The organism is Variovorax sp. GW821-FHT06D12 (assembly GCF_059419205.1).
This window is the reverse complement of the sequence record NZ_JBWKRI010000007.1, coordinates 331,019-385,256: the sequence shown is the minus strand read 5'-3', so window position 1 is coordinate 385,256 and position 54,238 is coordinate 331,019. Positions and strand designations below refer to the sequence as shown.

Annotated in this window: 61 protein-coding genes and 1 tRNA gene (2 of these 62 cut by a window edge); 41 read left to right on the top strand and 21 right to left on the bottom strand. The window is 66.2% G+C overall.

Going from position 1 to position 54,238, the window contains the following annotated elements; genetic code table 11:
• From tssF to ubiA, 16 genes are all read left to right on the top strand, one after another.
• Window positions 1-460: the 3' portion of a type VI secretion system baseplate subunit TssF gene (gene tssF, locus AC07SQ_RS23065; protein WP_095950380.1), read on the top strand. Its footprint begins 1,391 nt before the window's first position; the window shows 460 of its 1,851 coding nt (coding positions 1,392-1,851); the start codon falls outside the window, past its left edge; its stop codon occupies window positions 458-460.
• Window positions 424-1,545, top strand: coding sequence for a type VI secretion system baseplate subunit TssG (tssG, locus tag AC07SQ_RS23060; RefSeq protein WP_159279609.1), 1,122 nt, complete (start codon window positions 424-426; stop codon window positions 1,543-1,545). The genes tssF and tssG overlap by 37 nt, the downstream gene beginning before the upstream one ends.
• Before the next feature lie 40 nt (window positions 1,546-1,585).
• Window positions 1,586-4,312 (top strand): type VI secretion system ATPase TssH, encoded by a 2,727-nt coding sequence (tssH, locus tag AC07SQ_RS23055; protein ID WP_495272913.1) that lies wholly within the window; start codon window positions 1,586-1,588, stop codon window positions 4,310-4,312.
• 38 nt (window positions 4,313-4,350) lie between these two features.
• A complete protein-coding gene (locus AC07SQ_RS23050) occupies window positions 4,351-7,182 on the top strand; it encodes a type VI secretion system Vgr family protein (protein ID WP_495272912.1) in 2,832 nt (943 codons plus the stop codon).
• An 11-nt stretch (window positions 7,183-7,193) separates the two neighbouring features.
• A complete protein-coding gene (locus AC07SQ_RS23045; RefSeq protein WP_495272911.1) occupies window positions 7,194-8,138 on the top strand; it encodes a DUF4123 domain-containing protein in 945 nt (314 codons plus the stop codon).
• A gap of 4 nt (window positions 8,139-8,142) precedes the next feature.
• Window positions 8,143-11,451 carry a T6SS effector BTH_I2691 family protein gene (locus AC07SQ_RS23040; RefSeq protein WP_492686891.1) on the top strand — a complete coding sequence of 1,103 codons (3,309 nt, stop codon included), beginning with the start codon at window positions 8,143-8,145 and terminating at the stop codon, window positions 11,449-11,451.
• Window positions 11,452-11,457: 6 nt separating this feature from the next.
• Window positions 11,458-12,375: a DUF6708 domain-containing protein gene (locus AC07SQ_RS23035; RefSeq protein WP_492741854.1), complete on the top strand. Its 918-nt coding sequence runs from the start codon at window positions 11,458-11,460 to the stop codon at window positions 12,373-12,375.
• Window positions 12,376-12,405: 30 nt separating this feature from the next.
• Window positions 12,406-13,002, top strand: coding sequence for a hypothetical protein (locus tag AC07SQ_RS23030; RefSeq protein WP_495272910.1), 597 nt, complete (start codon window positions 12,406-12,408; stop codon window positions 13,000-13,002).
• A gap of 153 nt (window positions 13,003-13,155) precedes the next feature.
• Window positions 13,156-16,029, top strand: coding sequence for a type VI secretion system Vgr family protein (locus tag AC07SQ_RS23025; RefSeq protein WP_495272909.1), 2,874 nt, complete (start codon window positions 13,156-13,158; stop codon window positions 16,027-16,029).
• A complete protein-coding gene (locus tag AC07SQ_RS23020; RefSeq protein ID WP_369645549.1) occupies window positions 16,026-17,603 on the top strand; it encodes a hypothetical protein in 1,578 nt (525 codons plus the stop codon). The genes AC07SQ_RS23025 and AC07SQ_RS23020 overlap by 4 nt, the downstream gene beginning before the upstream one ends.
• A gap of 3 nt (window positions 17,604-17,606) precedes the next feature.
• Complete coding sequence (locus tag AC07SQ_RS23015) at window positions 17,607-18,611, top strand: PoNe immunity protein domain-containing protein (protein WP_495272908.1); 1,005 nt, start codon at window positions 17,607-17,609, stop codon at window positions 18,609-18,611.
• Between the two features lie 36 nt (window positions 18,612-18,647).
• Window positions 18,648-19,520: a PoNe immunity protein domain-containing protein gene (locus tag AC07SQ_RS23010; RefSeq protein WP_495272907.1), complete on the top strand. Its 873-nt coding sequence runs from the start codon at window positions 18,648-18,650 to the stop codon at window positions 19,518-19,520.
• A 22-nt stretch (window positions 19,521-19,542) separates the two neighbouring features.
• A complete protein-coding gene (locus tag AC07SQ_RS23005) occupies window positions 19,543-20,286 on the top strand; it encodes a hypothetical protein (RefSeq protein ID WP_495272906.1) in 744 nt (247 codons plus the stop codon).
• Window positions 20,287-20,354: 68 nt separating this feature from the next.
• Window positions 20,355-21,320: a LysR substrate-binding domain-containing protein gene (locus AC07SQ_RS23000; RefSeq protein WP_062474802.1), complete on the top strand. Its 966-nt coding sequence runs from the start codon at window positions 20,355-20,357 to the stop codon at window positions 21,318-21,320.
• 136 nt (window positions 21,321-21,456) lie between these two features.
• A complete protein-coding gene (locus AC07SQ_RS22995; RefSeq protein ID WP_062474805.1) occupies window positions 21,457-22,041 on the top strand; it encodes a Dps family protein in 585 nt (194 codons plus the stop codon).
• Between the two features lie 95 nt (window positions 22,042-22,136).
• Window positions 22,137-22,997: a 4-hydroxybenzoate octaprenyltransferase gene (ubiA, locus tag AC07SQ_RS22990; RefSeq protein ID WP_495272905.1), complete on the top strand. Its 861-nt coding sequence runs from the start codon at window positions 22,137-22,139 to the stop codon at window positions 22,995-22,997.
• Between the two features lie 13 nt (window positions 22,998-23,010).
• On the opposite strand, the gene proC is transcribed toward ubiA, so the two are convergent.
• Both proC and AC07SQ_RS22980 read right to left on the bottom strand, forming a co-directional pair.
• Window positions 23,011-23,868 (bottom strand): pyrroline-5-carboxylate reductase, encoded by an 858-nt coding sequence (proC, locus tag AC07SQ_RS22985; RefSeq protein WP_495272904.1) that lies wholly within the window; start codon window positions 23,866-23,868, stop codon window positions 23,011-23,013.
• The gene (locus AC07SQ_RS22980; RefSeq protein ID WP_495272925.1) at window positions 23,865-25,001 is read right to left on the bottom strand and encodes an esterase-like activity of phytase family protein; all 1,137 of its coding nucleotides are present in this window, start codon (window positions 24,999-25,001) and stop codon (window positions 23,865-23,867) included. Before AC07SQ_RS22980 ends, proC begins: the two co-directional genes overlap by 4 nt.
• A 257-nt stretch (window positions 25,002-25,258) precedes the next feature.
• Between AC07SQ_RS22980 and rplN the strand changes: the two genes are divergently transcribed.
• The 18 genes from rplN to AC07SQ_RS22890 all read left to right on the top strand — a co-directional run bounded on the left by rplN (window position 25,259) and on the right by AC07SQ_RS22890 (window position 34,191).
• Complete coding sequence (rplN, locus tag AC07SQ_RS22975; RefSeq protein ID WP_009124801.1) at window positions 25,259-25,627, top strand: 50S ribosomal protein L14; 369 nt, start codon at window positions 25,259-25,261, stop codon at window positions 25,625-25,627.
• A gap of 12 nt (window positions 25,628-25,639) precedes the next feature.
• Window positions 25,640-25,972 carry a 50S ribosomal protein L24 gene (gene rplX, locus AC07SQ_RS22970; protein ID WP_062474813.1) on the top strand — a complete coding sequence of 111 codons (333 nt, stop codon included), beginning with the start codon at window positions 25,640-25,642 and terminating at the stop codon, window positions 25,970-25,972.
• Window positions 25,973-25,983: 11 nt separating this feature from the next.
• Window positions 25,984-26,523: a 50S ribosomal protein L5 gene (gene rplE / locus AC07SQ_RS22965; RefSeq protein WP_056576993.1), complete on the top strand. Its 540-nt coding sequence runs from the start codon at window positions 25,984-25,986 to the stop codon at window positions 26,521-26,523.
• An 8-nt stretch (window positions 26,524-26,531) separates the two neighbouring features.
• Window positions 26,532-26,837 (top strand): 30S ribosomal protein S14, encoded by a 306-nt coding sequence (gene rpsN / locus AC07SQ_RS22960; protein WP_056576989.1) that lies wholly within the window; start codon window positions 26,532-26,534, stop codon window positions 26,835-26,837.
• A gap of 20 nt (window positions 26,838-26,857) precedes the next feature.
• On the top strand, window positions 26,858-27,253 hold the full coding sequence (gene rpsH / locus AC07SQ_RS22955) for a 30S ribosomal protein S8 (RefSeq protein ID WP_062474816.1): 396 nt from the start codon (window positions 26,858-26,860) through the stop codon (window positions 27,251-27,253).
• Window positions 27,254-27,277: 24 nt separating this feature from the next.
• Window positions 27,278-27,811, top strand: a complete 534-nt coding sequence (gene rplF, locus AC07SQ_RS22950; RefSeq protein WP_062474819.1) for a 50S ribosomal protein L6 — start codon at window positions 27,278-27,280, stop codon at window positions 27,809-27,811.
• Window positions 27,812-27,825: 14 nt separating this feature from the next.
• Window positions 27,826-28,191 (top strand): 50S ribosomal protein L18, encoded by a 366-nt coding sequence (rplR, locus tag AC07SQ_RS22945; protein ID WP_056577252.1) that lies wholly within the window; start codon window positions 27,826-27,828, stop codon window positions 28,189-28,191.
• Between the two features lie 18 nt (window positions 28,192-28,209).
• Window positions 28,210-28,728, top strand: coding sequence for a 30S ribosomal protein S5 (gene rpsE / locus AC07SQ_RS22940; RefSeq protein ID WP_056576983.1), 519 nt, complete (start codon window positions 28,210-28,212; stop codon window positions 28,726-28,728).
• A 35-nt stretch (window positions 28,729-28,763) separates the two neighbouring features.
• Window positions 28,764-28,946, top strand: coding sequence for a 50S ribosomal protein L30 (rpmD, locus tag AC07SQ_RS22935; RefSeq protein ID WP_019653974.1), 183 nt, complete (start codon window positions 28,764-28,766; stop codon window positions 28,944-28,946).
• 11 nt (window positions 28,947-28,957) lie between these two features.
• A complete protein-coding gene (gene rplO / locus AC07SQ_RS22930) occupies window positions 28,958-29,389 on the top strand; it encodes a 50S ribosomal protein L15 (RefSeq protein WP_056576982.1) in 432 nt (143 codons plus the stop codon).
• Window positions 29,390-29,416: 27 nt separating this feature from the next.
• Window positions 29,417-30,730 (top strand): preprotein translocase subunit SecY, encoded by a 1,314-nt coding sequence (secY, locus tag AC07SQ_RS22925; RefSeq protein ID WP_056576979.1) that lies wholly within the window; start codon window positions 29,417-29,419, stop codon window positions 30,728-30,730.
• A gap of 66 nt (window positions 30,731-30,796) precedes the next feature.
• Window positions 30,797-30,910 carry a 50S ribosomal protein L36 gene (rpmJ, locus tag AC07SQ_RS22920; protein WP_013544106.1) on the top strand — a complete coding sequence of 38 codons (114 nt, stop codon included), beginning with the start codon at window positions 30,797-30,799 and terminating at the stop codon, window positions 30,908-30,910.
• Between the two features lie 23 nt (window positions 30,911-30,933).
• The gene (rpsM, locus tag AC07SQ_RS22915) at window positions 30,934-31,299 is read left to right on the top strand and encodes a 30S ribosomal protein S13 (protein ID WP_013544105.1); all 366 of its coding nucleotides are present in this window, start codon (window positions 30,934-30,936) and stop codon (window positions 31,297-31,299) included.
• Window positions 31,300-31,311: 12 nt separating this feature from the next.
• Window positions 31,312-31,716 (top strand): 30S ribosomal protein S11, encoded by a 405-nt coding sequence (gene rpsK, locus AC07SQ_RS22910; RefSeq protein WP_009124825.1) that lies wholly within the window; start codon window positions 31,312-31,314, stop codon window positions 31,714-31,716.
• A 130-nt stretch (window positions 31,717-31,846) separates the two neighbouring features.
• Window positions 31,847-32,470, top strand: a complete 624-nt coding sequence (rpsD, locus tag AC07SQ_RS22905) for a 30S ribosomal protein S4 (RefSeq protein WP_056576976.1) — start codon at window positions 31,847-31,849, stop codon at window positions 32,468-32,470.
• A 142-nt stretch (window positions 32,471-32,612) separates the two neighbouring features.
• Entirely contained in the window at window positions 32,613-33,602 is a 990-nt protein-coding gene (locus AC07SQ_RS22900) for a DNA-directed RNA polymerase subunit alpha (protein WP_056576973.1), read from the top strand.
• Window positions 33,603-33,697: 95 nt separating this feature from the next.
• A complete protein-coding gene (rplQ, locus tag AC07SQ_RS22895) occupies window positions 33,698-34,096 on the top strand; it encodes a 50S ribosomal protein L17 (protein WP_056576970.1) in 399 nt (132 codons plus the stop codon).
• An 18-nt stretch (window positions 34,097-34,114) separates the two neighbouring features.
• Window positions 34,115-34,191: transfer RNA gene (locus AC07SQ_RS22890), tRNA-Met, on the top strand.
• A gap of 203 nt (window positions 34,192-34,394) precedes the next feature.
• On the opposite strand, the gene AC07SQ_RS22885 is transcribed toward AC07SQ_RS22890, so the two are convergent.
• From AC07SQ_RS22885 to AC07SQ_RS22860, 6 genes are read right to left on the bottom strand one after another with little or no spacing between them, the layout of a single operon-like run.
• Entirely contained in the window at window positions 34,395-34,793 is a 399-nt protein-coding gene (locus tag AC07SQ_RS22885; protein ID WP_056576966.1) for a RidA family protein, read from the bottom strand.
• Window positions 34,790-36,418, bottom strand: a complete 1,629-nt coding sequence (locus AC07SQ_RS22880) for an AMP-binding protein (RefSeq protein ID WP_495272903.1) — start codon at window positions 36,416-36,418, stop codon at window positions 34,790-34,792. Before AC07SQ_RS22880 ends, AC07SQ_RS22885 begins: the two co-directional genes overlap by 4 nt.
• 4 nt (window positions 36,419-36,422) lie before the next feature.
• Window positions 36,423-37,616: an acyl-CoA dehydrogenase family protein gene (locus tag AC07SQ_RS22875; protein WP_495267937.1), complete on the bottom strand. Its 1,194-nt coding sequence runs from the start codon at window positions 37,614-37,616 to the stop codon at window positions 36,423-36,425.
• 5 nt (window positions 37,617-37,621) lie between these two features.
• On the bottom strand, window positions 37,622-38,476 hold the full coding sequence (locus AC07SQ_RS22870; protein ID WP_095747155.1) for an enoyl-CoA hydratase family protein: 855 nt from the start codon (window positions 38,474-38,476) through the stop codon (window positions 37,622-37,624).
• On the bottom strand, window positions 38,473-38,952 hold the full coding sequence (locus AC07SQ_RS22865) for a MarR family winged helix-turn-helix transcriptional regulator (RefSeq protein WP_101491458.1): 480 nt from the start codon (window positions 38,950-38,952) through the stop codon (window positions 38,473-38,475). The genes AC07SQ_RS22870 and AC07SQ_RS22865 overlap by 4 nt, the downstream gene beginning before the upstream one ends.
• Window position 38,953: 1 nt before the next feature.
• The gene (locus tag AC07SQ_RS22860; protein ID WP_495272902.1) at window positions 38,954-41,338 is read right to left on the bottom strand and encodes a bifunctional salicylyl-CoA 5-hydroxylase/oxidoreductase; all 2,385 of its coding nucleotides are present in this window, start codon (window positions 41,336-41,338) and stop codon (window positions 38,954-38,956) included.
• A gap of 118 nt (window positions 41,339-41,456) precedes the next feature.
• Between AC07SQ_RS22860 and AC07SQ_RS22855 the strand changes: the two genes are divergently transcribed.
• Window positions 41,457-42,725 (top strand): class I SAM-dependent methyltransferase, encoded by a 1,269-nt coding sequence (locus AC07SQ_RS22855; protein WP_070062979.1) that lies wholly within the window; start codon window positions 41,457-41,459, stop codon window positions 42,723-42,725.
• Between the two features lie 17 nt (window positions 42,726-42,742).
• Window positions 42,743-43,072, top strand: coding sequence for a DUF1840 domain-containing protein (locus AC07SQ_RS22850; protein WP_062474835.1), 330 nt, complete (start codon window positions 42,743-42,745; stop codon window positions 43,070-43,072).
• An 18-nt stretch (window positions 43,073-43,090) separates the two neighbouring features.
• Here the strand turns inward: AC07SQ_RS22850 and AC07SQ_RS22845 are convergent, their stop codons facing one another.
• Window positions 43,091-44,128: a Bug family tripartite tricarboxylate transporter substrate binding protein gene (locus AC07SQ_RS22845; RefSeq protein ID WP_495261441.1), complete on the bottom strand. Its 1,038-nt coding sequence runs from the start codon at window positions 44,126-44,128 to the stop codon at window positions 43,091-43,093.
• Between the two features lie 71 nt (window positions 44,129-44,199).
• Window positions 44,200-45,129 carry a LysR family transcriptional regulator gene (locus AC07SQ_RS22840; RefSeq protein ID WP_390347979.1) on the bottom strand — a complete coding sequence of 310 codons (930 nt, stop codon included), beginning with the start codon at window positions 45,127-45,129 and terminating at the stop codon, window positions 44,200-44,202.
• A gap of 123 nt (window positions 45,130-45,252) precedes the next feature.
• Between AC07SQ_RS22840 and AC07SQ_RS22835 the strand changes: the two genes are divergently transcribed.
• Window positions 45,253-46,020, top strand: coding sequence for an SDR family oxidoreductase (locus tag AC07SQ_RS22835; RefSeq protein WP_495272901.1), 768 nt, complete (start codon window positions 45,253-45,255; stop codon window positions 46,018-46,020).
• Here the strand turns inward: AC07SQ_RS22835 and AC07SQ_RS22830 are convergent.
• The 11 genes from AC07SQ_RS22830 to AC07SQ_RS22780 all read right to left on the bottom strand — a co-directional run bounded on the left by AC07SQ_RS22830 (window position 46,008) and on the right by AC07SQ_RS22780 (window position 51,854).
• Entirely contained in the window at window positions 46,008-46,457 is a 450-nt protein-coding gene (locus tag AC07SQ_RS22830) for a MarR family winged helix-turn-helix transcriptional regulator (protein WP_492683425.1), read from the bottom strand. The genes AC07SQ_RS22835 and AC07SQ_RS22830 overlap by 13 nt on opposite strands.
• Window positions 46,458-46,478: 21 nt before the next feature.
• Complete coding sequence (locus AC07SQ_RS22825) at window positions 46,479-47,441, bottom strand: alpha-ketoacid dehydrogenase subunit beta (protein WP_495272900.1); 963 nt, start codon at window positions 47,439-47,441, stop codon at window positions 46,479-46,481.
• Window positions 47,432-48,454: a thiamine pyrophosphate-dependent dehydrogenase E1 component subunit alpha gene (locus AC07SQ_RS22820; protein ID WP_495272899.1), complete on the bottom strand. Its 1,023-nt coding sequence runs from the start codon at window positions 48,452-48,454 to the stop codon at window positions 47,432-47,434. Before AC07SQ_RS22820 ends, AC07SQ_RS22825 begins: the two co-directional genes overlap by 10 nt.
• Window positions 48,455-48,839: 385 nt before the next feature.
• A complete protein-coding gene (locus AC07SQ_RS22815) occupies window positions 48,840-49,280 on the bottom strand; it encodes a hypothetical protein (RefSeq protein WP_253252566.1) in 441 nt (146 codons plus the stop codon).
• A 16-nt stretch (window positions 49,281-49,296) separates the two neighbouring features.
• Entirely contained in the window at window positions 49,297-49,476 is a 180-nt protein-coding gene (locus AC07SQ_RS22810) for a hypothetical protein (protein ID WP_139700597.1), read from the bottom strand.
• On the bottom strand, window positions 49,473-50,093 hold the full coding sequence (locus AC07SQ_RS22805) for a DUF3164 family protein (RefSeq protein WP_495272898.1): 621 nt from the start codon (window positions 50,091-50,093) through the stop codon (window positions 49,473-49,475). The genes AC07SQ_RS22810 and AC07SQ_RS22805 overlap by 4 nt, the downstream gene beginning before the upstream one ends.
• An 11-nt stretch (window positions 50,094-50,104) precedes the next feature.
• On the bottom strand, window positions 50,105-50,491 hold the full coding sequence (locus AC07SQ_RS22800) for a hypothetical protein (RefSeq protein ID WP_139700595.1): 387 nt from the start codon (window positions 50,489-50,491) through the stop codon (window positions 50,105-50,107).
• Window positions 50,488-50,913 carry a hypothetical protein gene (locus tag AC07SQ_RS22795; protein WP_495272897.1) on the bottom strand — a complete coding sequence of 142 codons (426 nt, stop codon included), beginning with the start codon at window positions 50,911-50,913 and terminating at the stop codon, window positions 50,488-50,490. Before AC07SQ_RS22795 ends, AC07SQ_RS22800 begins: the two co-directional genes overlap by 4 nt.
• On the bottom strand, window positions 50,910-51,326 hold the full coding sequence (locus AC07SQ_RS22790) for a hypothetical protein (RefSeq protein ID WP_492730428.1): 417 nt from the start codon (window positions 51,324-51,326) through the stop codon (window positions 50,910-50,912). Before AC07SQ_RS22790 ends, AC07SQ_RS22795 begins: the two co-directional genes overlap by 4 nt.
• Window positions 51,326-51,478, bottom strand: a complete 153-nt coding sequence (locus AC07SQ_RS22785; protein ID WP_185993763.1) for a hypothetical protein — start codon at window positions 51,476-51,478, stop codon at window positions 51,326-51,328. Before AC07SQ_RS22785 ends, AC07SQ_RS22790 begins: the two co-directional genes overlap by 1 nt.
• Before the next feature lie 112 nt (window positions 51,479-51,590).
• Window positions 51,591-51,854, bottom strand: a complete 264-nt coding sequence (locus AC07SQ_RS22780) for a helix-turn-helix domain-containing protein (RefSeq protein WP_159274832.1) — start codon at window positions 51,852-51,854, stop codon at window positions 51,591-51,593.
• Window positions 51,855-52,021: 167 nt separating this feature from the next.
• Here AC07SQ_RS22780 and AC07SQ_RS22775 point away from each other — a divergent pair, with 167 nt between their 5' ends.
• From AC07SQ_RS22775 to AC07SQ_RS22760, 4 genes are all read left to right on the top strand, one after another.
• Window positions 52,022-52,744, top strand: coding sequence for an XRE family transcriptional regulator (locus tag AC07SQ_RS22775; protein WP_221937729.1), 723 nt, complete (start codon window positions 52,022-52,024; stop codon window positions 52,742-52,744).
• A gap of 114 nt (window positions 52,745-52,858) precedes the next feature.
• On the top strand, window positions 52,859-53,434 hold the full coding sequence (locus AC07SQ_RS22770) for a lysozyme (protein ID WP_095950431.1): 576 nt from the start codon (window positions 52,859-52,861) through the stop codon (window positions 53,432-53,434).
• Window positions 53,431-54,081: a hypothetical protein gene (locus tag AC07SQ_RS22765; RefSeq protein WP_447747969.1), complete on the top strand. Its 651-nt coding sequence runs from the start codon at window positions 53,431-53,433 to the stop codon at window positions 54,079-54,081. Before AC07SQ_RS22770 ends, AC07SQ_RS22765 begins: the two co-directional genes overlap by 4 nt.
• Window positions 54,078-54,238, top strand: the 5' portion of a protein-coding gene (locus AC07SQ_RS22760; RefSeq protein ID WP_235944287.1) for a hypothetical protein. It continues 112 nt past the right edge of the window; only the first 161 of its 273 coding nucleotides appear in the window; its start codon is at window positions 54,078-54,080; its stop codon lies beyond the right edge, outside the window. Before AC07SQ_RS22765 ends, AC07SQ_RS22760 begins: the two co-directional genes overlap by 4 nt.

Below are 54,238 nucleotides of genomic sequence, written 5' to 3'. Positions count from 1 at the left end.
CTCGATCCGCATGCTGCGCCGCCCGACGCAGACGCTGCGCATGCCGCGCGGCAAGGGCGTGCAGTGGCGGCTGGTGTCGCACCTGTCGCTCAACCACCTGTCGCTGGCCACCAGCGGGCTGCCGGCGTTGAAGGAAATGCTGCGGCTGTACGACCTGGGCCGCTCGGCCGTGTCGGCGCGGCAGATCGAGGCCATCACCGCGATCGAGCAGCAGGCCACCACCCAGTGGTTGCCGGGCAAGCCCTTCGCGACCTTCGTGCGCGGCATCGAGCTCAGGCTCACGGTCGACGAGACCGGCTTCGTGGGCAGCAGCCTGCAGGCCTTTGCCCGCGTGATGGACCATTTCTTCGGTCTCTATGTGCACCTGAACAGCTTCACCCAGCTGGTGATCGTTTCGGCGCGCGACAAGGAGGAGCTGGTGCGATGCAAGCCCCGCAGCGGCGAATCGATCCTCCTGTAGCCGAAAGGCTGCTGCGCGAACCCTACCGCTTCGAGTTTTTCCAGGCGGTGCGGCTGATCGAGCTCATGCTGCTCAAGCGGCAGGAGCGCGACGTGCACCAGCGCCTGGTGCCCGGCGAGCGCATGGTGCCGCGCTGGGTGCGCTTTCGCAGCTCCACGAGCCTGAACTTCCCGCCCAGCGAGATCGAGGCGCTGGCGGTGCGCGACGCCGTGGGCGAGCTGATGTCGGGCGCGCAGCTGTGCGAGCCGCCGCTGCCGCATGAGGACGAGCACGGCCTGAGCCGCATCGAACTCACGCCCGCCTCGTTCGGCATGCTGGGCGTGTCGGGCGCCCTGCCCATCGTCTACACCGAGATGCTGATGCGCCGCGAGCAGCATCTGCGCGACAGCTCGGCGCGTGCCTTTCTCGACGTGTTCAGCAACCGCGCTGCCGCGCTCTTCTATGCCGCCTGGCGCAAGTACCGCCTGCCGCTGCACTACGAGCACGAGCGCAGCCGCGCCTACCTGCCGGTGCTGCTGTCGATGGCCGGGCTGGAGCACACGGCGCAGCGCGACCCGCTGACCGACGGCACGGGCACCGTGTTCGACGAGACCGTGGCCGGCTACGCCGCCGCCGTGCGCCACCGGCCGATGTCGGCGGCGTACCTGCAGCGCGTGCTGTCCGATTACTTCCGCAGCCACATCCGCATCGAGCAGTTCCTGGGCAAGTGGTACGACATGCCCGTGCAGCAGCGCTCCAGGCTGGGCGAGGGCAACGTGAGCCTGGGCCAGAACGCGATGGCGGGCGAGCGCATCTGGCAGCGCGACCTGCGCATCCGCCTGTGGATCGGCCCGCTCAAGCGCAGCGCGCTGCGCGAGTTCTTTCCGGGCCGCGCGCACGCGAAGGCGCTCGAAAAGATGCTGGCGCTGCTGGCCGGCGTGACCTGCGAATACGAAGTGCGCCTGATCCTGGCGCGCGAAGAAGTGGCCGCCGTGCAACTCAGCGACAGCGGCGGCAGCCACCTCGGCTGGGACAGCTTCATCACCACCCGCGAGGCCGAGGGCGACCGCAGCGACACGCAGTACGAGCTTCAGCCCCTGCAGTGACCTTTCAACGAACACGACCGACAGAACAACACCACCGCTCATGAGCACCTCGCTGAAGACACTGATCACCAAGCTCAACGCCAGCGCCCGCATGGCCACGCAGCGCGCCGCCAACCTGTGCCTGGCCCACGGCCACTACGAGGTCGACCTGGAGCACCTGTTCCTGGCGCTGCTGGAGCAGACCGACAACGACCTCGCGCGCGTGCTGCGTGCCAACCGCATCAGCGCCACCGCGATCCAGTCGGACCTGGAGCGCGAGATCCAGACCTTCAAGAACGGCAACACGCGCACGCCGGTGTTCTCGCAGCACCTGCAGCAGCTGTTCCAGCAGGCGTGGCTGCTCGCCTCGCTCGACGCACATGCGGCGCAGATCCGCTCGGGCCACCTGCTGCTCGCGCTGCTCACGCAGCCCGACCTCGCACAGCTCGCGCAGCGCGGCTCGCCGCTGTTCGCGAAGATCCGCCTCGAAGACCTGAAGCACGACTTCGACAAGCTCACCGACGGGTCGAGCGAAGCGGCCGAGGCCGGCGCATCGGGCGCGGCCACCGAGGGCGACGCGCAGCAACCGGCGGCCGACCCGCTGGCCGCGGGCGTGCCGGGCAAGACGCCCGCGCTCGACCAGTTCACCACCAACCTCACGCAGCGCGCGAAAGATGGCGCGCTCGACCCCGTCATCGGCCGCGACACCGAGATCCGCCAGGTCATCGACATCCTGATGCGCCGGCGCCAGAACAACCCCATCCTCACGGGCGAGGCCGGCGTCGGCAAGACGGCCGTGGTCGAAGGGCTGGCACTGCGCATCGCCGCGCAGGACGTGCCCGAGTCGCTGCGCGCCGTGGCGCTGCACACGCTGGACATGGGCCTCTTGCAAGCCGGCGCGAGCGTGAAGGGCGAGTTCGAGAACCGCCTGAAGAACGTGATCGCCGAAGTCAAGAAGAGCCCGCACCCGATCGTGCTGTTCATCGACGAGGCCCACACCATGATCGGCGCGGGCGGCCAGGCCGGGCAGAGCGATGCTGCCAATCTGCTCAAGCCGGCGCTCGCGCGCGGCGAGCTGCGCACCATCGCCGCCACCACCTGGGGCGAGTACAAGAAGTACTTCGAGAAGGACGCGGCACTCGCGCGGCGCTTCCAGGTCGTGAAGGTCGAAGAGCCCAGCGAGACGCTGGCCGCCGCCATGCTGCGCGGCATGGTGCCGCTGATGGAGAAGCACTTCAACATCCGCGTGCTCGACGAAGCCATCACCGAGGCCGTGCGCCTGTCGCACCGCTACATCAGCGGACGGCAGCTGCCCGACAAGGCGGTGAGCGTGCTCGACACCGCGTGCGCGAAAGTCGCGCTGGGCCAGAGCGCAACGCCGGCGTTGATCGAGGAAGCGAACCGCGGCCTCGAACGCATCGAGGCCGAGAGCGCCGCGCTGGTGCGCGACACCGCGGCCGGCGGGCGCCATGAAGCGCGCCTGGCCGAACTGGCGGAAAAGAAGAGCGCACTGCAGGCCGAGCTGGCCGCGAGCCAGCAACGCCTGGCCGAAGAGAACGCGCTGGTCGAACGCATCCGCGCGCTGCGTGCACAACGCGACGAGTCGGCCGCGCAGCAGCCCGAGGCCGCACCCGCCGTGGCGGAGAAAGCGCCGGCCCGCGCCGCCAGCCGCAAGAAAACCGCTGCCACTGCCGACCCCGCGCGCGACGAACTCGATGCCCTGCTGGCCGAACTGCGCGCACTGCAAGGCACCACGCCGATGGTGCCGCTGCAGGTCGACGGCCACGTCGTCGCCGAGATCGTCTCGGCCTGGACCGGCGTGCCGCTGGGCCGCATGGTCAAGGACGAGATCAAGACCGTGCGCAGCCTCGACACCCTGCTGGCCGAGCGCGTCATCGGCCAGGACCATGCACTCGCCGCCGTGGCCCAGCGCGTGCGCACCGCGAGCGCGCGCCTGGAAGACCCCAACAAGCCGCGCGGCGTGTTCATGTTCGTCGGCCCCTCGGGCGTCGGCAAGACCGAGACCGCGCTCGCGCTGGCCGACATCCTGTATGGCGGCGAGAAGAAGCTCATCACCATCAACATGAGCGAGTACCAGGAGGCGCACAGCGTCTCGGGCCTGAAGGGCTCGCCGCCCGGTTATGTGGGCTATGGCGAAGGCGGTGTGCTCACCGAGGCCGTGCGCCGCCAGCCCTACAGCGTGGTGCTGCTCGACGAGGTCGAGAAGGCCCACCCCGACGTGCTCGAGATGTTCTTCCAGGTGTTCGACAAGGGCATGATGGACGACGCCGAAGGCCGAGAGATCGACTTCCGCAACACGTTGATCATCCTCACCTCGAACATCGGTTCGTCGCAGATCATGCAGGCCTGCCTGAACAAGGCCGACGACGAGCGCCCCGCGCCCGACGCGCTGGCCGAGGCGCTGCGCCCCGTGCTCATGAAGGCCTTCAAGCCGGCCTTCCTGGGCCGCATGAAGGTGGCGCCGTTCTATCCGATCACCGATGCGGTGCTCGAGCAGATCATCGCGCTCAAGCTCGGGCGCATCCGCGACCGCATCGCGACCAACCACAAGGCCGTGTTCGAGTGGGACGACGCGCTGGTCGAGGCCGTGCTGGCGCGCTGCACCGAGGTCGACTCGGGCGCGCGCAACGTCGACCACATCCTCAACGGCACCTTGCTGCCCGAGATTGCCGAGGCCGTGCTCACGCGCATGGCCGACGAGACGCCGCTGGCCAAGATCAAGGCCAGCTGCGGCAAGGGCGGCGAGTTCCGCTACCGGATCACCTAGGCGCAGCCGCCGCGCGTGCCCACGGGAGAACAAGAACAATGACGACGACCTTCACATCGGCCTCGCTCGGCGGCCTCATGCGCGCGGGCACCACGCAGCGCGATCGCCTGCTGGTGCTGCACACGCCGCTGGGCGAGAACAAGCTGCTGGCCGAGCGCCTGGACGGCGTGGAGTGCATCGACGGCGGCGGCTTTCGCTTCGAACTCACCGCGCTGAGCGACGACGCGCACATCGAACTCAAGAGCCTCATCGGCCAGGGCGTGCGGCTCGATCTGCAGACCGCGCAAAGCCGCACCGAACTGCGCCCCTTCCATGGCCATGTGAGCGAGGCCGAGTGCGTGTCGAGCAACGGCGGCATGGCGCGCTACCGGCTCGTCATCGAGCCGTGGATCGCCTTCCTGCGGTATCGCCAGGACAGCTGCCTGTTCCAGCACCAGAACGTGTTCGACATCGTCGATGCCGTGTTCGGTCGTTACCAGAGCCAGGGCCAGCTCGCGCCGCAGTGGCGCTGGGAGATCGCCCAGCGCGACATCTACCCCGTGCGCGGCATCACCACCCAGTACCAGGAGAGCGACTTCGACTTCGTCGCGCGGCTGCTCGCCGAAGAGGGCCTGTGCTACTGGTTCGAACACGCCACGGGCAAGGACGGTGCGCTGGGCAATCACACGCTCGTCATCGCCGACCACAACGGTGCCTTCCGCGCCAACGCGCAAGCCACCATCCGCTTCCACCGTGCTGATGCCAGCGAGCGCGAGGACACCATCCAGCAGTGGCGCGGCCATCGCCAGCTGCAGACCAACAGCCTCGCGCAGCAAAGCTGGGACTACAAGAGCGTGAACGCACGCCCCGTGCAGCAGCAAAGCCGCGCCGCGGGCCAGCGCACCCTGCACTGGAGCGACGACCCCGGCGCCTACGGCTGGGAGACCTCCGCGCAGGGGGAGCGCCTGCTCGCCAACGCCCTGCAGGCGCTGGAGCTGCGCAACAAGCGCTTCGAAGGCCGCAGCGCCGTGCGCACCCTGGCGCCCGCCACCACCTTCACCCTGAACGGGCACGAACAGCACGACAAGGACAGCGAGCAGGACCGCCGCTTCGCCGTGCTCGCCGTGCGCCACATCGCGCGCAACAACTTCGACGAAGACCTGAAGACCGGCATCGGCGAGCGGCTGGGCCTGCCCGACATCGCCACCGTGTTCGACAGCGGCAACGGCGATACGACCGCAGACGCCGTCACCCACTACCGCAATGAATTCACCACCGTGCGCGCGGCCATCCCCTACCGGCCGCTGAGCCTGGACGGCCACGGCCAGCGCATCCATCCCAAGCCCAGCGTGCACGGCAGCCAGAGCGCCATCGTCATCGGCGTGGGCGGCGCCGATGCGCCCGTGCACACCGACCGCGACCACCGCATCAAGGTGCAGTTCCACTGGCAGCGCGGCAGTGCGTCGAGCGCGCGCCAGTCGCGCACCGACGGCCAGGACAACGCGCCCGCCGCCGACCGCCTCGGCGCCTGGGTGCGCGTGGCCGCCAGCGCCGCCGGCGACAACTGGGGCCAGATGAGCCTGCCGCGCGTGGGCCAGGAAGTGCTGGTGGAATTCCACCACGGCGACATCGACCGCCCCGTGGTCGTCGCCGCGTTGTACAACGGCGCCGGCCAGGTCGACGCGCAGCACAACCAGAAGCCCGCGGGTGCCGCCCAGTCCACCGGCAACGCGCCGGCGTGGTTCGCCGGCGAAGGCAAGGGCGCCAAGGAGCACGCGCACAACGCCGTCTTCAGCGGCATCAAGACCCAGGAACTGAGCGCCAGCCAGAGCGGCGACGGGGGCTACAACCAGCTCGTCTTCGACGACACCCCCGGGCAGGGCAGCACCAGCCTGGCCACCACCCAGGCCAGCAGCCGCCTGCACCTGGGCCACCACAAGCAGCAGGACGACAACGCCCGCGGCAAGAGCCGCGGCCACGGCGCCGAACTGGCGACCACCGCGCAAGGCGCCATCCGCGCCGGCGCGGGCCTGCTCGTGAGCGCCTATGCCCAGCCGAACGCCAAGGGCGCGTTCATGGCGAGTCGCGAAGCGCAGCAGCAGACGAAACAGGCGGAAGAACTCGCTACCTCACTCGCCCAGAGTGCGCAGACGCAGAAGGCGCAGATCAAGGGTGAAGGCGCTCCTGGCGAACTGCCGGCGATTGCCGCGCTGAAGCATGTGGCCGAAGTGCTGGAGGCGAAGCAGGAAGGTGGTGCTGCGGCATCGGGCAGCAACGCTGGTTCAGGCGGCGGCGACATCAAGGCCACCGAAGGCGGCCACGGCAGCGTCACCGCGTACAGCGAGCCGCACCTGCAGTTCAGCGCGCCGATGGGCATCGGCTTCGTCACGCCGAAGGAAGTGATCGCCGTGAGCGGGCAGCACACCGCGATCGTCGCGAGCCAGGATGTCGACATGCCCGCGCAAGGGCAGATCGCGGTGAGCGTGGCCAAGGGGGTGAACCTGTACACAGTCGGGGCGAAGGCCGGTGAAGGCGGCGAGCCGAACCAGGAGCGTGGCATCGCGCTGCATGCGGCCAGCGGCAAGGTGAGCCTTCAGAGCCAGACCGGCGCCACGAAGATCGCGGCGGACAAGAAGGTGACGATCGCCAGCACGGCGAAGGACGTGGCCGTGGAGGCGCCGAAACACGTGCTGCTGACCAGCGCGGGGGCGTACATCAGGCTGGAAGGATCGAGCATCAAGATCCATGCGCCGGGGAAGGTGACGTTCAGGGGGATGCATAACTTCGTGGGGCCGCAAGGGGACAGCAGCAGCAACTCGCTCTCCGGCAGTGACCTGCAACCCTGCCCCAAACAAGACGACGCCGCGGCCAGCGGCGCCGTCGCCTTGTGAGGCAGCCACCCATGTTTGAACGCCTTGCCAGGCAACTGGGTGAATCATTACAGGAGGACGAGACGCTCTCGGCCTACGTGCTGATCGACCCGATGCTGCGCGAGCCCTTTCCCGCCGAGTGGCTGGAAGCGGAGTCGCGCCAGACATGGCCTGTCCCCGTTCACCATCCGCTGCTCAAGGACAGGCAACTCCCCCGCCTGATCCACCTGCATCCGCATGACACGCGGCTGCTCGAAGCCAGCTTGGCACAGGCAGCAGATGAACAGGCCGATCCAGACTTCGAGCGCACGCAGGGGTTCGCGCTCGGCGGATGGCTGTTGACTGCCGCGCCAGTGGACGCGCTGGTTCGCCACCTTGCACGCGTCATGCAAGGTGGGTTCTGGGGGCAACGCAGTTCGCAGCTCATCCGCTGGGCCGATCGCAGGGTCATGCAGTGGATGTGGCCTGTGCTCACGCCGCCGCAGCAGGCGAGCCTTCTCGGCCCGGTGCAACGCTGGTACAGCCTCGACAGGTGCACGCAGTTGGTGCTTTTCCAGTCCGATGCCAGTCCAGACCCGACGTCGGCCCGGTTCAGCACGGCGCAATGGAGCCATGCGCTCAAGAGCGAAACGGTGCACGACCTCCTGCGGGGCTGGCAGCGCTTTGCCGGCGTGCTGCCGGCCGACCACCTGCAGCAGGCGTCGCGGGCCGCAGATGCGGTCATTGCCGCAGGCGTGGTCAATCGACAGGACCGGGTCCTGCTGGGCGCCTACGTCCTGCAGATCCACCCCGAGCTGACGACGCACCCGATCGTGCGCACGGCCATCGCTCGTGCCATCGGAGGCGATGCATCGCTCGCCGAGGCGCTCGACGACATCCCCGACCCTCAAGGCTGGGACGCCATCCGGGCCGAGCTCGACCCGGCGTTCGCTCGGGCCTCCATCCAACAGACTGCACAGGGAGAACACCTTGGCTAGCACCATGGCCCTCAATTCCTACTCGGCGGCGGCGAATAAGGCGGCCGCCAACACGCCCGCCTGCGCGACAGGAGGTTGCCCGGCCTGCGAGAAAGCCGGCCTCCCGGTGCTTCTGGTGCGTCCTGGTGTGGCCGACAAGGCGTATGCCGAGAACGCGGCGCGCAGTGGAACGACCCGGGTGCTGATGGATTCCAAGATCCCGGCGCCGCAATTGCCAACGTCGGGGCATGTCGCCAGAACGCTGCGCCCCGGTTATGTCATTGCCTACTACGAGAAGTCGCACACCCCGACCCTGAAGAGCCAACGCGGCTGGGAAGCCTTCAAGGTGCATGAAGGTGGCTACCTCACCCCGCACCCTCTCGAAGGCTCGGCCTCGGGCAAGGACGAAGAGGCCTTTTCCTGCAGTCGCACCGCCGCGTACGCCAGCGCGATGCTGTTCGTGATCCAGGACGCCAAGAACGCCGGCAAGGTCTGGGTGGCCTACAGCGACCATCTCTGGAGCCCGGAGGTTCGGCATCTGTACGGGAACGACAAGACGCTGCGTCGCAAGCGAATGACCAAGATCGATGCGCCCGACGCATCGTGCAGCCAATCCCTGCCGTTGACCGACAAGCTGGTGCAGACCGCGGTGGCCGACTACGATCCCGGCCGCCCTGCATCGGCGCTTCGCGGCAACCCGTTTGCACCGCTGCCCGGTTCCGGAAAGCCGGGCGTGGCCCACACGCGCCCGGAAACGGCCGGCACCCTGCATACGGAGGCCCAGCGAATCCTGGCCGCCGGCAACCAGGCCAGCAAGAAGAAGCCCTACTCGCCCAACGACGTCATGATCGTCGGCCTGATCGACCCGATCGGCGCGACCGCGGAAACCGCCCAGCGTCGCATCACCCTGTGCAACGATGCCGCCGAATGGGTCATCACGCAGACGTCCGGCTACCAGAAGCTGCAAACGGCGCTGACCATCGAAGGGCTTCTCAAGCGGGCCGACGAGCAGGCGCAGGCGCGCAAGGCGCCATTGACCGATCCGCAGTACGCCGGCCTGAATGGCAAGGAGGTCGGCGAAAAGGAGTTCAAGGACATGAAGGCGGCAGGAAAGCTCCCGCCCGAAGCCACCCTGGAGCCCAAGTACGAATACAACCCCTACGACATCAATGGCGATGGCCGCACCCGCGTGTATGGGCGCGGCATCATCAGCTTCCCCAGCGCCTCGCAGATCGACCGGCAGGCCACCAGCCTGAAAGAAGACATTCTGGACGGGGTCACGGGGGGCAAGCGCAAACCCGCCCACCGCACCTTCCTGGGCAGCTACCAGACCAAGATCAAGGAAGACCGCCAACGCCTCGAACGTCTGGAGCTGGACTACCAGGTCTGGCTGCAGTCCGAGCAACGCAAGCTGATCACCGGCTTCGACTTCGACGAGGCGACACCCAGTGACGGCATCTTCTACGCCGCCGCGGTGGGCATGTGCACCCATGGTGGGCCGATCACCGACAAGGGCACCGAGTGGTTCAAGGATTTCCTGCTCAAGGACCCCAACGACAAGGAGGCATTGCTGGTGCGGTCGTTGCTGGGCAACCAGAAGTCGGCTTTCGAGAGTTTCCAGGAGGCCTTCAAACCCACCAAGGTCCACAAGGAAATCAAGAACCTCTTCAAGCTGATCGAGGAAATCGAGAAAGCGGTCGCCGCCGGCACGCCCTTGCCGGCCGGCGACAAGGCGTTGCTGCGAGCCGTGCCCGAGATACGCTGGCTCGCCCAGCAATTGCCGCTGCTGAAGAACCTGGCGTCCACCTATGGCCATCTGACCCTGACCGTCGTGGGCGCCACCTCGATGGCGCTGGACAAACTCCAGCAGCTGCCGGCGCCCCTGCGCGACAAGTTGCAGGCACTGACCGAATCGATCACCAACACGCTGGGCAAGGCCGCGGGCGTGACCGTGCACAAATTCAGCATCTCGCTGGACAAGGCGGCCGCCTACTGGCGCCAGCAGATGGGGCTGGTGCGGGGCCTGGCGCAGCGCGCTGCCGATGCGGCAGACAGCAAGCAGGTCAAGAGCCTGGTCCTGGGCGGCGCCATGTGGTTCAACGTCGGCGGCAGGCCGGGCACGGCCAACGCGCTGATCGACGTCTACGTCGCCGTGCGCCAGGGTGCCGCCGCCGCGCCGGGGGCGGTGGATGCGGCCACTGCGGCCGGGGCCAAGGCCGGCTCGGACGCGCGGGCAGCGGCCGGTGCGTCGGCCGACGCCGTGGCCGATTTCGCTCGCCGGGTCGGCAAGACGGGCTCGGACGTCATGCGCGAGAGCATGGCCGTATTCAAGCAGGGCAGTGCGACGTTTTCCGCGGCCGGCGCGCTGCTGCAGGTGCTGTCCATCAGCAAGACCTGGCACACGCTCGAGACGGGTACTCAGGAAGAGCGCACTTACGCCAGCATCACCTTGCTGACGACAGGGCTGGGCGTGACCGGCGCGCTGCTGGAAATCAGCGAGGCGTACGCGAAGCAACTCGGCAAGACGGCGTCGGCGTTGGGATTGAAATTGGTGGCGGGGAGTGCGTCGGCGATATCGCTTCTATTCGACGCTGTGAGTGCCTTCTTGCGGCACAGAAATGAAAAAGAAAAAGGAGATTCCGATGCATCGGCCCTGTACCTTGCCCAAAGCCTGTTCTTTGTCGGTGCAGCCATCGCCGGTGGAATGTACGTGGCCGGAACTGCAGGCTGGATCACGGGAACCGTGGCGGCCGGCTGGGGCTTGTCCTGGACGGGGTGGGGATTGCTGCTTCTCGGGCTGGGCTTGATTGCGGGTTTCATCGCCATGTTGCTGAACGATGCGCCCACTGTCGAATGGGTGAAGCGAAGCATCTGGGGCGAAGCCAGTGACAAATGGGGAAATCTGCAGAGGGAACAGAATGAACTCAACAAGGTCTTGCTGGGTGTTCGCGTCGATTTCTATGCGGGAATCAAGACGACTTTGCAAGGACGCTCGGTTGGCATGGCCCCGATCCTGGTGAACGTTCCCACGGACACATACGAAGCATGGACGCGCCTGTTCATCCCGGTTCAGTTGCGTGAGCTGGTGAAATACGAACTCGGGTTTGAAGTGACTGGCACGCCGGATCAGCGCAAGCAGTGGAAATTGAACGCGCAGGACAAGATCGTCGAAGGGCCGAAGACCAAGATATTTCCGCTGGAAATCAACGATGAATCGATCACTCGACGGGTGGAAATGAGCCGCGACGCGATGAGCGGCATCAAGGGCAATGTGAGGATCTGGGATGCACCTGAAGGAGGCGAGCTCATTGTCGATGAGTCACTCGCCAAGTGACAGATCATGAGCCGTGAAAACAATCCGGACTACGACATTCGGCTGCCGCAATGGAATGCGCCCGACCCGCAGTTTGAGTTCGTCGAGAAAGTCCAGAAGAAGAGCCTGTTGGGAGGAAAGTCTCCCTGGCGCATCGCCTCGCGTGAAAAGCGCGAGCCCGTGCATGGGAAGGCGAGTTCGTGCGATTCCTTGTTGGGCATTCATTCGAACGCCATCGTTGTTGGCGCGCCGGCGGGTACGACCGAAATCACATTCATGATGGGGCTGTATGCAGCCCTCATCGGATTCGCTGCCTGCATGTTCGGATGGGGGGCGTTTGAATCCATCATGGATCTGGATTCAAGCAGGTCGGACTACGTTCTGAACTTGTTGATGTCCATGGTTTCGACGATGGCCGCGCTCTTCTTTCTGGTCGCGGCCATATTTTTCTTCAGAGTCGGATTCCTTACGCCCCGCGATCTGCCGGTTCTCTTCAATCGCAAGACCAGGGAGGTTTCGTTCTTCACCGTCATTCCGATGAGGTTCTGGAAGGTCTGGCAGCGCGCAGGCGTTGGCGAGGTCAAGACCTGTCGCTGGGACGACGCCTATGCGCGCAGCTACCAACTCACCGAGATCACGGGCGAAGCGGCGCGTTCTTCCTATTTGCTGGCGCTGCTGTGGGGTGACCCCAGGCAACCCAGGCAATGCAAGGAGATCGTGACCATTGGCTACAAGGGCTGGTGGGAGGATGAATTGCTCTGGCGCCTGTATGAGCACATTCGACGCTACATGGAAGAAGGCGGCCCACCGATCCAGGCGGGCGAGAGCCTGCGGCGCTCGGGGACGGGCAAGTTGCCGCAATTCCCGCCAGAGGTCATCGCCGCCGCTGGCGGGTTGGCCTTGAGCGAAGAAGAGGTGCGTCGTTTGGCAGGCATTCGCGAATGACGGACGCCTGCCATGCGAGACAGTCCTTTCATGTCCCAGATCAGTGGAGGCAACGACAGCCATGACATCCGCCGACCGTATTCCCGCGCCGTGCGGCGCCCGCGACCTGTGACGAGATTTGCGCTGCTTGCTGCGGGTGCTGTGGCACTCCTCGTCGCATCGGCGGTGGCCTATCGCGGCTATAGGGTGAACACGAGCACCTCCGACACATCCACCGCGGTATCGAGCGATGAGAGCCGGGCCCAGGGAAGGCTGTTGGCCAAGCTGCGTTTCGATGCATCGTCTTTTGGTGATTGCTCGGTGCATGACGCGTGGCTGGAAAAGTCCTCCACGTTTGTGACGCGCAGTTGGTTCGGCATTCGTCTGGGCAAAGAAACCATTCCTACAGCCGCTATCCATGTGGTCCTCAACATTCCCAAGGACCCATTCCAGTCTGCGGAAAGCTTGAGCTTCGACGAGACGAATCCGACCGCCTCCGACTTGGGGCTGACAGGCTCGTTCACTCAGACCGTCACGATCAATGCAAGGCGCTACTGGCTGTTCGGATCGAACACCGTGTTTCCGCCGCCCGCGGTCATGACATTCAGCTGTGGCACAGCAAACGCACATGCAACGTTGGCGAACTAGGATTTTTCCGGTCCACGCGATGTCGATCGGCCAGCCCCTGAACCGACAGGGCGGGAAGATCGCGCGCGGCCATGCATCGAACGAAGACCGGCACGACCGGCACTGACACCAGGGAGGTGGATATCCATGTCATCAGACACATCAAGCAGCTTCATGCCGACGCCATGGAAGCTCGAAGGCCTGAACGTCGCACGGCTCTCGGAGCAGGCGCGGCTCATCAAGCTGCAGCTGCCCGCGTCGGCGCCGCAGAACGCCGTTGTCGTCGAGCGCTTCACCGGCAGCGAAGGCGTCAACGAGCTCTTCGAGTTCACCATCGACACCCTCGCCACCTCGAGCGAGTTCGACCCGTTCGCGCTGATCGGCGAAGAGCTGAGCCTGCGCCTGCTGCTGGCCAACGGCGGCTTTCGCACTTGGCACGGTTACCTCACGGCCGTCGATGCGCTGGGCGGTGACGGCGGCCTGGCGCGCTACCGGCTGCACCTGCAACCCTGGCTCGCCGCGCTCGGCCTGCGCCGCGACAGCTTCGTGTACGCCGCCAAGCACGTGCAGGACATCGTCAGTGAAGTGTTCGCCGACCACACGACCGCCAGCTTCAGTTTCGAAGTCACGCAGGAGATGCCCGTGCGGCCCACCTGTGTGCAGTACCGCGAGTCGGACCTGGCCTTCGTGCTGCGCCTGCTGGCGGAAGACGGCCTGAGCTTTCGCTTCGAGCACGAGCAGCAACAGCCGACGGGCGGAGGGGGCAGCAACACCACGCCCTCGCACCACCGCCTGGTGATCTTCGACCGCGCGGCAACCCCGCCCGACTGCGCCTTGTCGCAGATCCGCTTCCACCGCGTCGACGCCACCGAAGCGACCGACGCCATCACCGCCTGGAGCAGCCGGCGCCAGGTCACCACCAACGCCGTCATGCGCAACGCCTGGGACGCCAGCGTGCTGCAGGCCCCCACCGGCGCAGTGCAGAGCGCGCTGGCCATGGGCGAGGTGCCCGTGCTGGAGCACTACGACGGCGCCGGCGCGCAGCGCTATGCCGACAGCGCCACCGCTGCCCGCCGCGCCGAGCAGCAGCTGGTGGCCTTCGAGTCGCGCATCAAGCGCTACGGCGCCGCGGGCAGCGTGCGACAGCTCGGTGCCGGCGAGCGCTTCACGCTCACGCAGCACGACCGCTACGACGGCCGCAAATTCCTCGCACTGCGCGTGCGCCACGAAGCGGCCAACAACCTCGGCGCACAGGCCGCGCAGGTGCTCGAGGCCGGCGAGCTCGAGAAGGGCAGCTATCGCAACAGCTTCGAGGCCCAGCCGGCCGAGGCACAGGTCGTGCCGCTGTGGCGACCCAAGCCCACGGCCCCCGAGGCCATGGTCGCGCTCGTGGTCGGCGGCGATGACGACGAGGCACCGACCGCTGTCCACACGCAACGCGACCATCGTGTGCAGGTGCGCTTCCATTGGCAGGCCCAGCGTGCGGGCCAGCAGCAATCGACGAGCAGCGGACAAGGCAGCCTCGTCGCTGCCGGTCGCCACGCCAGCAACCGCCAGTCGGTCTGGCTGCGCGTGGCTGCCCCTGTTGCCGGCCCGAACTGGGGCGCACATCACCTGCCGCGCGTGGGCTCCGAAGTGCTCGTGTCCTTCATCGAAGGCGACATCGACCGACCGGTGGTCGCCCAGCAGCTGTACAACGGACAGGATCTTCCGCCTTGGTCGGCTGGCACCGATTCATCGGCCAACCATGCGGGTGTGCTCTCGGGCTGGCACAGCCGCGCGCTCGACGGCAGTGGCTACAACCAGTGGATCGCCGACGACGCGCCCGGACAGGTGCGCACCCGCCTGGCCAGCTCGCACGCGGCCAGCCAGCTCAATCTGGGCCACCTCAACGCCCAGTCGCCCGACGAGAGCAACCGCGGCGCCTGGCGCGGCAGCGGCGCCGAACTGCGCTCCGACGCCTGGGTCGCCACGCGCGCCGGCGAGGGTTTGTTGATCTCCACGCTGGCCCAGGAACGCGCGACGGGCAGCGTGCAGGACACTACCAGCGTGCGTGGCCAGCTCGCCGGCGCGTTGCGCGAGGCGCAGAAGCTGTCCGATGCGGCCGGCGGCGCGAAGGCGCTGGCGTTGAGCGCCACGGCGCTGCTGCAGCCGCTCATCGACGACATCGATCCGCAGAAGAACGGGCACTATCCCGGCAGCGTCAACGGGCAGGACGCGCGCGAGCCGAAGGGTGGAGAGGGCGCAGGCTCACGCGAAGGGCAAGACCCGGTGCCTGCCTTCGCCCGGCCGCTCATGGTGCTCGATGCGGCCATGAGTCTGAACATGGCCACGCCTGCGAGCGCGACCGTGTACGCGGGCGAGGCCATCCACTGGACTGCGCAGGCGCAGGCCCACATCGCGGCGGGCAAGACCGTGAGCTTTGCGGCCGCCAAATCCGTGGGGCTGTACAGCCACGAAGGCGGTATCCAGGTCATCGCGCAGGACGGGCCGGTGAGCGTGCAGGCGCACACCGACGAGCTCGAATGGCTGGCCAAGGAAGGCTTCACGGTCACCAGCAGCAACGACGAGATCCACGTGCTGGCGCAGCAGAAGATCACGCTCAAGGGGGGGCAGACGAGCATCGAGCTGGAAGGGGTGAACATCACCTTGAAGATGCCGGGGCTGCTGGATGTGAAGGGGACGAGCAAGAGCTTTGTGGGGCCGGGGCGGGGTTCGGTGGAGTTGCCGCAACTACCGTCCGACGCGATGGACCTCAAGAACTGGATCGCACTCACTTATCACTATGCCGATCTGGACCCCGTCGCAGGCGCCAAGTACACCGCGACCTTTTCAGATGGTTCTGTTCGCAGCGGCAACTTGGACGCACAGGGGCATGCTCGAATGGAGAACGTGCCACCGGGTCCGGTCAAGGTGAAATACGAGGAGGTGAAGACGATCGACCCCTCCGTGCATTCCAAAGACAAGGCACAAGCGGACGTCTCGGCATGGCGCAGCGCGCTCACGGCGGCGTTCGCGGATCAAGTTGAACAGGGAGTCAAAAAATGAGCGGCGACAGAGGTGAATTGGTCAGTCTCGAAGACGCGCATGCGCACACCTACCTGAGCGACGCGTTCGATTGGGTGCGGGACCTGGCGGCCAAGGGCGCGCGCAGCGCTGCGGACACCGTGGACGACTGGACGATCGAACTCGACAAGTTGAACTTCAATGGCTCCGACGCATTGAAAAGTTATCTGCGCGAGCAAGGCAACTGGGTCTCCGACTTGTTCGCTGAAATACTCAGCCTTGTCGAACTGATCAATCCGCTGACCATCGGCAAGCAGATCGCCATCTGGATTCTGGAAGACTTCCGCGACGTGTTGCGCGCCCTGGCGTTGCTGGTCGACTCCAAGGACGACACGGCAGAGGAAACCAAGGGTGCCTTGGTGGAGCTGGGCATGGCCGCTGCCGCCTTGTGCATCCCCTACGTGGGACGGGCCGGCAAGGTGATCTACCGGATGCTGCCGAAGTTCGCCAACATGCGTTTTGCGGTTGCCGCGCTGGAGACGGGTGAAGGCGCGGCGATGCTGCGGTTCCTGGGTACCGGCGACACCCTGGGATACCTCAAGGGACTGAACTTTCCGTCCTACGCGGGCAAGATCAATTCGCTGCTGCGCCAGATATTCGACAAGATCGGGGCTGCGGTGGGGCGCTATCTGCCCAAGATGTCCAAGGTGATCAGCGAGTGGTACGCCAAGATCAGTGGTTGGGTGACGGGCGCTCTCAAGCAGGTCCAGACCTGGGTGGCTGCTGCCGTTGCCAAGCTCCAGCATGTGGTCTACAACGCCGCGACCAACATCACGAACCCCAAGGTGCTGGACAAGATTCCCGACAAGTTGCTCGACTGGATGTACGCGCAGATCAACGGCAACTTGTGCGAGAGCTGCGTGGACAATTACTTCATCAACTTCATGGGCTACTCGCGTCTTTTCCCAGCGCCAAACACATCCAAGCGCGACACCAGCGCGTTCTTCGGCTCGGACCAGGGTATCGATGGCCTCTTCGAAAAAGAGCCCAGTGTGGTGACCGGTGGAACCTTGCTGCCACCGCACTACAACGGCATCCCCAACAGCCTGGGCTGGATATTGGACGAACTCGATGTGGAGATACCTGGGGAGCAGATTGCGAAGGCGGCCATCAGCCGCAGCATCAAGCCCTTCGGCGATATCGATTCAGACTTCAACCCGGTGACGGGCAAGCCTGCCACGTTCCCGCGCTTTGTGGTGATGGAGGCCAAGTTCGGCTATCACGTCAAGTCGGGCAACAAGCTTCAGGACATTGAATGGAAGAACAAGCTGGGGACGACGACGACGGGGGTGAAGCAGATGAGTCGAACGTGGATCGATCAACGTCTGCGAACTACCGTTTTTCCGCCGGATCCAACCACTGGGAGAGTGCCGCAAAAGCTCAGCGATATCCAGAAAATTGGCTACCTTCGCTGGCTTTATGGATGCCAACCCGCCAATGCCAAAAACAGCAAGAAGGCGAGAGCGCGCGGCGGAAGGCGGATGCAGGGATTGGCATTTTTTCCGCCTTATGCATTGCGTGGGTACGACATCGACAAAATGAAATGGAACGTCTAGAAAATGGCTGACTTCTATTCGAATCGGCGCGAGCGCTTCTTAAACGAGGAGCCTTATCTACTCCTTGTGAACGCAACCCGAGAAAACGTCGCCGAGCTTGAGGGCTATCTAAAAAATGATCTGGCCTCCGCGGATGAGAATGCATGGTCCCGTTGGCATAGCTTCATGGCAGGCGCCAAGTTTTCGTTGCTCATTGGTCAGTACTCGGCCGGACGCCCCGTCACGGAGGTCGCAACGGCGTACCCTCCCATGCTCCGAACCATCGAAGCTCAGTGTCTTCCGAATTCGACCTATCAGACTGAACCGCTCTATCTCGAGGAACTCGACGGCTACCACTACGCCATGACCTTGCTGTCGTTGGCCAAGCTGCTGCGCCACGACGACCTCGTTCCACGCGTGGCCGCACTGTTCGATGTGGCCCGGTCCGAAAATAGAGGAAAGGATGCTTTGTACGAAACGCTGCTTGGAAAGCTCGGCTTGCCGACAGTTCCTGCGAAGGGCATGTTGCGTTTTCTCAAAGCCCATCCACTTCTGTTGAAGGCCATTGAGGCGCCCCCCCAAAAACGCCCTCTATTCATCGCGGAGTTCCTAAGGAAGTGGTACTCCGCAATGAAGGGAACCTACTGGCATGGCCTGCACGATAAGGTACCGCAGAGCTTCTTTGGCTACTGGGCCTTCGAGGCCGGGCTGGTGACCTACCTCTGGGATATCGACGACAGCAGCTACCGAGACCTGCCGTTCTATCCCAAGGACCTGGTTGACTATGCGCGCACGCATGGCGCGGTCGCATCGCCTGACACCAGCGCTTCCCTTTCAGCACAAGACGGCCCTCCGGTCTCCACACGAGGTGGAGAGCCTTGCCCACTGGCCGGCTGGTGGTTCACGCCAGCCAAGGCGGGCAGCCGACGCTACTTCAAGGCGGACGAGGTCATGCCCGTCATCGAGGGCAGCAGCTACGGCGCAACCTTCTGGCAATGGAGTACGGATCAAACGGCGCCCAAGCTCTGAGACTCAAGTCAAATGCGCGGTTTGGACTGGTGAGCCATGAGTAGTTTCTCCTCGAAGCGTCGCGAACAATTTCTGAATGAAGAGCCCAGTTCGGTCCGCCGGCTGGGTCTGCACGAAGACATTGCCGATGCTCAGTTGCTGCTCGACACAAGTCTCGGAAAAGAGGGCTTTCGCGAAGATGGCTGGTTTGCTTGGAATTGGGCCATCGCCAGCGCCAAGAGACGTCTCTTGGGTCACTCCTATTCGGACGGCAGCCCGATGGAGCACCTCGCTGCGGACTTTCCCGGCGTGCTTGCTGCGCAAGAGCCATCAAGCCTCCCGCATCCATTGCACGAAACCGAGCCGTTCTTCCTCGAGGAACTCGACAGCTACCACTACGCCATGACGTTCCTGTCCTTGGCCAAGCTGTTGCGTCGTGACGACTTGGTTCCACGCGTTGTGGCCTTGTTCGATGTCGCCTACACCGACAACCGCGGCAAAGACGCGCTCTACGAGGCGCTTCTCGGAAAGCTGGGGCTGCCGACGGTGCCAGCCAAGGGCATGCTGCGCTTTCTCAAAGCCCATCCACTGTTGTTAAAGGCCATTGAAGCCGAGCCGAGAAAGCGCCCCTTGTTCGTGGCTGAACTCCTCAAGAAGTGGTATCCGGCTATGAAGGGAACTGCGTGGCATGGGTTGCACGACAAGATCCCGCAAAGCTTCGATGGCTACTGGGCCTTCGAGGCCGGGCTGGTGACCTACCTCTGGGACATCGACGACAGCAGCTACCGAGACCTGACGTTCTATCCCAAGGACCTCGTTGACTATGCGCGCACGCATGGCGCGGTCGCATCGCCTGACATCAATGCGACCCTTGCGACAAAAGACGGTCCCCCCACCTCCACCCGAAGTGGAGAGGCTTGCCCGAAATAGGGATGATGGTTTAACCAGTCCCATGTGGCTCTACCTGCATCACACCGCCTCCGACCTCATCGACCTGGACCCCGCAACCGGCCGCTGGCGCCCAGTCGACGACGCCGAAAAACCTCCAGGCGCCGCGGTACTCGCCGACCTCCCCGTCAAAGGCGGCTACACGATCGAGAACGACAAGCGCTACTACAGCTACTGGACGTCCGACGAGAAGTTCGTCTTTCGCACCGACGACGGTGCCGTGTTCGAGATCTGCCAGAAGCGCGGCGACGGCTCCGTGGTGATGCTCTCGCCCGTCCTGCGCAGCGAGATCGCGCCTTCGCGGTATGGCGATGGGCGCTTGCGACAGGGCTTCAGCCAGTTCCGGCTGATGGATGCTGCAACAGGCCAGGTCGTCTTCGAGCTGGACTACAACGCCGAGCGCTATCAACGCCTGTACCAAGCCGATTTCACCGCCGCGGCGGCGGAGCAGGATCTGTCCGACTGGGATTTCTTCATCGCCTTGCAAGGCGCCATCGAGATCTTCGAAGAGCGTGCCGCGTCCGGCCGCGTCGCGTTCACCGCGGAGGCCGATGGCTCGGCGCAGATCCAGGGGCAGCGCATGCGCCGCGATGAGCTGCTGTTTGCAGAAACAGGCCAGAGGTGCCCTCGCTCGGGCGTCTGGGCCTGCCTGACCGATCTGCGCGTGAGCGTGGCCGTCACGCAGGGCGAGCCGATGCCCTCGAACGGCGGGCGGCCGGTGCAATGGGTCTGGAGTCGCGCCGACTGAGCGCAGCCCGCGGCTTTTAACCCCGCCCCAGCCGGGTCACAGACCCTTGCGCATAATTGACGCAAGCTATGACTCTCACCGAACTCAAATACATCGTCGCAGTCGCCCGCGAGCGGCACTTCGGCAAGGCGGCCGAGGCCTGTTATGTGTCCCAGCCGACGCTTTCGGTGGCCATCAAGAAACTCGAGGACGAACTCGAGGTCAAGCTCTTCGAGCGCAGCGCCGGTGAAGTGACCGTGACGCCGCTCGGCGAGCAGATCGTCCAGCAGGCGCAAAGCGTGCTCGACCAGGCCGCCAGCATCAAGGAGATCGCCAAGCGCGGCAAAGACCCGCTGGCCGGCCCGCTGAACCTGGGCGTGATCTACACGATCGGCCCGTACCTGCTGCCCGACCTGGTGCGCCAGGTGATCGCGCGCACGCCGCAGATGCCGCTGGTGCTGCAGGAGAACTTCACGGTCAAGCTGCTCGAGATGCTGCGCGCCGGCGAGATCGACTGCGCGATCATGGCCGAGCCCTTTCCCGACACGGGCCTGGCGATGGCGCCGCTGTACGACGAGCCCTTCATGGCGGCGCTGCCCGTGAAGCACAAGCTGGCCGACCGCGAGTCGATCACCTCGGAAGAACTGCAGAGCGAGACGATGCTGCTGCTGGGCACGGGCCACTGCTTTCGCGACCACGTGCTCGAGGTGTGTCCCGAGTTCGCGCGCTTCTCGAGCAATGCCGAGGGCATCCGCAAGAGCTTCGAAGGCTCGTCGCTGGAGACCATCAAGCACATGGTGGCCTCGGGCATGGGCGTGACGCTGGTGCCACGCCTGTCGGTGCCGGCCGAGGCGCTCAAGCCGAAGGTCAAGGGGCGCAAGGAGCCGGAGCAGATGGTGCGCTACCTGCCCGTGCGCGACGCGCAGGACCGCGACCCGCCGATGCGCCGCGTGGTGCTGGCCTGGCGCCGCACCTTCACGCGCTACGAGGCCATTGCGGCGCTGCGCAACGCGATCTACGCGTGCGAGCTGCCGGGTGTCAAACGACTCTCCTAGCGATTCGGGGCCTCCGCCTACGCGCGGGCTGTTTGGGATCGCTGATCGCTGGGATAGAGTGAAGCTGTTGCGAAGCCGCCTGCCGGCTTTCAGAATTTCGGTGTTGTCACCCAACTTCAAGAAAGACCCCTCCGCCATGGCCAAACCCTCGAAGAAAACCAAGTCCCCGTCGCCCGCAGCTTCCGCCGGCAAGGTGCCCAAGAAGGGCGGTGCCGTCGTCGCGCAGGAGTCGGGCAGCCGCAATGCGCCGATCATCAACATCGGCATCGAACGCCAGGACCGCGCGGCCATCGCCGAAGGCCTGAGCCGCGTGCTGGCGGACACCTACACGCTGTACCTCACGACGCACAACTTCCACTGGAACGTGACGGGGCCGCACTTCAACTCGCTGCATGCGATGTTCATGACGCAGTACACCGAGCTGTGGGGCTCGACGGACGTGCTCGCCGAGCGCATCCGCGCGCTGGGCCACTACGCGCCGGGCTCGTACGCCGAGTTCAGCAAGATTGCCACCGTGCCCGACGTGCCGCAGAACCCGCCCAAGGCGATGGAGATGGTGCGCATCCTCGTGAAGGGCCACGAGACGGTGTCGCGCATCGCGCGCGAGTTCATCCCGGTGGCCGAAGAGGCCGGCGACGACCCGACCGCCGACATGCTGACCGCGCGCTGCACGGTGCACGACCAGACGGCCTGGATGCTGCGCTCGCTGCTCGAGGACTGATGACGTCTTCCTGATCTCCCTGCACCTGATGTGTGCCGGGAGCCCCTGCAAGAGCGGCACAATGGCCGCTCTTTTTTCGTCTGCCCGTCCGCCGCATGCTTGCCCGCCGTTTTGCGCTCTACCTCGATCTGATCCGCTGGAACCGGCCGGCCGGCTGGCTCTTGCTGCTGTGGCCCACACTGGGTGCGCTCTGGTTCGCGGCCGACGGCTGGCCCGGCTGGCACCTCGTCGTGGTGTTCACGCTCGGCACCTTCCTGATGCGCAGCGCGGGCTGCTGTGTGAACGACGTGGCCGATCGCGAGTTCGACCGCCATGTGAAGCGCACGGCCCAGCGGCCGGTGACGAGCGGCGCGATGTCGGTCAAGGAGGCGTTGGGGCTGGGCGCGGTGCTGGCGCTGCTGTCCTTCGGGCTGGTGCTCACCACCAACCGCACGACGGTGCTGTGGTCGTTCGCGGCGCTGGCGATCACGCTGATCTACCCGTTCGCCAAGCGCTTCGTGTCGATCCCGCAGGCGGTGCTGGGCATCGCCTTCAGCTTCGGCATCCCGATGGCCTTTGCCGCGGTGCAGTCGACGGTGCCAGCCTTTGCGTGGTGGCTGCTGGCGGGCAACCTGTTCTGGGTGCTGGCCTACGACACCGAGTACGCCATGGTGGACCGCGACGACGACCTGAAGATCGGCATGAAGACCTCGGCGATCACCTTCGGCCGCTTCGACGTGGCGGCGGTGATGGCCAGCTACGCGATCTTCCTGGCGGTCTGGATCTGGGCCGGTGCCAGCCGATCGCTGGGGGTGCTCTTCTATCTGGGCATTGCGGTGGCGGCGGCGCAGGCGTTCTGGCACTGGCGGCTGATCCATGACCGCACGCGCGAGGGCTGCTTCAAGGCCTTCCGCGAAAACCACTGGCTGGGCTTCGCGGTGTTCGTCGGCATCGTGGCGGGCTACGCCCTCCGATAGCCCGCCGGGCGGGTCAGCCGCGCCCGAATTCCTCGCCCAACTCGGCCGCGCGCTTTTGTGCGGCGCGGATGGCGGTCTTGAACTGGCCCTTCACATCCGAGGCTTCGAGCGTGCTCAGGGCTGCATAGGTCGTGCCGCCCTTGGAGGTCACGCGCTCGCGCAGCACCGACGGCGGCTCGGTCGCGCTGTGCGCCAGCGCCGAGGCGCCGGTAAAGGTGCCGATGGCGAGCCGCTGGGCCTGGTCGGGCGTGAGGCCCATCTCGACGCCGGCCTCGGTCATTGCCTCGATGAAATAGAACACGTAGGCCGGGCCGGAGCCCGACATGGCGGTCACCGCGTCGAGCGCGGGTTCGGCGTCGACCCAGATCAGCTCGCCGGTCGGCGCCAGCAGCTGGCCGACGCGTGCGCGGTCGGCGCTTTCGACGCCCGGCCGTGCGAAGAGGCCGGTCATGCCCTTGCCGACCAGGGCCGGCGTGTTGGGCATGGCGCGCACCACGCGCTCGGTGCCGAGCCAGCGGGCGATGCTGTCGGACGGGATGCCCGCCGCCACGCTCAGGTGCAGGGCGTCGGCCGCAAAGGCGCGCACCGGGCGGGCGGCTTCGGCAAAGGTCTGGGGCTTGACCGCCCACACCACCACGGCGCAGCGCGAGAGGGCCTCGCTGGCCTCGGCCCTGGCGACGATGCCGTAGGACTGGGCCAGCCTGGTGCGGGCTTCTTCAAAAGGCTCGACCACTTCGAAGTTGTCGGCCGCGACGCCTTGCTGGATCAGGCCGCCGATGATGGCACTGGCCATGTTGCCACCGCCGATGAAGGCGATGGGGGGCAGGGGGCCCGGCGCGGTGCGGGGCAGGAAGGTCACGGCGATGGTCATGGTCGGTCGGTGTAGGCGAAGGCGGCGAACTGCGTCACTTGCAGCGGGTTGAAATTGTCGTCGCTCACGACCACCAGCAGGCGGCGGCCGTCGGGCAAAGGTGGGCCCCAGCACATGCCCTCGCTGTTGTCGAGGCGCGAGAGGCCCAGGGTGGCGAAGTCGGCCACGAGCGTCTTGGCGGCCGGGCGATGATTGCCGGGGGCGAGGGCGTCGATGGCGAGCACGTCGTCGGCGGCCCGGGTGTCTATTTCATACAGGCGCAGCGAATTGCCGGCGCCGGTGGCGTAGGCCCGCTCCAGCACCAGCATCCGGTGGGCGTCGAGCATCAGCACCTCGCTCACGCCGTTGTCGGCGTAGGTGCCCGGCACCAGCGGGCGCAGCGGGATGGCGTCGGGCACGTAGGCGATCTGGCGCACGGCGCGGCCGGTCGCGAGGTCGACCTGGGTGAAGCGGCAGGGGCCGCCGGGGGTGGTGGTGGTCGGGACGGGGCCGTCCTGGACCAGGGCGTTTTCCATCGCAAGCCAGGCCGAACGGTCGTCCGGCGTGAGGGCCAAGCCTTCGAACGTCAGGTTGTCGCGCGGACCGCGGCGCTGGGTCGGGTCCGGGGCGAACATCGCCGGCAGGGCGAATTCGCGCAGGAAGCGGCCATCGCGCGCCGATTCGTACAGGGCGGGGCCGAAGCCGCGGGCGAGGTCGCCTTCGCTGGTCCAGAGCAAGGTGCCGGCCGAGGGGCGCAGGCGCAGGGCCTCGGGGTCGGGAACGGGCAGGCCGTCGACCGCGTGGCGCCGGCCGGGCCAGGGGCCGCCGCCGGGGCGTTGCAGCTGGACAACGCTGGTGGGCTCGGGAGCGGCGTCGGCCGGTTGGGGCCAGCGCGTGGTGTAGCAGCGCACGGGAGCCAGGTCTGACCGGTCATCGCTGAGAAGCAGGTACTCACCTTTGGCGGGGTCGTAGTCGATGCCTGAGAGGCCGCCCGCCGTGGTGTTCTCTATAGAGCGTCGGTGCGCCCAGCGGGCTTCCCCCAGGCGCTGCAGCCGGCCGGTGTCCGGCGCCGGTGTTGCGCTGCGGCAACCCGCAAGCCCCAGCGATCCCAGTCCCAGCAGGCCCGCGCCGCCCGCCAGCAGGCGTCGGCGCAGCACGGAAGGCGGCGAAATGAGGGGGTGGATGGGGGCGCGCACGCCACAAAGTCTAGCGGCTGTCGAAGTTCGCGTGATGAGGCAGTTGACATCGCCCGGCATGGGTGCCACAATCGCGGGCTTCGCTTTCAAAAGGCGAAGCTTTCAGCCCAAAGCGGAAGCGTCTCGAGTGGTTCGAGGCGTGGACGACGGGCCCAAGACTGACCGCGGTGTCTCCCTCCTGGAGGCTCATCGGTACAAGTTGGGAATATCAAGAAATGATCCAAACTGAATCCCGGCTCGAAGTGGCCGACAACACGGGCGCGAAATCCGTCCTGTGTATCAAGGTGCTCGGTGGCTCCAAGCGGCGTTACGCCAGCGTGGGCGACGTCATCAAGGTCAGCATCAAGGAAGCCGCTCCGCGTGGTCGCGTCAAGAAGGGCGAGATCTACAGCGCAGTGGTGGTCCGCACCGCCAAGGGCATCCGTCGTGCTGACGGTTCGCTCGTCAAGTTCGACGGCAATGCCGCCGTGCTGCTCAACGCCAAGCTGGAGCCCATCGGCACCCGCATCTTCGGACCGGTCACGCGCGAACTGCGCACCGAGAAGTTCATGAAGATCGTGTCGCTGGCACCCGAAGTTCTCTAAGGACACAACGCCATGAACAAGATTCGCAAAGGCGACCAGGTCATCGTGTTGGCCGGTCGTGACAAGGGCAAGCGCGGCGTCGTGTCGCTGCGCGCCGACGATTCGCATGTGATCGTCGATGGCATCAACCTCGTCAAGAAGCACACCAAGCCGAACCCCCTCAAGGGTACGACCGGTGGCATCGTCGAGAAGACCATGCCGATTCACCAATCCAACGTGGCGATCTTCAATGCTGCGACCGGCAAGGCCGATCGCGTGGGCATCAAGGTCACCCAAGGTGCCGACGGCAAGCGCGTGGCTGTTCGCGTCTTCAAGTCGAGCGGCGACGAAATCAAGTTCGCCTAAGAGGTACTCACATGGCACGTCTCCAACAACACTATCGCGAAAAGATCGCGAAAGACCTGACGGAAAAGTTCGGCTACAAGTCGCCGATGCAAGTTCCGCGTCTCACCAAGATCACCCTGAACATGGGTGTGGGTGAAGCAGTCGCCGACAAGAAGGTCCTCGACAACGCCGTCGCCGACCTGACCAAGATCGCTGGCCAGAAGCCCGTGGTTACCAAGTCGAAGAAGGCCATTGCCGGCTTCAAGATCCGCGAAAACCAGCCGATCGGCTGCATGGTCACGCTGCGTGGCGTGCACATGTACGAGTTCCTGGACCGTTTCGTCACCGTGGCCCTGCCCCGCGTGCGTGACTTCCGCGGTATCTCGGGTCGCGCATTCGACGGCCGTGGCAACTACAACATCGGCGTCAAAGAGCAGATCATTTTCCCTGAGATCGAGTACGACAAGGTCGACGCCCTGCGCGGTCTCAATATCAGCATCACGACGACGGCCAAGACCGACGAAGAAGCCAAGGCGCTTCTCGCTGGCTTCCGTTTCCCGTTCAAGAACTGAGGTGATCTGTGGCTAAAGCATCTTTGATCCAGCGCGAACTCAAGCGCGACAAGCTGGTTGCCAAGTTCGCTGCGAAGCACGCAGAACTGAAGGCAACTTCCAACGACGCGAAGAAGAGCGACGAAGAGCGCGCAGCGGCCCGCCTGGCCCTGCAGAAGCTCCCGCGCAACGCGAACCCCACGCGCCAGCGCAACCGTTGCGAAATCACCGGTCGCCCCCGTGGCACCTTCCGTCAATTCGGTCTGGCCCGCGCCAAGATCCGCGAACTGGCTTTCAACGGCGACATCCCCGGTGTCACCAAGGCCAGCTGGTAAGCCAGGCAGGAGCAAACAACATGAGCATGAGTGATCCCATTGCCGACCTGCTGACGCGTATCCGTAACGCGCAGATGGTGGCGAAGCCCACCGTGTCGGTCCCGTCTTCCAAGGTGAAGATCGCGATCGCACAAGTCCTGAAGGACGAGGGCTACATCGACGGCTTCCAGGTCAAGACCGAAGCCGGCAAGAGCGAACTTGAAATCTCGCTGAAGTACTACGCTGGCCGTCCGGTCATCGAGCGCATTGAGCGCGTGAGCCGCCCCGGCCTGCGCGTCTACAAGGCCAGCACTTCCATTCCGCAAGTCCAGAACGGCCTCGGCGTTGCGATCGTCACGACCCCCAAGGGCGTGATGACCGACCGCAAGGCGCGCGCCACCGGTGTCGGCGGCGAAGTTCTGTGCTACGTCGCCTAACCGAGACATCGAGGAGTTACTGAAATGTCCCGAGTAGGAAAAATGCCGGTCGCCATCCCCGCAGGCGTGGATGTGTCGATCAAGGAAGACCAGATCAGCGTCAAGGGCACGGGCGGCACGCTCAGCCTGGCTCGCAATGCGCTGGTGAATGTCGTCAACAAGGACGGCAAGCTGAGCTTCGAGCCCGCCAACGATTCGCGTGAAGCGAATGCGATGAGCGGCACGATTCGCCAGCTGGTGAACAACATGGTGGTTGGCGTGACCAAGGGCTTCGAGAAGAAGCTCAACCTGGTCGGCGTCGGCTACAAGGCTGCAGCGTCCGGCGCCAAGCTGAACCTGCAAGTCGGTTACTCGCACCCGGTCAACATCGACATGCCGCAAGGCATCACGGTGACCACCGCGACCCCGACCGAAGTGGTGATCAAGGGCGCTGACCGTCAACGCGTCGGCCAGATCGCCGCTGAGATCCGCGCTGTTCGTCCGCCAGAGCCCTACAAGGGCAAGGGCATCCGCTATGCGGACGAGAAGATCGTGATCAAAGAGACCAAGAAGAAGTAAGGGGCAGCAAAATGATGTTGACCAAAAAAGCACAGCGTCTTCGCCGCTCGCGCCAGACCCGCATCCGCATTGCGACGCAGGGCGTGGCTCGCCTCACGGTGAACCGCACCAACCTGCACATCTATGCCACCGTCATCTCCGACGACGGCACCAAGGTGATCGCAACCGCATCGACCGCCGAAGCCGAAGTGCGCGCAGCACTCGGCGCCTCGGGCAAGGGTGGCAATGCCGCCGCTGCCACCGCCATCGGCAAGCGCATCGCTGAAAAGGCGAAGGCTGCCGGCGTCGAGAAGGTCGCTTTCGATCGCGCAGGTTTCGCCTACCACGGCCGCGTCAAGGCGCTGGCCGAGGCAGCCCGCGAAGCCGGTCTGCAGTTCTAATCGGACACGAGATTCAAAATGGCAAAGATTCAAGCAAGAACGCAGAACGAAGGTCCTGAGGACGGTCTGCGCGAGAAGATGATCGCGATCAACCGCGTCACCAAGGTGGTGAAGGGTGGTCGTATCCTCGGTTTCGCAGCGCTGACCGTGGTCGGTGACGGCGATGGCCGCGTCGGCATGGGCAAGGGCAAGTCCAAGGAAGTGCCTGCTGCCGTGCAGAAGGCAATGGAAGAAGCCCGCCGCAACCTGTTCAAGGCTCCGATCAAGAACGGTACGCTGCACCACCAGGTGCAAGGTCACCACGGTGCTGCCACCGTCGTGATGTACCCGGCTCCCAAGGGTACCGGCATCATCGCCGGCGGCCCGATGCGCGCCGTGTTCGAAGTCATGGGCATCACCGACATCGTGGCCAAGAGCCATGGTTCGTCGAACCCCTACAACATGGTTCGCGCCACGCTCGACGGGTTGAAGAACTCGACGACGGCCGGCCAAGTGGCTGCCAAGCGCGGTCTCACCGTCGAAGAAATCTTCGCCTGAGCGCAAGCTCTCGCAAGGCTGAAGGAAGCATTCAAATGACGCAACAACAAACCCTCAAGGTGCAGCTGGTGAAGAGCCCGATCGGCACCAAGGAATCGCATCGCGCGACCGTGCGTGGCCTCGGCCTGCGCAAGCTCAACAGCGTGAGCGAGCTGCAAGACACGCCCGCAGTGCGCGGCATGATCAACAAGATCAGTTATCTGGTCAAAGTTCTGTAAGAGAGACTGATATGGAACTCAATGGCATCAAGCCGGCAGCTGGCGCCAAGCACGCCAAGCGTCGCGTTGGCCGCGGTATCGGCTCGGGCATCGGCAAGACCGCAGGTCGCGGTCACAAGGGCCAGAAGTCGCGCGCAGGCGGTTTCCACAAGGTCGGCTTCGAAGGCGGTCAAATGCCGCTGCAGCGTCGCCTGCCCAAGCGTGGCTTCAAGTCGCACTTGCTGAAGTACAACGCCGAAGTCACGCTGACTGCTCTCGAGCAGCTCGGCCTGGCCGAAGTCGATGTCCTGGCACTGAAGCAAGCCGGCCTCGTGGGCCAGCTCGCCAAGGTCGTCAAGATCATCAAGACCGGCGAACTCACCAAGGCCGTCAAGCTGACGGGCGTGGGTGCGACCGCTGGTGCCAAGGCTGCGATCGAAGCAGCCGGCGGCAGCCTCGCCTGATCACCTTCGGACTGAAAGAAGTTCTTCGTGGCAACTAACGCGGCAACGATCGCAAAAACAGGCAAGTTCGGCGACCTCCGTCGTCGGCTCGTCTTTTTGCTGCTCGCGCTCGTGGTCTACCGGATTGGCGCGCACATTCCTGTGCCGGGTATCAACCCGGACCAGCTGGCAGCGTTGTTCCAGGGCCAGCAGGGCGGCATTCTGAGCCTGTTCAACATGTTCTCGGGCGGGGCGCTGTCGCGTTTCACCGTGTTCGCGTTGGGGATCATGCCGTACATCTCGGCGTCGATCATCATGCAGCTGATGACCTACGTGCTTCCGACCTTCGAGCAATTGAAGAAGGAAGGCGAGGCCGGTCGCCGCAAGATCACGCAGTACACGCGCTATGGCGCGCTCGGCCTGGCTCTGTTCCAGTCGTTCAGCATCGCAGTGGCCCTCGAATCGTCGGCCGGTCTGGTGATCGCCCCCGGTTTCGGCTTCCGCCTGACCGCCATGGTGAGCCTGACGGCAGGTTCGATGTTCCTGATGTGGCTCGGCGAGCAGATCACCGAACGCGGCCTGGGCAACGGCATCTCGATCCTGATCTTTGCAGGTATCGCGGCCGGTCTGCCCGGTGCGATCGGCGGCCTGGCTTCGCTGGTGACGACCGGTGCGATGAACCCCATCGTTGCGCTCTTCATCATCGCGGTCGTGGTGCTGGTCACCTACTTCGTGGTGTTCGTGGAACGCGGTCAGCGCAAGATCCTCGTGAACTATGCGCGGCGCCAGGTTGGCAACAAGGTCTACGGCGGTCAGTCGTCGCACCTGCCCCTGAAGCTGAACATGGCCGGCGTGATTCCTCCGATCTTCGCGTCGTCGATCATTCTGCTGCCGGCGACGGTGGTGGGCTGGTTCAGCGCCGGTGACGGTGGCTTCCGCTGGATCAAGGACATCGCCAGCGCACTGCGTCCGGGCGAGCCCATCTACGTGCTGCTGTATGCCGCTGCGATCGTTTTCTTCTGCTTCTTCTACACGGCACTCGTGTTCAACAGCAAGGAAACGGCCGACAACCTGAAGAAGAGTGGTGCGTTCATTCCTGGCATCCGCCCGGGTGACCAGACCGCTCGCTATATCGACAAGATTCTGGTTCGCCTGACGTTGGCTGGCGCGGTGTACATCACCTTCGTCTGCCTGCTGCCCGAGTTCCTGATCCTGAAGTACAACGTGCCGTTCTACTTCGGTGGTACCTCCCTGCTGATCATCGTGGTCGTCACGATGGACTTCATGGCCCAGGTGCAAAACTACATGATGTCCCAGCAGTACGAATCGCTGCTGAAGAAGGCGAACTTCAAGACATCGTAGGGCTGTGAGTTTCAGTATTGAGTCCGGGCGGTAGACCGCCACGTTAAACAGTTTTAGGAGAATGAAATGAGAGTTTCGGCTTCGGTCAAAACCATCTGCCGTAATTGCAAGGTCATCCGCCGTAAAGGTGTGGTGCGTGTGATTTGCACCGACCCGCGCCACAAGCAGCGCCAGGGTTGATTGAAGAGTATTAGAGGACGCACATGGCACGTATTGCTGGCATCAACATCCCGCCGCACAAGCACGCTGAAATCGGCCTGACCGCCATTTTCGGTATCGGTCGCACCCGCGCCCGTCAAATCTGCGAAGCGAGCGGCATCGAATATTCGAAGAAGATCAAGGATCTGACCGACGCCGATCTCGAAAAGATCCGCGACCAGATCGCTCTGTTCACGATCGAAGGCGATCTGCGTCGCGAGACGACGATGAACATCAAGCGTTTGATGGACATCGGCTGCTATCGCGGCTTCCGTCACCGTCGCGGCCTGCCGATGCGCGGCCAGCGCACGCGCACCAACGCCCGCACCCGCAAGGGTCCGCGCAAGGCTGCGCAGTCCCTGAAGAAATAAGGATAGACAAGCATGGCTAAAGCACCTGCAAACAACGCCGCACAGCGCGTTCGCAAGAAGGTTCGCAAGAACGTTGCGGACGGTATCGCCCACGTGCATGCCTCGTTCAACAACACCATCATCACGATCACCGATCGCCAGGGCAACGCCCTGTCGTGGGCTTCGTCGGGTGGCCAGGGCTTCAAGGGCTCGCGCAAGTCGACCCCGTTCGCTGCGCAGGTCGCTTCCGAAGTGGCCGGCCGTGCTGCTGTCGAACAAGGTATCAAGAACCTCGACGTCGAGATCAAGGGCCCCGGCCCTGGTCGCGAGTCGTCGGTGCGCGCACTGGCTGCGCTCGGCATCCGGATCAATTCCATTGCCGACGTGACGCCCGTTCCGCATAACGGCTGCCGTCCTCAGAAGCGTCGCCGCATCTGATCGTCAGTCCGCAAGGCGCAGCCAGCTTTCGAGCGGCTGCGCATTTGTTTTTTCACTAAGCCCACCGCCATCGGCATATCCGCCGACGGCTCCCGCAGGCAACTGCGGCAGATGACACCAAGGAAATACCGTGGCACGTTACCTCGGCCCCAAGGCCAAACTTTCCCGCCGTGAAGGCACCGACCTGTTCCTGAAGAGCGCCCGCCGTTCGATCCAGGACAAGGCCAAGTTCGACTCCAAGCCCGGCCAGCACGGCCGCACCTCGGGTCAGCGCACCTCCGACTACGGTCTGCAGCTGCGTGAGAAGCAGAAGGTCAAGCGCATGTACGGCGTGCTCGAGAAGCAGTTCCGCCGCTACTTCGAAGAAGCCGATCGCCGCCGTGGCAACACCGGCGCCAACCTGCTGTTCATCCTCGAGTCGCGCCTGGACAACGTGGTCTACCGCATGGGCTTCGGCTCGACGCGCGCCGAAGCACGCCAGCTCGTGTCGCACAAGGCGATCACCGTGAACGGCCAGTCGGTCAACATCCCGTCGTACCTGGTCAAGACCGGTGACGTGATCGCCGTGCGCGAAAAGTCCAAGAAGCAGAACCGCATTGTCGAAGCGCTGCAACTGGCCCAACAAGTCGGCATGCCGGCCTGGGTCGATGTGAACGCCGACAAGGCCGAAGGCACCTTCAAGAAGGTCCCGGATCGCGACGAATTCGCAGCCGACATCAACGAATCGCTGATCGTCGAACTGTATTCGCGTTGATTTTCTCTACCCGCCTGCGCGTCTTTGCGCCGGCGGGAGATTGATATTGTTGTTCACGTTCCTGCTCCGCACTCTGTTGCGGATCAGGCGCTTCACCAGCCTTACCGGTGTAACGAGCCGGGGGTATTGAGAGGAAGTCTGCATGCAAACCACCCTGCTGAAACCCAAGACCATCCAGGTCGAGCAACTTGCCGCCAACAAGGCCAAGGTCACGCTCGAGCCTTTCGAGCGCGGCTACGGCCATACGCTCGGCAACGCGCTGCGTCGCGTTCTGCTGTCGTCCATGGTCGGCTACTCGGCCACCGAAGTCACGATCGCTGGCGTTCTGCATGAGTACTCGTCGATCGACGGCGTGCAGGAAGATGTCGTCAACATCCTGCTGAATCTCAAGGGCGTGGTGTTCAAGCTCCACAACCGCGACGAAGTCACGCTGAGCCTGCGCAAGGACGGCGAAGGCCCGGTCCTCGCATCGGACATCCAGACCCCGCACGACGTCGAGATCATCAACCCCGACCACGTGATCGCGCACCTGTCGCAAGGCGGCAAGCTCGACATGCAGATCAAGGTCGAAAAGGGTCGCGGCTATGTGCCCGGCACGATGCGTCGCTACGCCGACGAGCCGACCAAGTCGATCGGCCGCATCGTCCTCGACGCCTCGTTCTCGCCCGTCAAGCGCGTGAGCTACACCGTCGAAAGCGCCCGCGTCGAACAGCGTACCGACCTGGACAAGCTGCTGGTCGAGATCGAGACCAACGGTGCGATCAGCGCCGAAGATGCGGTTCGCGCATCGGCTAAAATCCTGGTCGAGCAGCTCGCCGTGTTCGCGCAGCTCGAAGGCGGCGAACTCGCTGCATTCGACGCACCCGCACCGCGCAGCGCCCAGCAGTTCGATCCGATCCTGCTGCGCCCTGTCGACGAACTCGAACTGACGGTGCGTTCGGCCAACTGCCTGAAGGCCGAAAACATCTACTACATCGGTGACCTGATCCAGCGCACCGAAAACGAGCTGCTCAAGACCCCGAACCTGGGTCGCAAGTCGCTCAACGAAATCAAGGAAGTCCTCGCTTCGCGCGGTCTCACCCTTGGCATGAAGCTCGAAAGCTGGCCGCCGGCTGGTCTCGACAAGCGTTGATTTGAATTTTTGAGAAATCGGCCCCCTGAAAAGGGCCAGTGCACCGGACAGTACCTGACACGGCTGTCTGTTTTTATAAAGTAAAGGAAAGCACCATGCGTCACGGACACGGACTCCGCAAACTCAACCGCACCAGCTCGCACCGCCTCGCGATGCTGCAGAACATGATGAATTCGCTCATCGAGCACGAAGTCATCAAGACCACGGTCCCCAAGGCCAAGGAACTGCGCCGCGTCATCGAGCCGATGATCACCCTGGCCAAGAAGCCCACGCTCGCCAACAAGCGCCTGGCCTTCGACCGCCTGCGCAGCCGCGACAGCGTCGTCAAGCTCTTCGGCGAACTCGGCCCGCGTTTCGCAGCGCGTCCGGGCGGCTACACCCGCATCCTGAAGATGGGTTTCCGCGTGGGCGACAACGCGCCGATGGCGCTCGTCGAACTGGTCGACCGTGCTGAAATTAAAGATGCTGGCGCTGAACAAAACGCCGCTGAATAAGCTATAATTTATACTTGCCGCGCGATGGAGCAGCCTGGTAGCTCGTTGGGCTCATAACCCAAAGGTCGCAAGTTCAAATCTTGCTCGCGCAACCAATTTAAAAGGCCCTTTGAGAAATCAAAGGGCCTTTTTCTTTGGCCGAATTCTTTTGGAAATTCCCAGTCGAAATTCGACGCAAAAAAGCCCTCGCGAAGAGGGCTTTTCTGTTTCTGGACGAGCCCCACAAAGAGGCCGGTCTCGAGAACGTGCGCCGCAGCGGCGCCTGAAGACTGCGCTGACGCGCAGCCCAAGCGCAGGATCAGTCCGGAATGACCGCCGTCACCTCGATCTCCACCTTCGCGCGGTGCTCCACCAGCGCCGCCACCTGCACGCAGGTCATGGCCGGGAAGTTGCGGCCCAGCGCGTCGCGGTAGACCGGGCCGAGCTCGGAGAGGCGCCGGCTGTACTCGTCGCGGTCCGTCACGTACCAGGTCATGCGCACCATGTGCTCGGGGCCGGCACCGGCTTCGCGCAGCACCTCGGCGATGTTGCGCAGCGCCTGGCCGCACTGGTCGATGAAGTCGTCGGATTCGAACTGCTGCTGGGCATTCCAGCCGATCTGGCCGCCGACGAACACCTGGGTGCCGCGCGCCGCGATGCCGTTTGCATAGCCCTTCGGGGGCAGCCAGCCCGGGGGCTGAATGAGTTTGTTCGTCATGATGGTGTGTTGCTGTTGAGTTGTCTCAATTTGAAGCGCTGGAGTTTGCCGGTTTCGGTGCGCGGCAGCGCCGTCACGAACTCGATCTCCCGCGGGTACTTGAAGGGGGCGATGGTGGCTTTCACGTGGTCCTGGAGGGCCTTCACCATCGCTGCGTCGCCGGTGTTGCCGGGCTTGAGCACGCAGAAGGCCTTCACGATCATGCCCCGGTCGGTGTCGGGCTTGCCGATCACACCGCACTCGGCCACGGCCGGGTGCTTGAGCAGCGCATCTTCCACCTCCGGGCCGCCGACGTTGTAGCCGGCCGTGATGATCATGTCGTCCGCACGCGCCTGATAGAAGAAGTAGCCGTCGTCATCCTGCACGAAGGAGTCACCGGGGTAGTTCCAGCCATTCTTCACGTAGTCGGCCTGGCGCGGATCGTCGAGGTAGCGGCAGCCGACCGGCCCTTGCAACGCCAGCTTGCCGACCGTGCCGCGCGGCACCTCGTTACCCTGGTCATCGACCACCTTGGCCGTGAACCCCGGCACCGCCTTGCCGACGGCGCCGCGGCGCACTTCGTCGCCGGCAGCCGAGATGTAGATGTGGAACACCTCGGTGCCGCCGATGCCGTCGAGCATCTCGATGCCAGTGGTCTCCTTCCAGAGCTGGCGCGTGGCGTCGGGAAGCGCCTCGCCTGCGCTCACGCAGATGCGCAGGCTTGGCGCCCCGTGCTGCCGGACGAAGGGTGCCATCTGGCGATAGAAGGTGGGCGCGGTGTAGCAGATGGTCGCGCCGACCTCGTTGATGAGCTTCACGAGCGCTTCGGGCGAGAAAGCGCCCTCGGGAAAGTACACCGAAGCACCAGCCCACATCGGGAAGATCAGCAAGCCGCCGAGCCCGAAGGTGAAGGCCAGTGGCGGCGTGCCGACCACGATGTCGTCGCTGCGCGCGCGCAGCACGTGGCGCGGCCAGGTCTGGCACATGGCGACGACGTCGCGGTGTGTGGTGACGGGCGCCTTGGGCTTGCCCGTGGTGCCCGAGGTGAAGGCGAGCAGCGCGATGTCGTCGGCCGCCGTGGGGCAGGCCTGGAATACGCCGCTCTTGCTCGCTGCGCGGGCCGACAGCGAATCGGGCGCGTCCGGCTGGTTGAAGGCAATCACCGTCGCGAGCACCGGGTGCGCCTGCTGCGCAGCCACCAGTTCCTCGAGCAGGCGGCCTTCGCACAGCGCGGCCACGGGCTGCGATTTCTCGATGATCTCGCCGAGCTCCTTGGCGCGCAGCAGCGGCATGGTCGCCACCGCGATCAGCCCCGCCTTGACCACGGCGAGCCACGACAGCGCCATCCACACCGAGTTGCCGCCGCGCAGCAGCACGCGGTTGCCGGGCACGAGCCCGAGATCCTCGACCAGCACCTGGGCGATGCGGTTCACCTCGACGCCCGCCTGGGCGTAGGTGAGCACGCCGGCGGGCGAACGCAGCATCGGCCGGTCGCCGAAGCCCTTGGCGACCGCCTTGTCCAGCAGCTCCTCGACCAGGTTCAGCTGGTCGGGGAACTGCAGCTCGGGCAGGTCGTAGCGAAAGACCGGCAGCTGCGCGGCAGGCGGCAGGCGGTCATGAACGAAGCGATCGACTTGGGCAGACACGGTTTCACCCCCGCAAAACGGATTTGCCGATGATCAGTTGCTGGACTTCCGTCGCGCCTTCATAGATGCGCAGCGAGCGGATGTCCCGGTACAGGCTTTCGATCTTGGTGCCGACCTTCACGCCGAGTCCCCCATGCATCTGCAGCGCCATGTCGATCACGCGGCTCGCGTTCTCGGTGGCGCACATCTTGGCCATGGCGGCGGCAGCCGACACGTCGCCGACTGCCGGCGCGCCGCGGCGCTCCGCGTCGTCGCGCATCCAGGCGGCGCGGTAGGTGAGCAGCGCGGCGCTGTCGATCAGCGCGGCCATCTCGCCGAGCTTGGCCTGCGTGAGCTGGAAGTCGGCCAGCGTCTGGCCGAACATGCGGCGACCCTTGGCATGCGCGATGGCTTCGGCCAGCGCGCGACGCCCCATGCCGAGCGCGGCCGCGGCGACCGAGGCGCGGAAGATGTCGAGCGTGCGCATCGCGAGCTTGAAGCCGCCGTTCAGCGTGCCCAGCTGCGCCGTGCGCGGCACGACGCAGTTGTCGAAGCGCAGGGTGGCCAGCGGGTGCGGCGCCATCACGTCGATGTGGGCCGAGGTGTCGAGCCCCGGCGTCGTCGCATCGACGATGAACACGGTGATGCCGCGCGTCCCGGCCGTGGGGTCGGTCTTGGCGAACACGCAGTAGAAGTCGGCGATGCCGCCGTTGCTGATCCAGGTCTTCTCGCCGTTCAGGCGCCAGCCGTCGGCGGTGGGCTCGGCGCGCATCGCCATCGCCGCCACGTCGGAGCCGGCCTCGGGTTCGCTGAGCGCGAAGGCCGCGATCTTCTTGCCCTGGCCCACGGCCGTGAGGTAATGCGACTGCTGCTCGGGCGTGCCGTCCAGCGTGATCGCGCCGCTGCCCAGGCCCTGCATCGCGAACGCGAAGTCGGCCAGTGGCGAGTGGTAGCCCAGCGTTTCGCGCAGTAGCACGAGCGCGCGCGAATCGAGGCGTTCGAGCGCGCCGCCGGCACTGCCGGGCACCGCGTAGCGCAGCCAGCCGGCGTCGCCGAGACGGCGCACCCATTCGCGGCAGGCGGCGCGGTCGTCGCGCTCATCGATTTCCTGGGCGGCGCACCAGGGCAGCAGGTCGTTGGCGAGCGCGCGGTGCGCGTCGTCGAAGAACGGCAGCGCGAGGTGCGCGGTCGACGGTGGGGCGGGGATCTTGGTCATCATGCGCGTCAGTCTCCGCCGAACACCGGCTTGCGCTTGGCCGCGAAGGCCTCGTAGGCGCGCTTGAAGTCTTCGGTCTGCATGCAGATCGCCTGTGCCTGCGCTTCGGCCTCGATGGCCTGGTCGATGGTCATCGACCATTCCTGCGACAGCATGGTCTTGGTCATGCCGTGCGCGAAGCTCGGGCCCTCGGCCAGGTCGCGCGCGACCTTGGTGGCGGCGTCGAGCAGCGAGGCGCTGTCGTGCAGTGCGTTGAAGAAGCCCCAGGCCTGGCCTTCTTCGGCGGTCATGGCGCGGCCGGTGAACAGCAGCTCCGAGGCGCGGCCCTGGCCGATCACGCGCGGCAGCAGTGCGCAGGCGCCCATGTCGGCGCCGGCCAGGCCCACGCGGGTGAACAGGAACGCGGTGCGCGTGGCGGGCGTGCCGTAGCGCAGGTCGCAGGCCAGCGCGATCATCGCGCCGGCGCCGGCGCACACGCCGTCGATGGCGCCGACGATCGGCTGCGGGCAGTTGCGGATGGCCTTCACGAGGTCGCCCGTCATGCGCGTGAACTCGAGCAGCTCGGGCATGCGCATGCCGGTCAGCGGGCCGATGATTTCATGCACGTCGCCGCCCGAGCAGAAGTTGCCGCCGGCGCCGGTGACGACGATCACCTTCACGTCGGTCGCGTAGGTCAGCGCGCGGAACAGGTCGCGCAGCTCGGCGTACGAATCGAAGGTCAGCGGGTTCTTGCGCTCGGGGCGGTTCAGCGTGATGGTGCCGACGCCGGCTTCGTAGCGCCAGGCGAAGTGCTCGGCCTTGTAGTCGGCCTTGGGTTCGAATTGCGCGCGCATGGGATTGCTTGCGCCGATGTAGTGCTTCATGCGGTCTCCGCCAATTGGCTGCTGTGGGAATGTTGCTTGACCTTGCCGAGCAGCTTGTGAAGCTGCGCGATCTCCTTGGGGTTGAGGCTCGAGAAAGCCTCGACGATCCAGTCTTCGTGCTGCTGCGCCATCTCGTTGAAGAGCTTGCGTCCGCGCGGCGTGAGGCGCACGCGCCAGGCGCGGCGGTCGCCCTCGACGTTGATGCGCTCCACCAGCCCTTCGGTCACGAGCTGGTCGGTGATACCGGTGACGTTGCCGCCCGTGACCATCATGCGGCGCGAGAGCTCGTTCATCTTCAGGCCGTCGGGCGAGCGCTCGAGTTGCGACATGAGATCGAAGCGCGGCAGCGTGGTGGCGAACTGCGCGCGCAGTCCGTTGCGCACCTGCTTTTCCACCAGCTGCGTGCAGGTGAGCATGCGCAGCCAGAGGCGCAGCGCCTCGGGGTGCTCGCTGTGGGCGCGTGCTTCGAGGTCCATGTCAGTGGGTCTCTTCGGCGTCGGCCGCGCGGCCCGCGGCAGCGGTGGCCGCGGCGATCTGCTGCTGCTTGGCGATCTCGCGGTACATCTGGTCGCGGCCGCTCAGGTACTGCTTGGGCCAGTCGACGTCGCGGCTTTGCAGCTTGGCGGCTTCGTGCAGCGTCCAGGCCGGGTCGGCCAGGTGCGGGCGCGCCACGGCGCACAGGTCGGCGCGGCCGGCCGCGATGATGCTGTTGGCCTGGTCGGCGTCGGTGATGGCGCCCACCGCGATGGTCGAGATGCCGACCTCGTTGCGGATGCGGTCGGCGAACGGCGTCTGGTACATGCGACCGTACACGGGCTTGGCGGCGCGCGTGGTCTGGCCCGAGGACACGTCGATGAAGTCGGCACCGGCCTCCTTGAAGAGGCGCGCGACCACCACGGCGTCGGCATCGGTGTTGCCGCCGGGCGCCCAGTCGTGCGCCGAGATGCGCACGCTCATCGGCTTGTCGGTCGGCCACACGGCGCGCATCGCGCGGAACACTTCGAGCGGGTAGCGGCAGCGCGCTTCGATGTCGCCGCCGTACTCGTCGGTGCGCAGGTTGGTGAGCGGGCTGATGAAGGCCGACAGCAGGTAGCCGTGCGCGCAGTGCAGCTCGAGCCAGTCGAAGCCGCACTCGACCGCGCGGCGCGTGGAGTCGACGAACTGGTCGCGCAGCGTGTCCATCTCGGCGCGCGTGATCGCGGCTGGCAGCTGGTTCTGTTCACCATAGGGCAGAGCGCTCGCGCCGAGCACGGGCCAGTTGCCGCTTTCGAGCGGCTCGTCGGTGCCTTCCCAGCCCACGCGGGTCGAGCCCTTGGGGCCGCTGTGGCCGAGCTGGATCGCGATCTTGGCGCTCGACTGCGTGTGCACGAAGTCGACGATGCGCTTGAACGCGGCCTGCTGCGTGTCGTTGTACAGGCCCGTGCAGGCCGGCGTGATGCGGCCTTCTGGCGTCGGGCTCGTCATTTCGACGCACACCATCGCGGCACCGCCGAGCGCGCGCGCGCCCAGGTGCACCAGCAGGAAGTCCTGCGGCACGCCGTCGACCGCGCTGTAGGTCGCCATCGGCGAGACCACGATGCGGTTCTTGAGCTCGAGGCCGCGCACCTTCAGCGGCATCAGCATCGGTGCCACGGCCTTGCCGCCCGCCAGCCACTGCTCGTAGCCGCCGAGCCATTGCGTGTCGCGCACGCGCAGGTTCTCGTGGCTGATGCGCTGCGAGCGCGTGAGCAGCGAGTAGGCGAACTGCTCGATCTCCATGCCCGTGTAGCGCGGCACGTTCTCGAACCATTCGGTGGAGTTGCGCGCGGCGTTCTGGATCTTCAGCACTTCGACGCTGCGGCGTGCTTCATAGCCCTCGAGTACGTGGTCGACGGTGCCGCCCTGCGCGAATTCGTTGGCCAGGTCGATCGCGTCCTCGAGTGCGAGCTTGGTGCCCGAGCCGATCGAGAAGTGCGCCGTGTGCGCGGCGTCGCCCATGAGCACGACGGGCACCGAGCGGCCTTCGACGTCGATGCGATGCGTCCAGCGCTCGCACACCACGCGCGGAAAGCGGATCCAGTTGGCCGAGCCGCGCAGGTGCGTGGCGTTGCTGATGAGCGAATGGCCGCCCAGGTACTTGGCGAACAGCTTCTCGCAGAAGGCGATGGCCTCGGGCTGCTCCATCTGGTCGAGGCCGTGGGCCTTCCACACGGCTTCGGGCGTCTCGACGATGAAGGTCGAGGTCTTGTCGTCGAACTGGTAGGCATGCGCCTGGAACCAGCCGTGCTCGGTCTGTTCGAAGGCGAAGGTGAAGGCGTCGAAGGTCTGGTTCGTGCCCAGCCACACGAAGCGGCAGTTGCGCAGGTCGACGTCGGGCTTGAACACGTCGGCGTAGCGCTGGCGGATGCGGCTGTTCAGGCCGTCGCTGGCAATGACGAGGTCGGCCTTGTACTGCGCGGCAATCGCCTGGTCGTCGGTGGCGTCGGTTTCGAACACCAGCTCCACGCCGAGTTCGAGGCAGCGTTCCTGCAGGATGTTCAACAGGCGCTTGCGGCCGATGCCGCAGAAGCCGTGGCCGCCTGAGCGCACCTGGCGGCCCTTGAAGAAGACCTGGATGTCGTCCCAGTGGTGGAACTCGTTGCCGATGAGCGCGGCAGTCGGGCCGTCGGCTTCGCGCAGGTTGCCCAGCGTCTGGTCGCTGAGCACCACGCCCCAGCCGAAGGTGTCGAAGGGGCGGTTGCGTTCGACCACCGTGATCTGCAGCGCCGGGTTGCGGGCCTTCATCAGCAGGGCGAAATACAGGCCGGCTGGACCCCCACCGATGCACAGGATGCGCTGGAGGTCCGAGGCGGGCGCGAGGCGGGGGGAGGTCAAGCTGTTCATGGTTGAATAGTTTAGGCATAAACAATCTGTTGTCAACGAGGGCTTCTCTGCAGAGGCCCTGGGCCCGTGCGGCGCGTGATGTCATGCAAATCCTTGGAAAAATCAATACCATGGACGCATGCAACACTTGATACCCAAGATCGAGTCGCAGCTGGCCTCGCTGCCCGTGCCCATCGCACTGGAGCTGCCCGACGGGCGCCGGGTCGCCCAGGCGGGCTCACGCGTGACGCTGGCTTTCAAGGAGTGGTCGGTGCTGGCCAAGCTGGCCGGCCGGCAGGTCGGGGCCATCGGCGAGGCCTACGTCGAGGGCAAGGTGCAGATCGAGGGCGCCATGCGCGACCTGATCGACGCCACCGTCGGCCTGTTGCCCGGCAACCCCGCCGAGACTGACACCACCTGGTGGAGCCGCCTGCAGCGCCGCGCCAAGTCGCGCGGCTCGCACTCGCTGCGCAAGGACGCCGCGCAGATCGAGTTCCACTACGACGTCTCCGATGATTTCTACGCGCTGTGGCTGGACCCGCGCCGCGTCTATTCATGTGCCTACTTCCGCACGCCCGAGCTCACGCTGGCGCAGGCGCAGGAAGCCAAGCTCGACCACATCTGCCGCAAGCTCATGCTGCAGCCCGGCGAGCGCTACCTGGACATCGGCTCGGGCTGGGGCGCGCTGCTGCTGTGGGCGGCCGAACACTACGGCGTGGACGCCACCGGCATCACGCTGTCGAAGAACCAGCACGCGCATGTGCAGCGGCTCATCGAGGAGAAAGGGCTGCAGGGCCGCGTGCGCGTGGAACTGCGCGACTACCGCGAGCTGCCCGACGACCAGCCCTTCGACAAGATCTCGTCGGTGGGCATGTTCGAGCACGTGGGCGCGGCCAACATGCCGACCTACTTCCACAAGATCCACACGCTGCTCAAGCCGGGCGGGCTGGTGCTCAACCACGGCATCACCTCGGGCGAGCTGAACTACCGCCAGCTCGGCGCGGGCATGGGCGACTTCATCGAGAAGTACATCTTCCCCGGCGGCGAGCTGCTGCACGTGACGCACGTGCTGCGCGAGACCGCGGCGGCCGGGCTGGAGATGGTCGACACCGAGAGCCTGCGCCCGCACTATGCGCGCACGCTGTGGGCCTGGTCGGACGCCCTCGAGGCGCAGCTCGATGCCGCGCGCGAGGTGCTGGGCCGCAGCGGCGGGCGCCAGGGCGAGAACGCCGAGCGCATCCTTCGCGCCTACCGCCTGTACCTCGCGGGCTCGGCGATGAGCTTCGAGCAGGGCTGGATCTCGCTGCACCAGATGCTGTCGACCAGGCCCGACGGCAAGGTCGAACACGGTGCCTTGCGCGGTGCGCAATCGGTGTACCCTTTTGCCCGTGACTACATCTACAAATAAGTGAGGACACCACCACCATGCTCTACCGCTTCAAATCCCGGGCCGCCCCAGACTTCGTGATGCTCGAGGTGCACGCGCGCCAGCTGCTCGACATCGTCGGCAAGCCGGCCGCGCCGCAGGGCATCATCACGGTCGAGCAGATCCCCAGCGCCATCGCTGCCCTCGAAGCCGCACTGGCACTCGAAAGCAGCAAGCCCGCGCCGCACAACCACGACGAACACGTCGTCGAAGGCCACGACGCCGATGCCGAGAAGCAGCATGTCGGCCTGCACCAGCGCGCCGCGCCGCTGCTGCACATGCTCAAGGACTCGCAGGCCGAGAGCAAGGATGTGACTTGGGGGACCTGAGCCCCCCGGTCCAGACGATCAGTCCACTTTCGCGCCCGAATCTTTCACGACTTTGGCCCACTTCACATGCTCACTCGCAATGAGCTTCGTGAAGTCCGCCGGCGAATTGCCGCTCGGGATCGCGCCCTGGGCCAGCATCTTTTCCTTGATCGCCGGCGTGCCCAGCGACTTCGCGACTTCCTGCTGGATGCGGTTCACGATCTCCGGCGACGTGCCGGCCGGCGCCAGCAATCCGAACCATGAGCTCGCCTCGTAGCCCTTGAGCGCGGGGCCGCCGGCTTCTGCCACCGTCGGCACATCGGGCAGCGCGGGCGAGCGCTGGGCGCTGGTCACGGCCAGCGGCGTGAGCTTGCCGCCCTTGATCTGCGCCATCGACGAAGGCAGGTTGTCGAACATCAGGTCGGCGCTGCCGCCCACCAGGTCGAGCAGCGCCGGGCCCGAGCCCCTGTACGGGATGTGCGTCATGAAGGTGCCCGTCATGCTCTTGAACAGCTCGCCCGCCAGGTGGATCGACGTGCCGCTGCCGCTCGAGGCCATGTTGAGCTTGCCCGGGTTGGCCTTGGCGTACTTGAGGAAGTCCTGCACGTTGCGGATGTTCAGCGACTTGGCTTTTTCGGCGTTCATCTCCATCACGTTCGGCACCGCGGCCACCAGGGTGATCGGCGCGAAGTCCTTGATCGGGTCGAAGGGCAGCTTGGGGTACAGCGCGCGGTTGATGCCGTGCGTGCCCACCGTGCCCATCAGCAGCGTGTAGCCGTCGTTGGCCGAGCGCGCGACGATCTCGGCGCCCACGTTGCCGCCGGCGCCTGCGCGGTTGTCCACGATGAACTGCTGGCCGAAGGCCTTCGAGAGCTCGGGCGCCACGGCGCGCGCCAGGATGTCGGTGGTACCGCCGGCCGCGAAGGGCACGACGATGCGCACCGGCTTGGTCGGCCAGGTGGCCTGTGCGTGCGCGGCGCCGCCCAGCAGCGCGAGGGTGGCCGCCGCCGTGGCGACGAGCGCGAAGCGGCGGGTGGAGGAAGTGACGGAAGAAGAAGAGCGGGAGATGGAAGTCATGCGCGCCTTTGTACAGGGGGGCGCCAAAGGCGTCGCGAGTAAAAACCCCGGCCTTCGATGGACATCGCCGCTCAACCCACCTGCATCCGCTGCGCGAACTTCGCCTCGCGAAAGCGCGCCAGCACGAAGTCGACGAACACCCGCGTCTTGGGCGGCAGCAGCTTCTTGCTCGGGTAGTAGATCCACACGGCGCCCGAATCCTGGTACCACCCGGGCAGCAGCCGCACCAGCGCGCCGCTGCGCAGGCCGCGTTCCACGAAGGGCATCGGCAGCATCGCCACGCCGAGCCCCAGCAGCGCCGCCTGCGCGATCGCCTCGGGGTCATTGAAGATCGCGCGCGGGCGCGCCGGCAGGTCGACCATGGTTTCCTCGCCGCTCGCATGCCGCAGCGTCCACGGTCGCAGCCGGCCCGTGGGCGAGGAGCGGCGCAGCAGCACGTCGAAGCGCGCCAGCTCGGACGGATGCGCGGGCAGCGCGCGCCCCGCCAGGTAGGCCGGCGCCGCCACCGCGACCACGTGGATGCGCGCCAGCTCGCGCGCCACCACGCCGGGCGACAGCGCGATGCCGCCGCCGATGGCCGCGTCGAAGCCCTCGCCGACCAGATCGACCTGCTGGTTGTCGAAATGCCAGTCGGGCACGATGCCCGGGTAGCGCGCCAGGAAGTCGCCCATGAACGGCAGCACGTGCTCGCGCCCGAAGGCCTGGCCCATGCTCACCTTGAGCGTGCCCGAGGGCTGGCCGTCGTCCTGCGCGAGGCCGGCCACCGCGTCCTGCAGCGTGGCCAGCGCACCGCCCACCTGCGCCAGGAAGCGCTCGCCGGCCTCGGTCAGCGTGAGCCGCCGCGTGCTGCGCTGGAACAGCCGCACGCCCAGCCGTGCCTCGAGCCGCGCCACGTTCTTGCTCACCGCCGCGGGCGTGAGCCCCAGGCGCCGCGCGGCCGCCGAGAAGCTGCCGCCCTCGGCGCTTTGCACGAAGGATTCGAGGTGATTGAGCGGTTCCATGCCGTCATTCTGGCGCCCATCTTCAACTTTGGGTTGAATCTGATCGGGCCGATTGATGGCTACCGCAAAGGGAATGGAATTCCGACACTGAAGGCCTTCCTCCTCCACCCGATCGGAAAAATCATGACCTCCACCTCTGTATCTTCTTCCCCCGTCCTGGCCGGCAAGGTCGCCTTCGTCACCGGCGGCTCGCGCGGCATCGGCGCCGCCATCGTGCGCCGGCTGGCCCGCGACGGCGCGGCCGTGGCCTTCACCTACGTCAGCGCGCAGGCCGAAGCCGACAAGCTCGCCGGCGAGATCCAGGCCGCCGGTGGCCGCGCGCTGGCCATCCGCGCCGACGCCGGCGACGCCGCTGCGCTGACGGCCGCCATTGCCCAGGGCGCACGCGCCTTCGAGCGCCTCGACATCCTGGTGAACAACGCTGGCGTGTACCTCGGCGGCGAGCTCGACACCTTCTCGCTCGAAGACTTCGACCGCACCATCGACGTCAACGTGCGCGCGACCTTCGTGGCCGTTCAGGCCGCCGCGCGCCACATGGGCGACGGCACGGGCCGCATCGTCAACATCGGCAGCATCAACGCCGAGCGCGTGCTGGACGCGGGCGCCAGCGTCTACGCGATGAGCAAGGCGGCCATCGTCGGCCTCACGCGCGGCCTGGCGCGCGACCTCGGCGCGCGCGGCATCACCGTGAACAACGTGCAGCCCGGCCCGATCGACACCGCCATGAACCCCGCCACCGGCCCGCGCGCGGCCTCGATGCACGACGTGATGGTGCTGCCGCGGCACGGCCGCGCCGAAGAAATCGCCGGCATGGTCGCCTACCTCGTGGGCCCGGACGGCGGCTTCGTCACCGGCGCCAACCTGAGCGTGGACGGCGGCTACACCGTCTGATCGGCTGCGCCGGGGTCGGGCGCGCGCTCCACCGCGCGGATCAGCGTGTCGAGCGTGTCGCTCAGGCGGGCCAGCTCGCCCGCATCGACGCCCGCGAACAGCTCGGCCTCGCGCTGCCGTCCCAGCGCGCCGACGGTGGCGTGCAGCGCCTTGCCGGCGGCCGTGAGGTACAGGCGGCTGCAGCGCTGGTCGGTCGGGTCGCTGCGGCGTTGCACGCGCTGGTGGCGCTTCAGGCCCGCCAGCGCGCGGCTCACCGCCATCTTGTCCAGGCCGGTGAGGTCGGCGACCTGCGTGGCGCTCAGCCCCGGTTGCGCGGCCAGCACGGCCATCGCGCGCCACTCGTTCAGCGTGAGCTGGTGCTCGCGCCCCACGCGCTCATGGAACGGCCGCGCCGTGAGGTTGACGACCCGCACCAGCTTGAAGAAGAGCGGGTCCATGGCCGTTTGTGCTCTTGTGGTTCAGCCGGCCAGCTTCTTCGCCGTCGCCACGATCGCGTCCACGCCCACGCGCGACTGCGCCTCCAGCACCGGCGCGTAGCCGACCGGAATGCGCGGCGCGCCCAGCCGCGCGATGCGGCAGCCCGTGGCCTCGGCCGCGCTCGCGGCGATCTCGGCGCCGAAGCCCGCGGCCTGCACCGCCTCGTGCACCACCAGCAGCCGCCCCGTGCGCGCGCACGACGACAGCACCGTCTCGCGGTCCCAGGGCCACAGCGTGCGCAGGTCGATCAGATCGACCGCGATGCCCTCGGCCGCCAGCGCGTCGCATGCGGCGGCGCAAGGCTGCATCTGCTTGCTCCAGCTCACGAGCGTGAGCGCGTTGCCCTCGCGCACGCGCGCCGCCTTGCCCAGCGGCACGGCCAGCGTGTCGTCCACCTCGCCGCGCACGCCCCACAGCGTCTTGTGCTCGATGTAGACCACCGGGTCGCCGCATTGCAGCGCCGCGCGCAGCAGGCCGTGGTTGTCCTGCGGCGTGGACGGGCTCACCACCACCACGCCCGGCAGGTGCGCGAACCAGGCCTCGAGCGACTGCGAATGCTGCGCCGCCGACGCGTCCCAGATGCCGCCCGGCATGCGCGCCACCAGCGGCACGCGGCCCTGGCCGCCGAACATGAAGCGGTTCTTCGCGGCCTGGTTCACGAGCTCGTCCATGCCGCACAGCGCGAAGTCGACCACGCGCATCTCGACCACGGGGCGCAGCCCGGCGAGCGCCATGCCCACGCCGGCGCCCATGATCGCGGCCTCGCTGATCGGCGTGTCGATCACGCGCTCGGCGCCGTACTGCTGCTGCAGCCCCTTGTACTGGCCGAAGATGCCGCCGCGGCCCACGTCCTCGCCGAGCACGACCACGCGCGGGTCGGCGTCCATCTCCTGCTGCAGCGCGCGCACGGCGGCTTCGGAATAACTCAGCGTCGTCACAGCCATTGGCCTGCTCCCGTGGTCTGCACGTCGGTGAAGGCGGCGCTCGCCTCGGGCCAGGGCGCCGCGTCGGCCACGGCCAGGGCCGTGTCCACCTCGTCGCGCGCGGCGTTCTCGATGGCGTCCAGCGTCGCGGCGGCCACGCCGATGTCCAGCAGGTGGCCGCGCGCGCGCGCGATCGGGTCGGTCTCCAGCGCGGCGGCCAGCTCGGCCGGGTCGCGGTAGGCCGCGAGGTCGACCGACACATGGCCCTTCACGCGGTAGGTGAGCGCGTGCAGCAGGCGCGGTCCCGCGCCGCTGCGCACCTCGGCCACCAGACGCGCGGCGGCCTCGTGCACCGCGAACACGTCGTTGCCGTCGACCTGCGTGGCCGCGATGTCCATCGACGCGGCGCGCGCCGAGGCGCCGTCGCCGGCCGTCATCGGGCCGCTCGCGGTCGTGGCGCTCCAGCGGTTGTCCTCGCAGACGAAGAGCACGGGCAGGTCGTACACGCGGGCCCAGTTCAGCGCTTCGAGGAACGGGCCGCGGTTGATCGCGCCGTCGCCGAAGAAGCAGACCGTGATGTCGTCGCCTCGCTTCAAGAGTTTTTGCGCGTGCGCCGCCCCGACGGCGATCGGCAAGCCCGCCGCGACCACGCCGTTGGCGCCCAGCATGCCGACCGAGAAATCCGCGATGTGCATCGAGCCGCCCTTGCCGCCGTTGAAGCCCGTGGCCTTGCCGAACAGCTCGCACATCATCCGCGTGAGGTCCGCGCCCTTGGCCAGCGTGTGGCCGTGGCCGCGGTGCGTGGAGGTGAGGTAGTCGCTCGCGCGCAGGTGGGCGCACACGCCCGCCGGCACCGCCTCCTGCCCGGTCGACAGGTGCAGCGGCCCGCGCACCTTGGCGGCGCCGCCCGCCTGCTGGCCGTAGGCGCTGACCCCGCCCTGGCTGGCGGTTTCGGCGGCGTTCTCGAAGGCGCGGATGCGCACCATGACGCGGTACAGCGCCTCGCCGGCGCCTGGGGGGTTGCTCGGGTCCATCTTGTCTCCAACGCCCTGGGGATCGGCGCTTTGAGAAAAATCGTATCAACCGAGACGGATTCGACCTACCGGGCTAACCCTTCGACCCCCGCCCGGCCCCTTTTTCGGGCGCGGGCTTCCTGCTCTCTTCTCTATTTATTCTTCTTATTTAAGTTAGTAGTAGTAGATAAGGGTAAACCCGCCCTGTGGACAGGGCACTTTTTCCCTTGCCTGACAACAACTTGTCACACCCCGGACACTGTGTGCTCCTGTGCTTTCGCGGTGCTATCAAAACAGGAACAACTTGGGCGGGGTCGCTCCCGCTGTGGATAACAGGGGGCTTGTCCGGAAACTGTCCCCAGAGTTTTCCTGTGAGGGGGCCGGGCCCTGCCGCCCGGCCTCCGGGTCAGAGCGAAATGTCCGCGACGATGCGTGAGACCTGGCGTTCCACGAGGCTGTGCTCCGCGGCCAGCGCGCGGATGGACTTGCCCGTGCTGTAGTCCGTGCGGATCTGTTCGTTGCGGATGGCGTCGAGGGCCCGTTGGGCCTTGGGCAGCACGAAGCGAAGCCCCGTGCCGTCGACGGCGTACTCGGCGCTGAGGGCGCGCAGGTTGTCGAAGCCGATCAGCGCGGCGAACGGATGGTCGGGGGCCGGGTTCGCCGGAATGTAGATCCGCAGGCCGCCGTAGCGCGCGACGAAGGACATGGTGGCCGACAACCCGATCAGGCGGGCGAACTCCCGCAACCGGGGCGGCAGCAGGTCGCGCGCCGGCGCGGCCCGGCGCGGCCACGGCGCGATCGTGTGCGTCGGAAACGGCATGGTGCTGACGAACTCGGGAGGGCTCATGGGGTGGGGCTCCGTTTCAGATGTCGGTGGGGCCGATCTGCACCTTGGCGGGCGGGCGCTCCCGCATCGCCGAGGGTTCGACCAGGCCCGCGGCTTCGAGCTGCGGCCGGCAGGCGTCGCAGGCGATCTCGTGCAGGCTGGCGCCGGGCGCCATGCACCAGGCGCAGAAAGAGGGTTCGGTGATGTGCATGCTCATACGGCGGCGACGTCCAGGTTGATCGGCGTGTACTCGCCGGTGACGTCGTTGCGCTCGTAGAAGCGGATATAGGGCTTGGTGCTGGCGATGCGCATGCTGTCGCCGATCGCCCTCATCGCCTGCTGCCACTTCGCATCGGCGATGTCGTGCCGGCGCAGGCCGAGCACGCGGGCGGTGCTGATCTTGCCCTGCTGGTCGACGTGGAATGCATCGTTCACCAGCACCTTGATGTTGGCGTTGCTGCCCTTGCTCCAGTTCTGGATGCACTCGTCGATGAGCGCCTTGGCCGCCTGCAGCCGTTCGTCGAAGACGACGGTGTCCTGCATCCGGCGTTCCACCTTGTGCTTGCCGTCGAAGCTCACGAGCGTGACGTTGCCCTTGCGGCCGCCCTGCTTCACGTCGTAGGCCGCCAGACTGCGCTCGATGAACGCATGCACCGCGTTCATGGCGGCCACCTTGAAACCGATCAGCGCCGCGCTTTGCTGGCGGGCCTGCTCGCAGAGTTCGCTGACGACGGCATGGCGGTCCTTGTCGATGGGTTTGATCTTCGACACCGGGATCAGCGCGTCGTTGGCGTCTTTCCAGTAACCCGGGTGGTGTGCGATGGCTTCTTGCATGGAATGTCCTCTCAGGAGTTGGCGTTGTTCTTGGGGGTGTCGTTGTCGGAAAGGGCGAGCTGCCCGAGCAGGGCCGCCAGCGACACCTGGCGCAGCCGGCTTTCGATGCGCAGGCCGGAGACGGCGCGGCTGCGCAGGTAGCGGCAGGTCTCGTCGAGCTCGGCCGCCGTGGCGGCCATGAAGTAGCCGGTGTCAGGCTTGCCGCAGATGTGCTCGCCCTGCAGCCGCAGTGCGGCGACGTGCTCGCGCGCGCGGCGTTCCTGGGCGGGCGCCGGTGTCGAGCGGCCGGTGATGCGGGCGACGAGATCGCGCACGTGCAGGCCGTGCGCGCGCCCGACGCAGGTCCGCAGTTCGGCCAGCACCTGGGCGGCGGTGAGGGTCGGGTCGGCGCTGCTCATTGCGCGGACCCCCAGAAGCCGAACCGCGTGCCGAGCAGCAGGCTCGGCACCCGCGTGAAGTCGAGCGCGCCCGGCCGCACCACGGGGCTGTGCATGGGCATGTAGACGCTGGTGTCGAGCCGCGTCACGCGGCGCGCCGAGGCTATGCGCTCGGCCACGGGCCCGGGGCCGCATCGCCAGCGCCGCCGGCCGCCGACCGTCACGGCGTGGACGTGGCCGCCGTCCGCCAGCCGCGCCAGTTGCCGGCGAAGCGCCGGGCTGCCCGGCTCGGGCCGGTAGCCCGCGAGGTGGTGCGCCAGCATGCGGTCGAGTTCCCCGGCCGATGCCGTGCCGTGCGCTTCGAGGTGCGCGGCAACGGCCCGTGCGAGTCGCTGCTCCCATGCGCGATCCGTGCGATCTGCCTGATCCGTGGTGTCGTTCATGCGGGGTGTCCTTCCCTGGCCGTGCGTTGCGGCGGGGTGGCGCCCACGTCGCGCTGAAGCACGTAGCGTTTCAAACCGTCGACGCGGCGCGCGCCGATGCGCACGTCCTTCGGACGCTGCCGCGACCAGGACAGCATCAGTGCGCCGGCCTGGCGCCGGGTCTCGGCCACGTCGTCGTCCGCATCGGCCAGCAGGCTCGCGGCTTCGTCGGCGGTCAGTGCGCGGCGGATGCGCAGCAGGCGCCACAGGCGTTCGGCGAAAGGGGCGCCGTCGCCCGCCATCGGCTCGGCCGTGTCGTCGGGCGGCGGTGGCGGCGCGGCCGCTTCGGCCTGCGCGTTCGCAATGCGCTGCTCGGCGAGTGCCAGCAAGGCCTTGGCGACGAACCATTCGGAAGAAGAGGTGGTGTCCTGCATCACGCACCTCCTGCCAGTCGTTCGAAGCGCATCGCGCCGTCGAACGCGGTCTTTTTCTCGGTCTTGACGAAGCCTTTTCTCACAGTACATTTCTCCTCGCTCGTGGCACTGCTCAGTTCACTGGCACGCCCGGTGAAGGCTGCAACCTTCATCGGGCACTCTTGAAATCACGCGTTTCTTCTTCCTCCTCCGCACACGCCAGACCCTGGCGAGCCAAGCCGGGCAACCCGGCCAGGTCCCGTGCGGTGCGCCCGCTGGCCAGGCTCAGTCCGGCCCTTCGCCGGGAGGTGCCAGCGCATGCGGATTGCGCGTCATCGCAATGCCGCGGTGGCGTGGACGCCGGTAACGGCTGGGCCAGATCGCTTCGGGCTCGAGGGCCAGCGCGCGGGCCACGATGCGCTCCGCCGCAACCCAGGGGCGGTACAGAACTTCATTGATGTGCGCGTATTTGTGTTCTTTGGCCAACTTCGACAGGTTGGTTCCGACCATTGCAAGTGCAGCTTTAACCTGAGCCGGGTGCCAGTCCATCGAAAAATCTCGTTTTGTGTTGATGACCTCGATTATGCACACAAAATAGGTTTTGACAATCTAAAAAAACACGCGAGGCGATATTTCTCGTCGGTGAAACACTTTTTGGGTTGAGAAAGTACCTTTGTGTGTTTAATATGTGCGCCTTCGCACAAAGCAGAGTGATCGTGACGTCGCCCACCCCTACCCCTTTCGACGACACCCAGGTGACCGCCCGCGTCAACGAGCTGGCCCTTGCACAGGGCGCGCGGTTGCGGGATCTGCGCAAGCGCAAGGGCCTCACCATCGACGACCTCGCGCAGCGCAGCGGTCTGCACTTCAATACGGTGGGGCGCATCGAGCGGGGCGTCAGCGACGCCAGCCTCGCGCAGTTGTATGTGATGGCCCTGGCGCTGGGCGTCGATCCGGCGGAGCTGAATCCTTTTCAGTCCGCCCAGCCGGCCAGCCCGCTGTCGAACGGGCTCGACGACGAGACCTTCGTGCTGGTGGAACTGCTCGACGTGCGCGTGAGCGCCGGCGGGGGCTCGTACAACGGCTCGCAGGAAGACATGGGCCGCTTCGCGTTCAACAGGGCCTGGATGGCGCGCAAGGGCGTGAAGCCGGCCTATGCCCGCATCGTCCATGCGCGCGGCGACTCGATGGCCGACAAGATCAACAACGGCGACATCCTGCTGGTCGACACCGCCACCAAGTCGCTCGACCAGGACGGCGTGTACGTGATCCAGCTCGACGGCCACGACTACGTGAAGGTGCTGCAGCGCGACTTCTCGACCGGCGGCCTGCAGATCATCAGCTACAACCCCGCCTACAAGCCGCAGGTGCTCAGCGCCGAGCAGGCCGCCGAACTGCACATCAGCGGCCGCGTCGTCTGGCACGGCGGCGAGATCTGACCCGCGCGTTCCCGCGATCGGCGGGCATGCCAGTGTAGGCAGCGCCCCGCGCGGAAAAGGAGGTTGGCGGATGTCGACCTCAGCCGATCGGCCCCCGCGCCCGACCATCAGGGCATGGGCAATGACATCTTTCGAAGGTTCCGGCGGCGACCTGCGTCCGCCGAAAAAGGGGGCGCGTCCCCGCGCCAACTGCTGACCGTCCTCGCGCTCAGCGCGGCCGGGCTGGTGGGCATCGTCGCGCGCGAGGGCTACAGCGACAAGGCCTACCCCGACCCCGTGCACGGCACCGCCGTGCCGACCATCGGCTTCGGTACCACCGGCGGCGTGCGCATGGGCGACACCACGGCGCCCGTGCCCGCGCTGCAGCGCGCGTTGCGCGATGTGCAGACGTATGAAAGCGCGCTCAAGCAGTGCGTGCAGGTGCCGCTGCACCAACACGAGTACGACGCCTACGTGAGCCTGGCCTACAACATCGGCGCCTTCAACTTCTGCACGGGTGGCCGCGCGGGCCACACCTCGGTGCTGGTGCAGCGGCTCAACCGCGGGGACTACGCAGGCGCATGCGACGCCATCCTTGGCTGGAAGTACGCGGGCAAGACCGATTGCTCCGCGCCCGGCAACAAGACCTGCGGCGGACTCTGGCAAGACCGTCTGCGCCTGCATGCGCAATGCCAGGGGAATGCGCCATGACCTTCGGCACACGACTTTCCGTGATCGCCGTGGCCGTCGGTGCGGGCGCATTGCTGCTCGCCGTCGGCGGATGGGCGGTGCACGACGCAGGCCGCACCAAGGAGCGTGTCCTCTGGCAGGACAAGGAGGCGCAGCGCGCCGCGCAATTCGCGAAAGACCTCGAAGCCGAGTACGCGCGCGGGCGCGCCGCATCGACCCGCTACCAGCTCGGCGCCAGCGCCCTGCAGGCCCGCTACTTCACCCTCGAAGGCCCGTTCCATGATCTACGCCGGCGCGTTTCTCTTGTCGTTCCTCCTGCTGTTCCTGATCGCCGCGCTGAGCGGCCTGGCGATCCTGCGCGACCTGTCGCGCCGCGAGCGGACCCGGATGCTGTCGCGCCTGGCGATGCACAGCGCGACCCTGTCGACCGCGGTCATCGCCTCAGCCTTGCTGCTGTCTGGCTGTGGAACAGCGCCCTCGCGGGCACGGACGTTCCCGCCGGTGCCTGCGGACTTGCTGACACCTCCGTCGAAGCCTGTGCTGCTGACGCCGGTCTCACCGTCGACGACGCTTGGGACAACCACCACCTCAACGCGAAATCCTGCGCGACCGATCGCCTCCGGCATCGCGCGCTGATCGAGTTCATCACAGAAAGGCCCGCCCCATGAGCGACTCCCACGCCCGCGCACAGGAACTGCTGTTGCTCGGCCAGATCCACGGCCTCGTGCAAGCCCTGAAGGAGGGGCAGGACCAACAGAACCGGCGCATGGACAGCTTCGATGCGCGCTTCGATGCGCTCGACGGAAGGCTGCGTGCCGTCGAGCA

Bases quoted from the DNA above. Each gene is read 5' to 3' on its own strand.
- AC07SQ_RS22800 (WP_139700595.1), bottom strand. From the start codon at position 50,491: ATGAGCAGCGCCGACCCGACCCTCACCGCCGCCCAGGTGCTGGCCGAA.
- rplR (WP_056577252.1), top strand. From the start codon at position 27,826: ATGTTGACCAAAAAAGCACAGCGTCTTCGCCGCTCGCGCCAGACCCGC.
- AC07SQ_RS23050 (WP_495272912.1), top strand. From the start codon at position 4,351: ATGACGACGACCTTCACATCGGCCTCGCTCGGCGGCCTCATGCGCGCG.
- rpsK (WP_009124825.1), top strand. From the start codon at position 31,312: ATGGCTAAAGCACCTGCAAACAACGCCGCACAGCGCGTTCGCAAGAAG.
- AC07SQ_RS22810 (WP_139700597.1), bottom strand. From the start codon at position 49,476: ATGAGCATGCACATCACCGAACCCTCTTTCTGCGCCTGGTGCATGGCG.
- rplX (WP_062474813.1), top strand. From the start codon at position 25,640: ATGAACAAGATTCGCAAAGGCGACCAGGTCATCGTGTTGGCCGGTCGT.
- rpmD (WP_019653974.1), top strand. From the start codon at position 28,764: ATGACGCAACAACAAACCCTCAAGGTGCAGCTGGTGAAGAGCCCGATC.
- AC07SQ_RS22805 (WP_495272898.1), bottom strand. From the start codon at position 50,093: ATGCAAGAAGCCATCGCACACCACCCGGGTTACTGGAAAGACGCCAAC.
- AC07SQ_RS22765 (WP_447747969.1), top strand. From the start codon at position 53,431: ATGACCTTCGGCACACGACTTTCCGTGATCGCCGTGGCCGTCGGTGCG.
- rpsE (WP_056576983.1), top strand. From the start codon at position 28,210: ATGGCAAAGATTCAAGCAAGAACGCAGAACGAAGGTCCTGAGGACGGT.
- AC07SQ_RS22870 (WP_095747155.1), bottom strand. From the start codon at position 38,476: ATGAAGCACTACATCGGCGCAAGCAATCCCATGCGCGCGCAATTCGAA.
- AC07SQ_RS22850 (WP_062474835.1), top strand. From the start codon at position 42,743: ATGCTCTACCGCTTCAAATCCCGGGCCGCCCCAGACTTCGTGATGCTC.
- rplN (WP_009124801.1), top strand. From the start codon at position 25,259: ATGATCCAAACTGAATCCCGGCTCGAAGTGGCCGACAACACGGGCGCG.
- AC07SQ_RS22855 (WP_070062979.1), top strand. From the start codon at position 41,457: ATGCAACACTTGATACCCAAGATCGAGTCGCAGCTGGCCTCGCTGCCC.
- AC07SQ_RS23030 (WP_495272910.1), top strand. From the start codon at position 12,406: ATGTCCCAGATCAGTGGAGGCAACGACAGCCATGACATCCGCCGACCG.
- AC07SQ_RS22825 (WP_495272900.1), bottom strand. From the start codon at position 47,441: ATGGCTGTGACGACGCTGAGTTATTCCGAAGCCGCCGTGCGCGCGCTG.
- AC07SQ_RS22785 (WP_185993763.1), bottom strand. From the start codon at position 51,478: ATGAAGGTTGCAGCCTTCACCGGGCGTGCCAGTGAACTGAGCAGTGCC.
- rpsH (WP_062474816.1), top strand. From the start codon at position 26,858: ATGAGCATGAGTGATCCCATTGCCGACCTGCTGACGCGTATCCGTAAC.
- AC07SQ_RS22830 (WP_492683425.1), bottom strand. From the start codon at position 46,457: ATGGACCCGCTCTTCTTCAAGCTGGTGCGGGTCGTCAACCTCACGGCG.
- rpsM (WP_013544105.1), top strand. From the start codon at position 30,934: ATGGCACGTATTGCTGGCATCAACATCCCGCCGCACAAGCACGCTGAA.
- tssG (WP_159279609.1), top strand. From the start codon at position 424: ATGCAAGCCCCGCAGCGGCGAATCGATCCTCCTGTAGCCGAAAGGCTG.
- AC07SQ_RS22820 (WP_495272899.1), bottom strand. From the start codon at position 48,454: ATGGACCCGAGCAACCCCCCAGGCGCCGGCGAGGCGCTGTACCGCGTC.
- AC07SQ_RS23040 (WP_492686891.1), top strand. From the start codon at position 8,143: ATGGCCCTCAATTCCTACTCGGCGGCGGCGAATAAGGCGGCCGCCAAC.
- ubiA (WP_495272905.1), top strand. From the start codon at position 22,137: ATGCTTGCCCGCCGTTTTGCGCTCTACCTCGATCTGATCCGCTGGAAC.
- AC07SQ_RS23015 (WP_495272908.1), top strand. From the start codon at position 17,607: ATGGCTGACTTCTATTCGAATCGGCGCGAGCGCTTCTTAAACGAGGAG.
- proC (WP_495272904.1), bottom strand. From the start codon at position 23,868: ATGACCATCGCCGTGACCTTCCTGCCCCGCACCGCGCCGGGCCCCCTG.
- AC07SQ_RS22770 (WP_095950431.1), top strand. From the start codon at position 52,859: ATGGGCAATGACATCTTTCGAAGGTTCCGGCGGCGACCTGCGTCCGCC.
- rplF (WP_062474819.1), top strand. From the start codon at position 27,278: ATGTCCCGAGTAGGAAAAATGCCGGTCGCCATCCCCGCAGGCGTGGAT.
- AC07SQ_RS23010 (WP_495272907.1), top strand. From the start codon at position 18,648: ATGAGTAGTTTCTCCTCGAAGCGTCGCGAACAATTTCTGAATGAAGAG.
- AC07SQ_RS22815 (WP_253252566.1), bottom strand. From the start codon at position 49,280: ATGAGCCCTCCCGAGTTCGTCAGCACCATGCCGTTTCCGACGCACACG.
- rplO (WP_056576982.1), top strand. From the start codon at position 28,958: ATGGAACTCAATGGCATCAAGCCGGCAGCTGGCGCCAAGCACGCCAAG.
- AC07SQ_RS22900 (WP_056576973.1), top strand. From the start codon at position 32,613: ATGCAAACCACCCTGCTGAAACCCAAGACCATCCAGGTCGAGCAACTT.
- rplQ (WP_056576970.1), top strand. From the start codon at position 33,698: ATGCGTCACGGACACGGACTCCGCAAACTCAACCGCACCAGCTCGCAC.
- AC07SQ_RS22840 (WP_390347979.1), bottom strand. From the start codon at position 45,129: ATGGAACCGCTCAATCACCTCGAATCCTTCGTGCAAAGCGCCGAGGGC.
- AC07SQ_RS23045 (WP_495272911.1), top strand. From the start codon at position 7,194: ATGTTTGAACGCCTTGCCAGGCAACTGGGTGAATCATTACAGGAGGAC.
- AC07SQ_RS22995 (WP_062474805.1), top strand. From the start codon at position 21,457: ATGGCCAAACCCTCGAAGAAAACCAAGTCCCCGTCGCCCGCAGCTTCC.
- AC07SQ_RS22795 (WP_495272897.1), bottom strand. From the start codon at position 50,913: ATGAACGACACCACGGATCAGGCAGATCGCACGGATCGCGCATGGGAG.
- AC07SQ_RS23000 (WP_062474802.1), top strand. From the start codon at position 20,355: ATGACTCTCACCGAACTCAAATACATCGTCGCAGTCGCCCGCGAGCGG.
- AC07SQ_RS22845 (WP_495261441.1), bottom strand. From the start codon at position 44,128: ATGACTTCCATCTCCCGCTCTTCTTCTTCCGTCACTTCCTCCACCCGC.
- AC07SQ_RS22875 (WP_495267937.1), bottom strand. From the start codon at position 37,616: ATGATGACCAAGATCCCCGCCCCACCGTCGACCGCGCACCTCGCGCTG.
- rpmJ (WP_013544106.1), top strand. From the start codon at position 30,797: ATGAGAGTTTCGGCTTCGGTCAAAACCATCTGCCGTAATTGCAAGGTC.
- AC07SQ_RS23035 (WP_492741854.1), top strand. From the start codon at position 11,458: ATGAGCCGTGAAAACAATCCGGACTACGACATTCGGCTGCCGCAATGG.
- AC07SQ_RS23025 (WP_495272909.1), top strand. From the start codon at position 13,156: ATGCCGACGCCATGGAAGCTCGAAGGCCTGAACGTCGCACGGCTCTCG.
- AC07SQ_RS22885 (WP_056576966.1), bottom strand. From the start codon at position 34,793: ATGACGAACAAACTCATTCAGCCCCCGGGCTGGCTGCCCCCGAAGGGC.
- AC07SQ_RS22835 (WP_495272901.1), top strand. From the start codon at position 45,253: ATGACCTCCACCTCTGTATCTTCTTCCCCCGTCCTGGCCGGCAAGGTC.
- AC07SQ_RS22790 (WP_492730428.1), bottom strand. From the start codon at position 51,326: ATGCAGGACACCACCTCTTCTTCCGAATGGTTCGTCGCCAAGGCCTTG.
- AC07SQ_RS23020 (WP_369645549.1), top strand. From the start codon at position 16,026: ATGAGCGGCGACAGAGGTGAATTGGTCAGTCTCGAAGACGCGCATGCG.
- tssH (WP_495272913.1), top strand. From the start codon at position 1,586: ATGAGCACCTCGCTGAAGACACTGATCACCAAGCTCAACGCCAGCGCC.
- rplE (WP_056576993.1), top strand. From the start codon at position 25,984: ATGGCACGTCTCCAACAACACTATCGCGAAAAGATCGCGAAAGACCTG.
- AC07SQ_RS22860 (WP_495272902.1), bottom strand. From the start codon at position 41,338: ATGAACAGCTTGACCTCCCCCCGCCTCGCGCCCGCCTCGGACCTCCAG.
- AC07SQ_RS22780 (WP_159274832.1), bottom strand. From the start codon at position 51,854: ATGGACTGGCACCCGGCTCAGGTTAAAGCTGCACTTGCAATGGTCGGA.
- AC07SQ_RS22865 (WP_101491458.1), bottom strand. From the start codon at position 38,952: ATGGACCTCGAAGCACGCGCCCACAGCGAGCACCCCGAGGCGCTGCGC.
- AC07SQ_RS23005 (WP_495272906.1), top strand. From the start codon at position 19,543: ATGTGGCTCTACCTGCATCACACCGCCTCCGACCTCATCGACCTGGAC.